General features: G+C 71.7%; 47 protein-coding genes, 1 tRNA gene and 1 pseudogene. 23 read left to right on the top strand and 26 right to left on the bottom strand.

Translation table 11 applies throughout. The features are described from left to right. Positions 1-53 precede the first annotated feature (53 nt). Both AB0H64_RS39755 and AB0H64_RS39750 read right to left on the bottom strand, forming a co-directional pair. Entirely contained in the window at positions 54-1,250 is a 1,197-nt protein-coding gene (locus AB0H64_RS39755; protein ID WP_357635606.1) for a glycoside hydrolase family 16 protein, read from the bottom strand. Positions 1,251-1,330: 80 nt separating this feature from the next. Further along, a complete protein-coding gene (locus AB0H64_RS39750; protein ID WP_357635603.1) occupies positions 1,331-2,329 on the bottom strand; it encodes a pectate lyase in 999 nt (332 codons plus the stop codon). 264 nt (positions 2,330-2,593) lie between these two features. On the opposite strand from AB0H64_RS39750, the gene AB0H64_RS39745 reads away from it, so the two are divergent. From AB0H64_RS39745 to AB0H64_RS39720, 6 genes are all read left to right on the top strand, one after another. Continuing rightward, positions 2,594-3,793, top strand: a complete 1,200-nt coding sequence (locus tag AB0H64_RS39745; protein ID WP_357635601.1) for a cytochrome P450 — start codon at positions 2,594-2,596, stop codon at positions 3,791-3,793. A gap of 65 nt (positions 3,794-3,858) precedes the next feature. Next, positions 3,859-5,595, top strand: a complete 1,737-nt coding sequence (locus tag AB0H64_RS39740; RefSeq protein ID WP_357635599.1) for a S8 family serine peptidase — start codon at positions 3,859-3,861, stop codon at positions 5,593-5,595. 9 nt (positions 5,596-5,604) lie between these two features. Then, positions 5,605-5,955 carry a DUF2784 domain-containing protein gene (locus tag AB0H64_RS39735; RefSeq protein ID WP_357635597.1) on the top strand — a complete coding sequence of 117 codons (351 nt, stop codon included), beginning with the start codon at positions 5,605-5,607 and terminating at the stop codon, positions 5,953-5,955. Positions 5,956-5,990: 35 nt separating this feature from the next. Further along, entirely contained in the window at positions 5,991-7,421 is a 1,431-nt protein-coding gene (gene pyk / locus AB0H64_RS39730; protein WP_357635594.1) for a pyruvate kinase, read from the top strand. Positions 7,422-7,474: 53 nt separating this feature from the next. Then, a complete protein-coding gene (locus AB0H64_RS39725) occupies positions 7,475-7,954 on the top strand; it encodes an Rrf2 family transcriptional regulator (RefSeq protein ID WP_357635591.1) in 480 nt (159 codons plus the stop codon). Positions 7,955-8,019: 65 nt separating this feature from the next. After that, positions 8,020-9,294 carry a globin domain-containing protein gene (locus AB0H64_RS39720; protein WP_357635588.1) on the top strand — a complete coding sequence of 425 codons (1,275 nt, stop codon included), beginning with the start codon at positions 8,020-8,022 and terminating at the stop codon, positions 9,292-9,294. 33 nt (positions 9,295-9,327) lie between these two features. On the opposite strand, the gene dapD is transcribed toward AB0H64_RS39720, so the two are convergent. The 3 genes from dapD to AB0H64_RS39705 form a co-directional block, all read right to left on the bottom strand. Continuing rightward, positions 9,328-10,290, bottom strand: a complete 963-nt coding sequence (gene dapD / locus AB0H64_RS39715; RefSeq protein WP_357635585.1) for a 2,3,4,5-tetrahydropyridine-2,6-dicarboxylate N-succinyltransferase — start codon at positions 10,288-10,290, stop codon at positions 9,328-9,330. Positions 10,291-10,368: 78 nt separating this feature from the next. Continuing rightward, the gene (locus tag AB0H64_RS39710) at positions 10,369-10,788 is read right to left on the bottom strand and encodes a pyridoxamine 5'-phosphate oxidase family protein (RefSeq protein WP_357635583.1); all 420 of its coding nucleotides are present in this window, start codon (positions 10,786-10,788) and stop codon (positions 10,369-10,371) included. Between the two features lie 267 nt (positions 10,789-11,055). Further along, positions 11,056-11,129, bottom strand: a tRNA-Leu gene (locus tag AB0H64_RS39705). Between the two features lie 115 nt (positions 11,130-11,244). On the opposite strand from AB0H64_RS39705, the gene AB0H64_RS39700 reads away from it, so the two are divergent. Continuing rightward, positions 11,245-11,829, top strand: coding sequence for a response regulator (locus tag AB0H64_RS39700; protein ID WP_357635580.1), 585 nt, complete (start codon positions 11,245-11,247; stop codon positions 11,827-11,829). A gap of 12 nt (positions 11,830-11,841) precedes the next feature. Here the strand turns inward: AB0H64_RS39700 and AB0H64_RS39695 are convergent, their stop codons facing one another. Next, complete coding sequence (locus AB0H64_RS39695) at positions 11,842-12,360, bottom strand: hypothetical protein (RefSeq protein WP_357635577.1); 519 nt, start codon at positions 12,358-12,360, stop codon at positions 11,842-11,844. Between the two features lie 518 nt (positions 12,361-12,878). On the opposite strand from AB0H64_RS39695, the gene AB0H64_RS39690 reads away from it, so the two are divergent. Then, entirely contained in the window at positions 12,879-14,174 is a 1,296-nt protein-coding gene (locus AB0H64_RS39690) for an ABC transporter substrate-binding protein (RefSeq protein ID WP_357635575.1), read from the top strand. A gap of 75 nt (positions 14,175-14,249) precedes the next feature. On the opposite strand, the gene AB0H64_RS39685 is transcribed toward AB0H64_RS39690, so the two are convergent. The 6 genes from AB0H64_RS39685 to AB0H64_RS39660 all read right to left on the bottom strand — a co-directional run bounded on the left by AB0H64_RS39685 (position 14,250) and on the right by AB0H64_RS39660 (position 19,682). After that, positions 14,250-14,690, bottom strand: a complete 441-nt coding sequence (locus AB0H64_RS39685) for a hypothetical protein (RefSeq protein ID WP_357635573.1) — start codon at positions 14,688-14,690, stop codon at positions 14,250-14,252. Positions 14,691-14,765: 75 nt separating this feature from the next. Then, complete coding sequence (locus tag AB0H64_RS39680; protein ID WP_357635610.1) at positions 14,766-15,500, bottom strand: ABC transporter ATP-binding protein; 735 nt, start codon at positions 15,498-15,500, stop codon at positions 14,766-14,768. Between the two features lie 128 nt (positions 15,501-15,628). Beyond that, complete coding sequence (locus AB0H64_RS39675) at positions 15,629-16,591, bottom strand: ABC transporter ATP-binding protein (RefSeq protein WP_357635571.1); 963 nt, start codon at positions 16,589-16,591, stop codon at positions 15,629-15,631. Beyond that, complete coding sequence (locus tag AB0H64_RS39670; protein WP_357635569.1) at positions 16,581-17,567, bottom strand: branched-chain amino acid ABC transporter permease; 987 nt, start codon at positions 17,565-17,567, stop codon at positions 16,581-16,583. Before AB0H64_RS39670 ends, AB0H64_RS39675 begins: the two co-directional genes overlap by 11 nt. Before the next feature lie 11 nt (positions 17,568-17,578). Further along, on the bottom strand, positions 17,579-18,730 hold the full coding sequence (locus AB0H64_RS39665; protein WP_357635567.1) for a branched-chain amino acid ABC transporter permease: 1,152 nt from the start codon (positions 18,728-18,730) through the stop codon (positions 17,579-17,581). A gap of 568 nt (positions 18,731-19,298) precedes the next feature. Further along, positions 19,299-19,682 (bottom strand): hotdog fold thioesterase, encoded by a 384-nt coding sequence (locus AB0H64_RS39660; RefSeq protein WP_310709484.1) that lies wholly within the window; start codon positions 19,680-19,682, stop codon positions 19,299-19,301. 152 nt (positions 19,683-19,834) lie between these two features. Between AB0H64_RS39660 and polA the strand changes: the two genes are divergently transcribed. From polA to AB0H64_RS39625, 7 genes are all read left to right on the top strand, one after another. Then, positions 19,835-22,525 (top strand): DNA polymerase I, encoded by a 2,691-nt coding sequence (gene polA / locus AB0H64_RS39655; RefSeq protein ID WP_357635565.1) that lies wholly within the window; start codon positions 19,835-19,837, stop codon positions 22,523-22,525. Positions 22,526-22,943: 418 nt separating this feature from the next. Then, positions 22,944-24,095 (top strand): polysaccharide deacetylase family protein, encoded by a 1,152-nt coding sequence (locus AB0H64_RS39650; protein ID WP_357635563.1) that lies wholly within the window; start codon positions 22,944-22,946, stop codon positions 24,093-24,095. 201 nt (positions 24,096-24,296) lie between these two features. Continuing rightward, complete coding sequence (gene rpsA / locus AB0H64_RS39645; protein WP_357635561.1) at positions 24,297-25,781, top strand: 30S ribosomal protein S1; 1,485 nt, start codon at positions 24,297-24,299, stop codon at positions 25,779-25,781. A gap of 541 nt (positions 25,782-26,322) precedes the next feature. After that, on the top strand, positions 26,323-27,453 hold the full coding sequence (locus AB0H64_RS39640) for an epoxide hydrolase family protein (RefSeq protein ID WP_357635558.1): 1,131 nt from the start codon (positions 26,323-26,325) through the stop codon (positions 27,451-27,453). Positions 27,454-27,587: 134 nt separating this feature from the next. Next, positions 27,588-28,034 (top strand): GNAT family N-acetyltransferase, encoded by a 447-nt coding sequence (locus AB0H64_RS39635; RefSeq protein WP_357635555.1) that lies wholly within the window; start codon positions 27,588-27,590, stop codon positions 28,032-28,034. A gap of 32 nt (positions 28,035-28,066) precedes the next feature. Beyond that, positions 28,067-28,669, top strand: a complete 603-nt coding sequence (gene coaE / locus AB0H64_RS39630) for a dephospho-CoA kinase (protein ID WP_357635553.1) — start codon at positions 28,067-28,069, stop codon at positions 28,667-28,669. A gap of 139 nt (positions 28,670-28,808) precedes the next feature. Further along, entirely contained in the window at positions 28,809-29,807 is a 999-nt protein-coding gene (locus AB0H64_RS39625; protein WP_357635550.1) for a pentapeptide repeat-containing protein, read from the top strand. 74 nt (positions 29,808-29,881) lie between these two features. Here the strand turns inward: AB0H64_RS39625 and AB0H64_RS39620 are convergent, their stop codons facing one another. Then, positions 29,882-35,476, bottom strand: coding sequence for a TIR domain-containing protein (locus AB0H64_RS39620; RefSeq protein WP_357635547.1), 5,595 nt, complete (start codon positions 35,474-35,476; stop codon positions 29,882-29,884). Between the two features lie 57 nt (positions 35,477-35,533). Here AB0H64_RS39620 and AB0H64_RS39615 point away from each other — a divergent pair, with 57 nt between their 5' ends. Beyond that, positions 35,534-36,706, top strand: coding sequence for an SLC13 family permease (locus AB0H64_RS39615; protein WP_357635545.1), 1,173 nt, complete (start codon positions 35,534-35,536; stop codon positions 36,704-36,706). On the opposite strand, the gene AB0H64_RS39610 is transcribed toward AB0H64_RS39615, so the two are convergent. From AB0H64_RS39610 to AB0H64_RS39585, 6 genes are all read right to left on the bottom strand, one after another. Next, complete coding sequence (locus tag AB0H64_RS39610) at positions 36,675-37,499, bottom strand: inositol monophosphatase (protein WP_357635543.1); 825 nt, start codon at positions 37,497-37,499, stop codon at positions 36,675-36,677. The genes AB0H64_RS39615 and AB0H64_RS39610 overlap by 32 nt on opposite strands. Positions 37,500-37,508: 9 nt before the next feature. Further along, positions 37,509-38,123, bottom strand: a complete 615-nt coding sequence (locus AB0H64_RS39605; RefSeq protein WP_357635541.1) for a hypothetical protein — start codon at positions 38,121-38,123, stop codon at positions 37,509-37,511. 7 nt (positions 38,124-38,130) lie between these two features. After that, entirely contained in the window at positions 38,131-39,171 is a 1,041-nt protein-coding gene (locus tag AB0H64_RS39600) for a hypothetical protein (protein WP_357635538.1), read from the bottom strand. Between the two features lie 138 nt (positions 39,172-39,309). Next, positions 39,310-40,083 (bottom strand): sporulation protein, encoded by a 774-nt coding sequence (locus AB0H64_RS39595; RefSeq protein ID WP_357635535.1) that lies wholly within the window; start codon positions 40,081-40,083, stop codon positions 39,310-39,312. A gap of 40 nt (positions 40,084-40,123) precedes the next feature. Further along, complete coding sequence (locus tag AB0H64_RS39590) at positions 40,124-41,374, bottom strand: SPFH domain-containing protein (protein WP_357635532.1); 1,251 nt, start codon at positions 41,372-41,374, stop codon at positions 40,124-40,126. Further along, on the bottom strand, positions 41,371-42,963 hold the full coding sequence (locus tag AB0H64_RS39585) for an SPFH domain-containing protein (RefSeq protein ID WP_357635529.1): 1,593 nt from the start codon (positions 42,961-42,963) through the stop codon (positions 41,371-41,373). The genes AB0H64_RS39590 and AB0H64_RS39585 overlap by 4 nt, the downstream gene beginning before the upstream one ends. Before the next feature lie 202 nt (positions 42,964-43,165). On the opposite strand from AB0H64_RS39585, the gene uvrB reads away from it, so the two are divergent. Then, the gene (gene uvrB, locus AB0H64_RS39580) at positions 43,166-45,274 is read left to right on the top strand and encodes an excinuclease ABC subunit UvrB (RefSeq protein ID WP_357635527.1); all 2,109 of its coding nucleotides are present in this window, start codon (positions 43,166-43,168) and stop codon (positions 45,272-45,274) included. A 30-nt stretch (positions 45,275-45,304) separates the two neighbouring features. Here the strand turns inward: uvrB and AB0H64_RS39575 are convergent, their stop codons facing one another. From AB0H64_RS39575 to AB0H64_RS39560, 4 genes are all read right to left on the bottom strand, one after another. Continuing rightward, the gene (locus AB0H64_RS39575; RefSeq protein WP_357635524.1) at positions 45,305-46,009 is read right to left on the bottom strand and encodes a hypothetical protein; all 705 of its coding nucleotides are present in this window, start codon (positions 46,007-46,009) and stop codon (positions 45,305-45,307) included. A 163-nt stretch (positions 46,010-46,172) separates the two neighbouring features. Continuing rightward, positions 46,173-47,000, bottom strand: coding sequence for a hypothetical protein (locus tag AB0H64_RS39570; RefSeq protein ID WP_357635522.1), 828 nt, complete (start codon positions 46,998-47,000; stop codon positions 46,173-46,175). After that, positions 46,990-48,201, bottom strand: coding sequence for an ATP-grasp domain-containing protein (locus AB0H64_RS39565; RefSeq protein WP_357635520.1), 1,212 nt, complete (start codon positions 48,199-48,201; stop codon positions 46,990-46,992). Before AB0H64_RS39565 ends, AB0H64_RS39570 begins: the two co-directional genes overlap by 11 nt. Further along, positions 48,198-49,148, bottom strand: a complete 951-nt coding sequence (locus tag AB0H64_RS39560; RefSeq protein WP_357635517.1) for an NAD-dependent epimerase/dehydratase family protein — start codon at positions 49,146-49,148, stop codon at positions 48,198-48,200. Before AB0H64_RS39560 ends, AB0H64_RS39565 begins: the two co-directional genes overlap by 4 nt. 154 nt (positions 49,149-49,302) lie before the next feature. Here AB0H64_RS39560 and AB0H64_RS39555 point away from each other — a divergent pair, with 154 nt between their 5' ends. The 5 genes from AB0H64_RS39555 to AB0H64_RS39535 are packed head-to-tail and all read left to right on the top strand — an operon-like array spanning position 49,303 to position 54,427. Continuing rightward, positions 49,303-50,325, top strand: a complete 1,023-nt coding sequence (locus AB0H64_RS39555; RefSeq protein WP_357635514.1) for a hypothetical protein — start codon at positions 49,303-49,305, stop codon at positions 50,323-50,325. Then, on the top strand, positions 50,322-51,338 hold the full coding sequence (locus tag AB0H64_RS39550) for a hypothetical protein (RefSeq protein WP_357635511.1): 1,017 nt from the start codon (positions 50,322-50,324) through the stop codon (positions 51,336-51,338). The genes AB0H64_RS39555 and AB0H64_RS39550 overlap by 4 nt, the downstream gene beginning before the upstream one ends. Positions 51,339-51,363: 25 nt before the next feature. After that, on the top strand, positions 51,364-52,218 hold the full coding sequence (locus AB0H64_RS39545; RefSeq protein WP_357635508.1) for a hypothetical protein: 855 nt from the start codon (positions 51,364-51,366) through the stop codon (positions 52,216-52,218). Then, positions 52,215-53,426 (top strand): hypothetical protein, encoded by a 1,212-nt coding sequence (locus AB0H64_RS39540; protein ID WP_357635506.1) that lies wholly within the window; start codon positions 52,215-52,217, stop codon positions 53,424-53,426. The genes AB0H64_RS39545 and AB0H64_RS39540 overlap by 4 nt, the downstream gene beginning before the upstream one ends. Continuing rightward, complete coding sequence (locus tag AB0H64_RS39535) at positions 53,423-54,427, top strand: glycosyltransferase family 2 protein (protein WP_357635503.1); 1,005 nt, start codon at positions 53,423-53,425, stop codon at positions 54,425-54,427. The genes AB0H64_RS39540 and AB0H64_RS39535 overlap by 4 nt, the downstream gene beginning before the upstream one ends. Positions 54,428-54,445: 18 nt before the next feature. On the opposite strand, the gene AB0H64_RS39530 is transcribed toward AB0H64_RS39535, so the two are convergent. After that, entirely contained in the window at positions 54,446-55,018 is a 573-nt protein-coding gene (locus AB0H64_RS39530; protein ID WP_357635500.1) for a Uma2 family endonuclease, read from the bottom strand. 55 nt (positions 55,019-55,073) lie between these two features. After that, positions 55,074-55,679, bottom strand: coding sequence for a hypothetical protein (locus tag AB0H64_RS39525; RefSeq protein ID WP_357635496.1), 606 nt, complete (start codon positions 55,677-55,679; stop codon positions 55,074-55,076). Positions 55,680-55,844: 165 nt separating this feature from the next. Here AB0H64_RS39525 and AB0H64_RS39520 point away from each other — a divergent pair, with 165 nt between their 5' ends. Further along, entirely contained in the window at positions 55,845-56,666 is an 822-nt protein-coding gene (locus AB0H64_RS39520; RefSeq protein WP_357635493.1) for an alpha/beta fold hydrolase, read from the top strand. A gap of 151 nt (positions 56,667-56,817) precedes the next feature. On the opposite strand, the pseudogene AB0H64_RS39515 reads toward AB0H64_RS39520, so the two are convergent. Then, positions 56,818-57,447, bottom strand: a pseudogene (locus tag AB0H64_RS39515) (DUF4126 domain-containing protein). Between the last annotated feature and the right edge of the window lie 52 nt (positions 57,448-57,499).

Here is a 57,499-nt window from a genome sequence, read left to right as displayed (position 1 = left end):
GCCGCCCCCCCGTCCCCCGGGCCGGGGCGGGCGCCGCCGTCTTCACCCGCCGCTCAGGCGAGCGGCTTCTGGTAGACGCGCACGTGGTCCACCACGAGCCTGGCCGGGAACACCGTGCCGGCGTCCGGGTCGCCGACCCAGTCGCCGGCGCCGCCGACCGCCAGGTTGAGGATCAGCGTGTGCGCGTGCCGGAACGACTGCTCCCAAGTCGTGCCGGCCGCGGTGGCCTTCAGCGTGCGGGTGACGACGCCGTCCACGGACCACTTGATGTAGCCGGTGGCGCTCGCGTCCCAGTCGACGGCGTAGGTGTGCCAGCCGTCGATGGTCTGACCGGCGGGCAGCGGGGTGCTGTCGCCCCACTGCTGGTACGGGTCGCCGCCGTGGGCGTGCTGCTCGACCAGGGCGGGCTCGTGGCCCCGGGTCTCCACGACGTCGATCTCGCCGCTGAGCGGCCACTCGACCGTGGCGTTGTTCCCGCCGACCGTCCAGAACGCCGGCCACAGGCCCTTGCCGACAGGCGCCCGCATGCGCACCTCGAAGTGGCCGCCCGCCTGCGACCAGGACGGCAGGCCGTCGTTGTTCTCCCAGTCGAGCATGGTCAGCCGGGCCGTGGCGTAGCGGCACGCCGCGTCGCCGCACGTGGCGCCGGGCGTGACGGCGGTGTCGGCGGTCAGCACCAGGTGGCCCTGCCCGTCGAGCTGGGCGTGGTCCATCTTGTACTCGGCGATGCTGCCGGTGCACGCCTGCTGCCAGCAGGGGTCGTTGAACCACACGGGCTTGCTCAGCCCGGTGTTCGGGCCGCCGCCCCGCGCGCCGTCGAAGGTCTGCTCGAACGTCACGGGGTTGGCCGCGACGGTGAACGACTTGACCGGGGTCAGGTTCGTCCACACGCCACCGGCCAGGTAGGCGACCCAGTAGGTGTAGGTGCCCGCGGGATAGGCCCTGGACTCGGTGGTGAACGTCTTCGCGCTGGTGGTGAGCGTGGTGGCGACGGCGCCGGGGAAGTCGACGATCGCGCCGGCCGCGTCGCGTACGGCGACGGTGAGCGCGTCCACGGCCAGCGACTGCGAGGCCCGTACCTTCGCCGTGGCGGTGAAGGGCCGGCTCGCCACGGGGGAGGCGAGGCTGGTGGTCAGGGAGTCCACGGTCACCGTCACGGCCGCCGCTTGTGCGGCGGACGCGGATGCGCTGGAGACGGCGGCCGTGCCGAAGACGGCCGTCGCGACCAGCGCACGCAAGAAAGCGCGCATGTGCTGCCTTCCAGAGGGATTATGTGCGCGATCTTTCTCCCATTGTGGACCGATCCGCGTCAACAAGATCGGGAATGGTGTCAGAGCCTGCCCGCGCCCGCGCCGGCCCGCACCGCCGCCGGGACGCCCTGCGCGGGGTCCACCGTGTACGGGTAGTACGTGCGCGGCTCCACGACCGTGCCCGCCGTCTCCGGCGCGCCCGAGCCGACGAAGACGTTGCCGCGCTGGACGGCCCGCCCCGGGCCGCTGTCGGCGTACCCGCCGGCCGAGTAGAGCGGATGCGCGACACTCTCGAAGTAGTTGCCCTCGACCAGCACCCCGGCGTTCTCCGTCGAGGCCACGCCGTACAGCTCGTTGCCGAGGAAGTAGTTGTTGAGCACGTGCACCGGCTCGCCGAACCGGACGCGCGGATGCCGCTGGCGGCTGTGGTCGAAGAAATTGTGGTCGATGGTCACCTTCAGGTGGCCGACGTCGGTGCCGGCCGCGCCGTCGGAGTGACTGATCAGCATGCTCTTGTCGGAGTGGTCGAAATGGTTCCACGAGACGGTGACGTAGTCGGCGCCCCGCACGATGTCGACCGAGCCGTCCACCGCGCCGGAGAAGGTGTTGTGGTCGATCCAGATGTGGTGCGACTGCTGCCCGATGTTGACCGCGTCGTCCTCGGCGTCGGTGAAGCGCAGGTTGCGGACGATCACGTTGTACGACCGGTAGAAGTCGAGGCCGCCGCCGGTGATGTGGCCGGAGGCGCCGACGCCCACGATGGTCTTGTTCGGGCGCACCCCCTGCTTGCTGGTGATGGAGATGGTGCCCGACACCTGGATGACCAGGGGTTCGAGGCTGTCGATGTACTCCAGGAACTGGGCGGCGTTCGTCGCGGTGACGGTCCGGCCGCCCGCGCCGCCGGTGGTGCCGTTCTGGCCGAGGGCGTTGACGGAGGCGAAGCCGAGGGGCACGCCGGCGGCGGCCGTCTCCGCGCTGTTCCTGGCCGCGCCTTGGACGGGGTGGGAGACGGACAGGGCGACGAGCGCGGCGGCTCCGGTGATCGCCGCTCGCCGTAATGCCGAGATTCTGCGGTCCATGGTGCCTTTCCGTCCTTTCAGGCCGTCGCCCAACAAGGCGAAAGTCGGGAAAGCGGTTTCCTGAAGCGCATCGTAAGGACCGGGGGCGTTTTCACGAAGCCTTCTCGTGTGAGAGCCGAAACGGCGCGGCGGCCCTCACCTGTTCGAGCGTGCCGGGCGCCCCGGAGCGGGGCTGAAAGTTTCAGTCCCGGACTTGTCAACCTATCGCTTGGTTGGTTGAGTGGAGTGGCACAGGCGGCAGCCGGCGAAGGGGCGGGAGCAGCAGTGCCAGGTCATCCGGTCAACGACGCCATCGACCTCACCAGCGGCGCCTTCTGGGGCCGCGACCCGCACGCGGAGCTGCGCTGGATGCGGGAGAACGCCCCCGTCTACTGGGACGGGCAGGTGTGGGGCGTCTCCTCCTACCGCGACGTCCGCCACGTCTCGCTGAACCCCCGGGCGTTCTCCAGCGCGCAGGGGATCCGGCCGGACTCCGGCCCCCTTCCCATGATGATCGACATGGACGACCCCGCGCACCTCCTGCGCCGCCGGCTCGTCAGCAGAGGCTTCACGCCGCGCCGGGTGACGGGCCAGGCCGAGCGGATCCGGAGGCTGTGCGACCAGATCCTCGACCGGGTGTGCGAGCGGGGGGAGTGCGACTTCGTCTGGGACATCGCCGCCCCGCTCCCGCTGATCGTCATCGGCGACGCCCTGGGCGTGGCGCCCGAGGACAGGGACGCGCTGATGCGCTGGTCCGACGACATGCTGCGCGGCCTCGTCGGGCAGTCCGACAGCGAGCTGCTCGTCCGGGCCGGCGAGGCGTTCGAGCAGTACGAGGCGTACGCGGGACGGGTGATCGCCGACCGGCGCGCCTGCCCCCGCGACGACCTCATCAGCACGCTGGTCCACGCCCAGGTCGACGGCGACCGGCTCGACCACGACTCCCTCGTCCACGAGAGCCTGCTCATCCTCATCGGCGGCGACGAGACCACCCGCCACGTCCTGTCCGGCGGCGTCTACCAGCTCCTCACCCACCCCGGGCAGCGCCGCGCGCTCGCCGAGGACCCCTCCCGCATCCCGGCGGCGGTCGAGGAGATGCTCCGCTGGGTCTCGCCGATCAAGAACATGAGCCGCACCGTCACCGCGGACACGGAGCTGGGCGGCCGGCGGCTGCGCGAGGGCGAGCAGGTGCTGCTGCTCTACCCGTCGGCCAACCGCGACGAGACCGTCTTCACCGACCCGTACCGCTTCGACGTGGCACGCACCCCGAACGACCACATCGCCTTCGGCTTCGGCAGCCACTTCTGCCTCGGCAACAGCCTGGCCCGGCTGGAGGTCCGCACGATGGTCGAGCGGCTGCTGCGGCGGCTGCCCGACATGGAGCCCGCCTCCGGGGGCGAGCCCCCCTTCCGTCCCGCCAACTTCATCTCCGGGTACGAGACGATGCCCGTGCGCTTCACCCCCGGGCCGCCGGTCGGCGCCTGAGTTGCATCCTCGGCCATGTGCCGGAAGGATGCGAAATCTGCGCAAGCGCGGCGGATGGGGGAAGAATGCGGCGACTTGTCTCTAGCCTGGCGGCCGTCACCGCGGCCGCCGCGCTCACAGCGTGCGGGCCCGCGAGCACGCCCGCCGCCGCGCCGATGGCCTCCTACCTCGTCTTCTACGCCGGCGGGCGGCAGGACGACGCCAGGGCCGCCGTGAGCCGCGCCGGGGGCGACGCCGTCGGCGGCGACGCCAGGCTCGGCTACCTGCTCGCCGAGGGCGGGGGAGACGCCTTCGTCGACGCGCTGGGCGACGACCCGGCCGTCGTGGGCGTGTCCACCGACCGGGCGATCGGCTACGCCTCGTCCACCGGCGCCTCCTGGCGCGGCTTCCCCTCCGGCCGTACCACGGCGGCGACCCCGGCCTCCGCCGCCGCTGCGAACGCCGCCTCCTCCGCGAACACCGCCTCCTCTCCGGCCGGCGACTCCCGGGGAGCCTTCCCCGACGGGCCGTCCATCGCGACCGGCGAAGCCGCCGGCGAGCCGCTCGCCTCCCGTCAGTGGGACATGCGGATGATCGGCGCCGACAAGGCGCACGCCGCGACCAACGGCAGCAGAAAGGTGCTCGTCGGCATCATCGACACCGGTGTCGACGGCACCCACCCCGACATCGCGCCCAACTTCGACCGCGCGCTCAGCCGCAACTTCGTCACCGACCGGCCCAAGGACGGCAACGGCGACACCCTCGACGGCCCGTGCGAGGTCAGCGGCTGCAAGGACCCGGTCGACCGCGACGACGACGGACACGGCACCCACGTGGCCAGCACCATCGGCTCGCCCGTCAACGGCATCGGCATCGCCGGCGTCGCGCCCGGCGTCCGGCTGGTCAGCATCAGGGCCGGCCAGGACTCCGGCTACTTCTTCCTCAAGGCCAGCCTCGACGCGCTCACCTACGCCGGCGACATCGGCGTGGACGTCGTCAACATGAGCTACTACGTGGACCCGTGGCTGTTCAACTGCGCCCACAACAAGGCCGACAGCAAGAAGGAGCAGCTGGAGCAGCGCGCCGTCATCACCGGCATGCAGCGGGCCCTCGACTATGCCCGCAAGAAGGGCGTCACGCTCGTCTCCGCCCTCGGCAACGGGGCCACCGACCTCGGCAGGCCGAAGGTCGACCGGAACAGCCCCGGCTACCCGCGCGGCGACGAGAAGGTCCGCAAGGTCGACAACTCCTGCCTCAACGTGCCGGCCGAGTCCAAGGGCGTCATCTCGATCTCCGCCGTCGGCCCGTCGGGGCGCAAGTCCATCTACAGCGACTACGGGATCGAGCAGGCCGACCTGTCCGCGCCCGGCGGCGACACCCTCGACGGCAAGGGCACCTCCGCCACCCGGGGGATCCTGGCCGCCGCGCCCGAGTCGGCACTGCGCGCCGCCGGCAAGCTCGACGGCTCCGGCAAGCCCAAGTCCGCCGAGATCATCCGCAGCTGCGCCAAGGGCACCTGCTCGTACTACCAGTACCTGGAGGGCACCTCCATGGCCGCGCCCCACGCCACCGGCGTCGCGGCCCTGCTGGTCAGCCGCTTCGGCAAGCCCGGCAAGGGCGGCGTGGAGCTCGACCCCGCCACCACCGAGCTGCTGCTCCACCGCACCGCCCGGCAGAAGGCCTGCCCCAGTCCCCGCGCGTACGTCTACAAGGTGTACGGCGAGACCGAGACGCAGACCTGCGAGGGCGGCGCCGCCAAGAACGGCTTCTACGGCCACGGGATCGTGGACGCGCTGAAGGCCGCCACCGTCAAGAAGCAATAACCTGGAGTAATGACGTATCGCCTGGTCGCGGACCTTGCGATGGCGGTGCACTTCGTGTTCCTCGCCTACGTCGTCGCGGGCGGGTTCGCCGCCTGGCGGTGGAGGCGCACGATCTGGGCTCACCTGGCAGTCGTATGCTGGGCACTGCTGTCCGTCACCGCGGGCGTCGACTGCCCGCTGACGGCCCTGGAAGACTGGGGCCGCCGCGGGGCCGGCCTGCCGGCTCTGCCTCGCAGCGGCTTCATCGACCACTACATCGAGGGAGTCATCTACCCGGAGCAGTATTCCGGCGTGGTCCGCCTGGCCCTCGCGGCCGTCGTGGCGGTGAGCTACGCGGGCTATGTTCTCCGCCGTCCATGACTGCCAAGTGGTCTGTACCAATTAAGGTAGGACTCGTGACTCGTCGCGCGAAAATCGTTTGCACCCTAGGCCCCGCCACCTCGTCCCCTGAGCGCCTGCGCGAGTTGATCTCCGCCGGCATGGACGTGGCACGCTTCAACCTGAGCCATGGCACCCATGAGCTGCACCGGGAGATCTACGACCGGGTCAGGGAGGTGGCGGCCGACCTCGGCCGAGGTGTAGGCGTGCTCGCCGACCTGCAGGGGCCCAAGATCCGCGTCGGCAAGTTCGAGGAGGGGCCCGTCCGGCTGGGCTTCGGCGACGTCTTCACCATCACCACCGAGGACGTGCCCGGCGACCGCGAGCAGGTCTCCACCACCTACAAGGGCCTGCCCGGCGACGTGCGCCCCGGCGACACGATCCTGGTCGACGACGGCCGCCTCGTGCTGGAGGCGACCCGCGTCGACGGCGACCGGGTCGTCACCCGTGTCGTCATCGGCGGCATGATCTCCGACAACAAGGGCCTCAACCTGCCGGGCGTCAACGTCAGCGCGCCCGCGCTCACCGACAAGGACGAGGCCGACCTGCGCTGGGCGCTGCGCACCGGGTGCGACATGATCGCCCTGTCGTTCGTCCGCCGCCCCTCCGACGCCGACGTGGTGCGCAACATCATGGAGCAGGAGGCCGTCCGTCTGCCGCTGCTCGCCAAGATCGAGAAGCCGCAGGCCGTCGAGCGCCTGCCCGAGATCGTCGAGGCGTTCGACGGCATCATGGTCGCCCGCGGCGACCTCGGCGTGGAGCTGCCGCTGGAGCAGGTGCCGATCGTGCAGCGGCGCATCATCGAGCTGTGCCGCGAGAAGGCCCGCCCGGTCATCGTCGCCACCCAGATGCTCGACTCGATGATGAACGCGCCCCGCCCCACCCGCGCCGAGGCGTCCGACGTCGCCTACGCGGTCATGGACGGCGCCGACGCGGTCATGCTCTCCGGCGAGACCTCGGTCGGCAGCTACCCCATCGAGTCCGTGTCCACCATGGACCGCATCGCCCGCGCGGCCGAGGAGCACTCGCTGCGCGCCACCCACTCCCTGGAGCGCCTGCCGGAGACGACGGGCGGCGCGATCGCCCGCGCCGCCGCCGAGGTGGGCGCGATCGTCGGCGCCAAGGCGCTGATCGCGTTCACCATGTCCGGCGAGACGGCCCGCCGCCTGGCCCGCTACCGCTCGCCGATCCCGCTGATCGCCTTCACCTCCGCCCCGCACGTGCGCGGCCAGCTGTCGCTGACGTGGGGCGTCGAGACGTTCCACGTGCCGTTCGTCCACCACACCGACGACATGGTGCGTCAGGTGGAGGCGTCGCTGCTGTCGCTCGGGCGGCTGGAGAAGGGCGACAAGGTCGTCATCGTTGCCGGCTCGCCTCCCGGCACGCCCGGCTCGACCAACGCCCTGCGCGTCCACACCATCGGCTCCGCGGTCTCCCACGCCAACTGACCGCACCCGCGCACCCCGCCGGGGCGCTGCTCCCCAGCGCCTACGGTAGGGGTATGCGCCTGACCGCCTTCACCGACATCTCGCTGCGCATCGTGATGCGCCTGGCCGTGGCGCGTCACGACGAGCTGATGACCACCCGCGCCGTCGCCGACCAGCTCGCCGTCCCCTACACCCACGCCGCCAAGGCCGTGGCGCGGCTGAGCGAGCTGGGCCTGGTCGAGGCCCGGCGCGGACGGGGCGGCGGGCTGCAGCTCACCGAGCAGGGGCGGCGCGCGTCGGTGGGCGGCATCGCGCGCAGCCTGGAGGGCGCCGGCGACATCGTGGGCTGCGAGGACGACCCGCCGTGCCCGCTGCGTGCCGCCTGCCGTCTGCGCACGGCGCTGCGCGGGGCTCAGGAGGCCTTCTACGCCTCGCTCGACGCCGTCACGGTCGCCGAGCTGGTGGCGCCGCCGACCGGCCCGGCTCTGCTCTCCCTGAGCGCGCCCCGAGACGGCGTACCCCCCGCCAGGAGGACCTCCACCCCGGCCCTTTAATATGTATCTGAGTTACCAATTAATTCTCGGGCCGGTCTTGTGCTGCCCGGAGCCGGAGGTCCCCCATGCTCTCCGCGGAAACCGCCGCGATCGTCCGCGCCACCCTCCCCGTGGTCGGGGCGCAGCTCGACACCATCACCGCGAGGTTCTACGAGACGATGTTCGCCGAGCGTCCCGAGCTGCTCGACGGCCTGTTCAACCGCGGCAACCAGCGCACCGGCGAGCAGCGCAGGGCGCTGGCCGGCTCCATCGCCGCCTTCGCCGGGATGCTGCTGGAGCGGCCGGACGAGCGGCCCGACGCGCTGCTCGCCCGCATCGCGCACAAGCACGCCGCGGTCGGGGTGACGGACGACCAGTACGTCATCGTGCACAAGTACCTCTTCGGCGCGATCGCCGAGGTGCTCGGCGAGGCGGTGACGCCGGAGGTGGCGGCGGCCTGGGACGAGGTCTACTGGCTCATGGCGGGCGCGCTGATCTCCATGGAGGCACAGCTCTACGCCCGGGCCGGCGCCGGTCACGACGGCACCTGGCGGCGGTGGCGGGTCGTCGAGCGGCGGGAGGAGACGGCCGACGTGATGTCGCTGCTGCTGCGCCCGGCCGACGGCGGGCCCGTCCCGCCCGCGCTCCCGGGGCAGTACGTGAGCGTCCGGGTGACGATGCCGGACGGGGTGCGGCAGCAGCGCCAGTACACGCTGTCGGGGTGCGGCGACGACGGGCTGCGCCGGATCACGGTCAAGCGGGTGCGGGGCGGGCAGACGCCGGAGGGGGAGGTGTCCACGCTGCTGCACGCCACGGTCCGGGCGGGCGCCGAGCTGGACCTGTCCGCCCCGTTCGGCGACGTGGCACTCACCGGCGGCGAGCGGTCCGAGGCGCACGCCGGCGGGCGGGACGGCGGGCCGCTGGTACTGGTGTCCGCGGGCATCGGGTGCACGCCCATCACCGCGATGCTGGAATCGCTGGCGGGTGAGGCCTCCACCCGGCCCGTCCTGGTCCTGCACGCCGACACCTCCGAGCCGGGTCACGCCCTGCGCGACGACATGGCGCGCCTGACGGACCGGCTCCCGGCCGGCGAGCGGATCTTCTGGTACGAGGACGGCGGCCGCCCTGAGGGCAGTGCCGCGGCGCACCAGGCCGCGGCGGACCAGGCCAGGGCGGGCCGGGTCAGGGCGGGCCGGATGGACCTGACCGGCGTCGAGATCCCCGAGGGCGCCGCCGTGTACATGTGCGGACCGCTGCCGTTCATGCGGGACGTGCGCGCCCAGCTCATCGGCGCGGGCGTTCCCCCACGCGACATCCACTACGAGGTGTTCGGCCCCGACCTCTGGCTGGCCCACGGCTGACGGACCTGTGCGGACGGGGCCGGGACGGCGCCTTCAGTTCTGGTGCAGGGCCTCGTTCAGCTCGATGCCCCGGCCCGTCCGCGGCACGGCCTCGACGGCGCCCGTCCGGGAGTTCCTGCGCAGCAGCAGCCCGTCGCCGCCTGACAGCTCCCTGGCCTTGACCACGCGACCGTCCGGCAGGCCCACCTTGGTGCCGGCCGTCACGTACAGGCCGGCCTCCACCACGCAGTCGTCGCCCAGCGAGATCCCCACCCCGGCGTTGGCGCCCAGCAGGCAGCGCTCGCCGATGGAGATGACCTCCTTGCCGCCGCCCGACAGGGTGCCCATGATCGACGCGCCGCCGCCCACGTCCGAGCCGTCGCCGACGACCACACCGGCCGAGATGCGGCCCTCCACCATGGAGGCGCCCAGCGTGCCGGCGTTGAAGTTCACGAAGCCCTCGTGCATCACCGTCGTGCCGGCGGCCAGGTGCGCGCCGAGCCGCACCCGGTCGGCGTCGGCGATGCGGACCCCCGCAGGCAGCACGTAGTCGACCATCCGCGGGAACTTGTCCACCCCGTACACCGTGACCGGCCCCCTGGCCCGCAGCCGCAGCCGCGTCCGCTCGAAGCCCTCCACGGAGCACGGCCCGTGGTTGGTCCAGGCGACGTTCGCCAGCACGCCGAAGAGCCCGTCGAGGCTGAGCCCGTGCGGCCTGACCAGGCGGGCCGACAGCAGGTGCAGCCTGAGGTAGGCGTCGTGCGCGTCCGCGGGCGGCTCGGAGAGCTTGGCGATGCCGGTCCGCACCGCCACCACCTCCACGTCCCGCAGCGGGTCGGGCCCGACGAGGGAGGCGAGCTCGCCCGCCTCGGCGGCGTCGAGCCGCTCGGTGCCGGCGGCGGGCGGCTCACCCAGCTCCGGAGCCGGGAACCAGGTGTCGAGGACGGTGCCGTCGGCGGCGACGGTGGCCAGGCCGATGCCGTACGCGCCGGTCACGGTGGGGTCGATAGCAGTCACGCGCCTCAAAATACCCTCACCCGGAGGGGCGCGGCGGACGCGGGGGACACCGGCGGGGCCGGTGACGGCCGAGGGGGCTCACACGGCGCCGAGATCGGCGGACAGCCAGCGTTCGGGCCGCATCCGGAACGTCACCAGCGCCCGCGTGTCCGAGCCGCCCACGTACCCGGGCAGCGCGTCGGCCGGAAGGTACCGGGCGGCGATCAGGGTGAGATCGTCCAGGGTCGTGGGGCTGGAGCCGACGACGGGCCCCTCGACCGAGACGTACCGGTAGGTCGGGCTGGCGCGCTGGACCAGCAGCGAGAAGCGGCCGGCCTTGCCGATCAGCCTGGCCTTGACCGAGTCGCCGCCGGTGAGGAACCACACCTCGCCGCCGGGGCTGTAGGCGTACCAGACGGGCACGGTCAGCGGCGCCCGCCCGGCCCCGGCCTCCACCGACAGCGCGGCGATGTGCGCCCCGGCCAGGAAAGCCTGCCGCTCCGTCTCACTGAGCGCCATCGGCCTCACCTCCTGCCAGCTACATCACCGCTGCCGCCAATCCCTACGCATGCCCCAGAAGCCACAAAAGCCCCATATTTGTACGTTTCCGCGAGGTTTTACCGAGACATGGGCGGTCGCGAACACTTCGGCCCGGCGGCCACCGTGCACGCGGCGCGGACGCGCGTACTGGACGCGGAACCCGCCACCGTCGAGTCCGCCCGGAACGACAGAACCGTCCGGAACGACAGAACCGCCCGGCGTCATCGACCGAGCGGTTCGTCAGGGTGCCTCGGGTGGGACTCGAACCCACACTGCGCGGGTTTTGAATCCGCTTCCTCTGCCAATTGGGATACCGAGGCAAGAATCCGGACAAGTCCAGATCATTCGTCTCGCACGGCCAAAGCGTAGCCCAACTCGGCGGCCGGCCAGCACCGACGTGGCTCTAATCTAGCGGACGTCTGTACTCTTCTGCTCGTGAGTACGCAGCGGCGAGTGGTGATCGCGGAAGACGAGGCACTGATCCGTCTCGATCTCAAGGAGATGCTCGAGGAGGACGGCTACGTCGTCGTCGGGGAGGCGGGCGACGGTGAGCAGGCCATCAGACTGGCCGCCGAGCTCAAGCCCGACCTGGTCATCCTCGACGTCAAGATGCCCGTCCTGGACGGCATCTCCGCCGCCGAGCGGATCGCGGCCGAGCGGATCGCGCCCTGCCTCATCCTGACCGCCTTCTCCCAGCGTGACCTGGTCGAGCGGGCCAGGGACGCCGGGGCCATGGCCTACCTCGTCAAGCCGTTCACCAAGGCCGACCTCGTGCCCGCCATCGAGATGGCCGTCAGCCGGCACGAGGAGATGGTGGCGCTGAGCGCGGAGGTCTCCGGCCTCTCCGAACGGCTGGAGACCCGCAAGCTGGTCGAGCGGGCCAAGGGGCTGCTCATGGCGGCCCACGGGTGGACCGAGCCGCAGGCGTTCCGCTGGATCCAGAAGGCGTCCATGGACCGCAGGCTGAGCATGCGCGAGGTCGCGCAGATCGTCATCGACGACGCCGCCACCCGGTCCTGAGCCGGGCCCGGGTCACTTCTTCAGGCCGCACACCTCGAGCGCGTAGTCGATCAGCTGCTTCTGCCGGTCGGCCGGCGGCTGCACGATGACCACGCGCTCCTCGCCGCCGTCCACCGAGGCCCGTACGGGGAACAGGAACGCCTTCTTGGCCTCGGCGAACGCGTGCGGATCGCACCGGCCGGGCGACAGCGCGATCGGCGCCTCGGCCCTCGTGGCGCCCGCCGCCAGCACCACCAGCGGCTTGGACCCCCGGGCCGGCGTGACCATGTAGTGCGTCGTGCCGTCGACGGAGCCGACCGTCACCTTGCCGGCGCCGCGCCTGGTCAGCACGAGCGTGCCCCGCATGAGGTCGCCGTCCCGCTGCCACACCGGCCCGAACGCGATGTCGGCCGCCTGCCCGACCAGGTACGCCGAGCACTCGTCGTGCAGCAGCCTGGCCAGCAGCGGGTCCGGGTGCGGCACCGGGAAGAGCACCCTGCGCAGCGGCTCCGAGCCGGTGCGGACGCGCGCCGCGACAGTCGCCGGCCGCACCTCGGGCAGCCCCTCGGGAGAGCAGTTCGCCGCACCGTAGGGAATGCGGAGATCGGTGCGCTCAGTGTGACGGATGGTGGCGTCCTTGCTTTCCGGGGGAAGGATTTTGAATGACGGCGAGACCAGTTGGACATCCGCGAAATACACCGGTGTGTCCGTGGTATTGCGGACAGCGACCTCCAGGGCGTGGGCGGGCTCGTCGGAGCGCCATTGGGCCAGGGAGACGGAGACCCCATAGGGTGGCCTTGACGAGGGTTCGGCCGGCTCGCCGGGGCCACCGCAACCCGACAGCATGACCACCATGACCAGGGGGACCCTGATGTGCTTCACTTCTCGCACATTAGGCAACCTTGAGCGGCTCTCGTAAGTTGAGGACTGATTACGACTCCGCATCCAAGTGCCGACAGTTCAGGGCGGGATCTGGTTCCAGGCCATGGTGGTTTTGTACGTTTCCGTCATTCGATCGGGAACGTCGGCGGTGCTGACCGATCCCGGCCTGCAGATGAAGGAGACACTTCATGGTCCGCATTGCTCCCGTGGGGCGGGCGCTGGCTGTTGCTGCTGCCGCCAGCCTCGCTCTTACGGCTTGCGGTGGTGGCAGCGACACCGCCACTCAGCCGTCCGAGTCCGCGGCGGCGCCGTCCTCCGCGGCCCCCGCGGCTAAGGGTGACGGCACGCTCACGCTTGGCACGCTACTGCCGCAGACGGGCTCGCTGGCCTTCCTCGGCCCGCCTGAGATCGCGGGCGTGGACGCGGCGATCAAGGAGATCAACGAGGCCGGCGGCGTGCTCGGCAAGCCGGTGGTCAAGTACGACACCGACTCGGGTGACACGACCACCAACATCGCCTCGCAGTCCGTGGACAAGCTGCTGGCGCAGAAGGCCGACGCCATCATCGGTGCGGCGTCCTCGTCGGTGTCGGAGTCGGTGATCGACAAGATCACGGGTGCCGGTGTGATCCAGTTCTCGCCCGCCAACACCTCCGACAAGTTCACCACCATCGAGGACAAGGGCCTCTACTTCCGGACGTCCCCGCCGGACAAGCTGCAGGGCCGCGTGCTGGGTGACCTCGTGGTGGCCGACGGCAACGACACGGTCGGCATCCTCGCGATGCAGGACTCGTACGGCACGGGCCTGGCCGACCAGGTCTCCAAGACCGTCACCGACTCGGGTGGCCAGGTCGTCGAGCGCGTCGACTACGACCCGAAGGCCGCCGACTTCTCCGCCGACGTGGCGAAGATCAAGGCCAAGAACCCGAAGGGCATCGTGCTCATCGGCTTCGAGGAGACCTCCAAGGTCGTGCAGGAGCTGATCAAGCAGGGCATGCCGGCCAGCAAGTACAAGTGGTACATGGTCGACGGCAACACCTCCAACACCAACTACGAGAAGATGCCCAAGGGCACGCTGACCGGTGTGAAGGGCACGATCCCGGGAGCCGCGGCTCCGGAGGAGTTCCAGAAGAAGCTCACGACCATCAACCCCAAGCTCGAGGACTTCAGCTACGGCCCCGAGTCGTACGACGCCACCAACCTGCTCGCGCTGGCCGCCGAGGCCGCCAAGAGCGACGCGGGCACCGACATCGCCGCGAAGCTGTCCGAGGTCAGCAAGGGCGGCGAGAAGTGCAACGACTTCAAGTCGTGCGTCGAGCTGCTGAAGGCCGGCAAGGACATCGACTACGAGGGCGTCAGCGGCCCGGTCGAGTTCAACGACGCCGGTGACCCCGCGGTCGCCACGATCGGCATCTACCAGTACGGCGACAACAACAAGTACGCCACCAAGGCGCTCGAGTACCGCACCGGCAACATCGCCAGCTGACGATACGCCTGAGCCACGAAGAGGGCCCGGTCCGCTCGGACCGGGCCCTCTTGGGCGTCCGGCCCCGGCGAGGGACTAGGCGCAGCCGGTCCTGATCCGGTCGGCGGCGGCCCGGTACCGCTTCAGCAGCGCCACCTTCCGCGGGCGGGGCACGTCCGCCTTGGACAGGCCCGCCGTCGCCGTCTCGACGTCCCGTACGGCGGGCGCCAGCGAGTCGGGCAGGGCGGGGCCGTACTGGAGGGTGATGCCCCGGGCCTCGGCCAGGCGGCCCAGCACGGCGTCCTCGAAGTACTGGTCGTCCTCCTGGCCCCGGGGCTTCAGCAGGAGGTCGGCGTAGCCGATGGCGGACACGACCCGCGCGCACGGGTCGTCGGTGGGGTCGCCGCCCGTGCTGTACCTGCCGGCGGAGGCGGCGGGCGTGTGCTGGCAGGCGGCGACGATCGACAGGAGCGGCACGAGCAGCGCGGTCGCGGCGACTCGTCGCACGGCGTCGTTGAACACTGCGTCATTGGGCACATGGTCATTAAAACGGCGGAGGGGCCCCCAGGGGAGCCCCTCCGCCGTCGTACGTGAGAAACCGTTACGTCCTCGCTACGCCTTGGCCAGGGTGCCGAGGTACAGCTCGATCACCTTGGGGTCGTTGGCGAGCTGACGGCCGGTGCCGGTGTAGGCGTTGCGGCCCTGGTCCAGGACGTAGCCGCGGTGGCAGATCTGCAGGCAGCGCCGGGCGTTCTGCTCGACCATGATGACCGTGACGCCCGCCTTGTTGATCTGCTGGGCCTGGATGAACACCAGGTCCTGCAGCTTGGGCGACAGGCCGGCCGACGGCTCGTCGAGCAGCAGCACCGACGGCTCGGTCATGAGCGCCCGCGCCATGGCCACCATCTGCCGCTCGCCGCCCGACAGGGAGCCGGCGCGCTGCTTGCGCCGCTCCTTGAGGGCGGGGAACAGCTCGGCGACGAACTCGAAGCGCTCCTTGAACTTGCCGGGCACCTGGAAGGCGCCCATCTCCAGGTTCTCCTCGATGGTGAGGCTGGGGAAGACGTTGTTGGTCTGCGGGACGTAGCCCACGCCGCGCGAGACCAGCTGGTGCGCCTTCATGTTGGTGATGTCCTCACCCTTCAGCAGCACCGTGCCGCTGCGGATGTTGACGAGCCCGAACATGGCCTTGAGCAGCGTCGACTTGCCGGCGCCGTTGGGGCCGATGATGCCGATCAGCTCGCCGTCGCCGACGTACAGGTCGGAGCCGTTGAGGATGTTGACGCCCGGCAGGTAGCCGGCGATCAGCTCGTCGCAGCGGAGCACGGCGCTCTCCGCGCCCTTCAGATGGGCGCTGCGGTCGGTGACCGCCTGCTTGGACGCCTCGCCCGCCGACGCCGTCACGGGGGACGTGGCGGCGCTCTGGGGGGCCTCCTGAGCGGTCTGCTCGGGCTCGGAGGACTCGGGGACGGTGTTCACTTCTGAGTCTCCTCCTCGATCTCGGCCTCGAGCGCCGCCTCCGCCTGCTGGAGCTGCTCCTCCAGCTCCGTCTCCGACAGCGGCGCGTCGTGGTGCGCGCCCAGGTAGGCGTCGATGACGCGCGGGTCGGACATGATGGTGTCCGGCGGGCCCTCGGCGATCACCGAGCCCTGGGCCATGACGATGACCCAGTCGCTGATGTCGCGGACCATGTCCATGTCATGCTCGACGAACAGCACGGTCATACCCTGCTCGCGCAGGTTCTTGACGTGGCCGAGCAGCGACTGGGTGAGCGCCGGGTTGACGCCGGCCATGGGCTCGTCGAGCATGACCAGCTCGGGCTGGACCATGAGCGCGCGGGCCATCTCCAGCAGCTTGCGCTGGCCGCCCGACAGCGAGCCGGCGAAGTCGTCGCGCTTGGCGTCGAGCTTGAACCTGGCGAGCAGCTCCTCGGCCCGCTCGGTGATCTCGTCCTCCTGCGCGCGCCAGAGGCTCGGCACGAGCGCCCGGAAGAAGCCCTCGCCCTTCTGCTGCTGGGCGCCCAGCCGCATGTTCTCCATCACCGTGAGCCGCGACAGGGCCTTGGTGAGCTGGAAGGTGCGGACCATGCCGGCGCGCGCCACCTTGTGGGCGGGCACGCCGTTCATCGCGCGGCCGTTGAACGTCCACTGGCCGGAGTCCGCGGTGTCGAAGCCGGTGAGCTGGTTGAAGAAGGTCGTCTTGCCCGCGCCGTTGGGGCCGATCAGCGCGGTGATGGAGCCGCGCTGGATCTCGACGTGCTCCACCTCGACGGCGGTCAGGCCGCCGAAGCGGCGCACCACCTTGTCGATCACCAGGATCGGGTCGGGCTTGGGCACGCCCGGGTCGCGGGCGAGGTCCTTGAACGCGGCCTGGGCCTCGGACTTGCGGCCGGTCGCCGCCGTCACGGTGCCGCCGTCGGCATGGGTTTCAGCGTGCATCGATTGCAATCTCCCTCTTGTCCCCGAAGATGCCCTGTGGCCGGTAGACGAGCAAGAGGACGAGTCCCACGCCGACCAGGAGGAAGCGGACGGGGCCCACCTGGGTGGGCTCCATGAAGGGCAGGTAGCCCGCCTCGACCGCGCCGCTGAGCACGCCGTTGACCAGGACCAGCAGCACCCAGAAGATCATCGAGCCGACGACGGGGCCGAGGACGCGCGCCGCGCCGCCGAGGATGACGATCGTGTAGGCGAAGAAGGTGGTCTCGGTGCCGAAGATGTCGGGCTGCACCGAGGCGAACGCCAGACCGTAGATGAAGCCGCCCAGCGAGCCGATGACGCCGCCCAGGATCAGCGACTGCATCTTGTACGAGAAGATGTTCTTGCCGAGGCTGCGCACCGCGTCCTCGTCCTCGCGGATGGCCTTGAGCACCCGGCCCCACGGGCTCTTCATCAGCAGGTACACGATGAGGCAGGACAGGCCGATGAGCACCCAGCCGACCAGCAGCACCCAGGTCACCCGGTGGTTGAAGGTGAACCAGCCGAAGCCGTAGTCGCCCTCGGGGAGCGGGTTGAGCGCGTAGAAGCCCTCGGAGAAGCCGCGCTGGCCGTCGGAGCCGCCGAAGACGTCCTTGAACGCCACCGACCGGAAGACGAGCCGGATGATCTCGGCGGCGGCGATGGTGACGATGGCCAGGTAGTCGGCCCGCAGCCGCAGCGTCGGGATGCCGAGGATGACGGCCAGCAGGACGGCGGCCAGCAGGCCGACGCCGATGCCGATCCAGAAGGGCAGGCCGAGCACGGTGACGGTGACCGCCAGTCCGTAGCCCGCCACGGCCATGAACGCCGACTGCCCGAAGTTCAGCAGGCCCGTGTACCCGAAGTGGACGTTGATGCCGATGGCGGCGAGCGCGTAGAGCACCGTCTCGACGCCTACGGCGGCCTTGACGGTGGTGGAGATGATCGTTACCCAGTCCATGGTTCCCCCCGTCAGCCGATCCGCTCTCGGCGGCCCAGGATGCCCTGCGGCCGGAAGAGGAGCACGATGATGAGCACCGCCAGCGCGCCGACGGACTTGAGCTCCGGCGGCACCCACAGGGTGGACAGCTGGATGAACAGGCCGACGATGAGCGAGCCGACGAGCGCGCCGAACGCGGTGCCGAGACCGCCGAGCGTGACGCCGGCGAAGATGAGCAGCAGGATGTCCTGGCCCATCGTGTACTTCAGGTTCTGCGACAGGCCGAGCATGATGCCGGCCAGCGCGGCGATGGCGCCGCCCATGGTCCAGATGATGCGGATGACCCGGTCGACGTTGATGCCCGAGGAGGAGGCCAGCGCCGGGTTGTCGGCGACGGCGCGGGCGGCCTTGCCGGTGCGGGTGCGCAGCAGCGCGAAGCCGACCACGACGAGGACGAGCAGCTCGATGCCCATGGCGACGAAGTTCTTGGGCGCCGCCGAGATCGGGCCGATCTCGATGCCGGGCTGGGCGGTGTACTGGGCGTACGCCTCGTTCTGGCCGCCGAAGAAGATGAGGAAGACATAGCGCAGGAAGAGCGCCACGCCGATCGAGATGATCATCATGGCGATGGTGCCGGTGCCCCGTTTGCGCAGCTGTCCCCAGAAGAACCTGTCCTGCGCGTAGCCGAGGCCGCCCGCGAGGATCACCGCGATCACCGCGGCGGGGATGAGGTGCACGCCCATGCCGACGTTGACGGCGTAGGCCAGGATGGCGCCGAGCGTGACCAGCTCGCCGTGCGCGAAGTTGGTCAGGCCGGTGGTGCCGTAGATGAGTGAGAGGCCGAGCGCCGCGAGCGCGATGATGAGGCCCAGGTTGAGGCCCTCGAAGGCGAGCTGCGCCGCCTGCGTCCAGAAGCCGCTCTGGCCGGCCGCCTCCTCCGCGGGCTGGCCCGGAGCCCCCTTGGCCTGCAGCGCGAACAGCGCGGTGGACATGTTGCCCTCGTACACGCTCAGGGTGCGGACGTTGCTCCCGCCCCGGACCGCCGCGTTCTTGGGCAGCGTGGCGACATCCAGCGTGACCTTGTATCTGCCGGGCTTGTCCACCGGCACCTGCCACGTACCTTGCGCGTTACTGGTGACCTCCGCCACGGGTTGTCCGCTCTCGGTGGTCACGACGATCTTCACGCCGTTCACTGGCTGGCCTTGGAATGTGAGTGTCCCTCTCAGGCCCTGGTCCGCCGCGGCCGCGTGGGCCGGGGCGGTGAGCAGGAGGACGAGTCCACTCAGAAAGGCCGTGAACGCGATCACGGCTCTGCGCAATGGTGCTCCCTCTATAGGTCAAGGGGGGTGTGGGTTCCCCTCCATCTCGACACGCGTGCATCGCAGGCACAACTGGATGCTGTTGCGGGAGCTTATTGCGGGAAGGAGTGCCTTACTATCGTCCGTCACCAATTAGTGACATGTGCGTGTCGCAGGCGTGAGCAAACAACGTAGCAGGTCAAGTGGTGAATAGCCGCTAACGTGACGCGCGTCGTGCGACGGGACAGTGACACAGTGCCCCCCTGGGCGGAGGCTCGCGGGCCGGGACTTCGGGCCCGGAACGAGAACGAGCCCGAGGGGCGACCTTTGGGACCGTGCGGGGCTTCCCCGGCCTCACACGTTATCTACTCGGTCACCCCTGCGGGCTCTGCTCTGGCACAACGGTAGCGACCCACGGGGCCCCTGCGCAAAGGGAGACGTGAGCGCGTGGCGCTCAACGATCGCGCAACATGCAGGTCAAACGAGACGTGCAGACGAGTCGTCCCTGGTCGTCGGTGATCTCGATGTGGTACGTCGCCAGCGTCCGGCCGCCGTGCAGCCGCGTCGCCACGCCGGTCACGTGGCCGGAGGTGGCGGAGCGGTGGTGGGTGGCGTTGATCTCGATGCCGACCGCGATGCGCTCCGGGCCCGCGTGGAGCGCCGCGCCCACCGAGCCGAGCGTCTCGGCCAGCACCGCGGACGCGCCGCCGTGCAGCAGCCCGTACGGCTGCGTGTTGCCCTCCACCGGCATGCGGCCCACCACCCGCTCCGGGGCGGCCTCGACGAACTCGATGCCCATGCGGTGGGGGAGCGTCCCTTCGTGGACCGCCGTGAACATGCTGATCATGGCGGGGTCCGGCTGTGCCGACTCGGCGGGGTCCGGCAGTGCCGACTCGGCGGGGTCCGTCTGCGTCAAGAGGAGGCCTCCAGTCTTTCCGGCAGTCTTCAGGGCTCGGGTTTTCTGTCGCAGTCGCAGACTAGGCTGCGGGTGTGGCGAAAGTTGAAGTGACCCCCAGCCGACCGTGCCTGCTGCTGCTCGACGGGCACTCCTTGGCCTACCGCGCCTTCTACGCGCTGAAGGACGCCAACCTGATGACCACCGATGGTCAGCACACCGAGGCGGTCTACGGGTTCACCTCGATGCTGACCAACATCCTGCGCGACGAGCAGCCCTCGCACGTGGCCGTGGCCTTCGACCGGTCCGAGCCCACGTTCCGGCACGAGGAGTACTCCGCGTACAAGGCCAACCGGAGCGAGACCCCGGAGGACTTCCGCGGCCAGATGCAGCTCATCTACGAGCTGCTCGACACGCTCCGCATCCCGCACCTGTCCAAGGCCGGCTTCGAGGCCGACGACCTGATCGCCACGCTGGCCACGCGCGCCTCCGCCGAGGGCATGAACGTCCTCGTCGTCACCGGCGACCGCGACGCGCTCCAGCTCGTCGACGAGCGCGTCACCGTGCTCATGACCCGCCGCGGCATCAGCGACATGACCCGGTTCACGCCGGAGGCGGTCGAGGAGAAGTACGGCCTGACGCCCGTCCAGTACCCCGACTTCGCGGCGCTGCGCGGCGACCCCAGCGACAACCTGCTCAGCATCCCCAGCGTGGGGGAGAAGACCGCGGCCAAGTGGGTGCGCGAGTTCGGCTCCCTGACGGCGCTGGTCGACCGGGTCGACGAGGTCAAGGGCAAGGTGGGCGACAAGCTGCGCGAGCACGTCGCCCAGGTCCTCATGAACCGCCGGCTCACCGAGCTGCTGCGCGACGTGCCCCTGGAGGTCGAGCTGACCGACCTCAAGCAGGGCGCCTGGGAGCGCGAGGAGGTCAACAAGCTCTTCGACACCCTGCAGATCCGCGGCGAGCTGCGCGAGCGCGTCTTCAAGACGCTCGGCACCGGCGAGCGCGAGCCCGACCAGGGCTTCGAGGTCGAGACCGTCATCCTCGGCCCCGACCGGGTGGCCGGCTGGCTGGCCGCGATGCCCGCGGGCCGCGCCGGGCTCGCCTTCCGCGGCTCCTACGGCCGCGGCACCGGCCGCGTCGACGCCATCGCGGTGGCCTCGCCCGACGGCACGGCCGCCCACATCGACCCGGTCAAGCTCACCGAGGCCGACGAGAGCGCGCTGCGCGCCTGGCTGGAGGACGAGAGCCGGCCCAAGGCCGTCCACGACGCCAAGGGGCCGATCCTCGCCCTGTGGGCGCAGGGGATGACCCTGCGCGGGCTCTCCTGCGACACCGCCCTGGCCGCCTACCTCGCCATGCCGGGGCAGCGCACGTTCACGCTGGAGGACCTCGCCCGCCGCTACCTCAACCGCGACCTGCGGGCCGAGGAGGAGCCCGGCGGTCAGGCCGCGCTGTTCGGCGACGACGAGGACGCCCCGGCCAAGGACCTCGCGCTGCGCGCCCACGCCGTCCGCGAGCTGGCCGAGGCCCTGGAGGGCTTCCTGGCCGGGCGCGGCGGCACCCAGCTGCTGGCCGACGTGGAGCTGCCGCTGGTGACCGTGCTGGCCGAGATGGAGCGGGCCGGCATCGCCGTCGACAGCGCGTACTTCACCGGCCTGGAGGCCGAGTTCGGCGCCGCGGTCAAGCACGCCACCGAGGAGGCCCACCGGGTCGTCGGCGAGCAGTTCAACCTCGGCTCGCCCAAGCAGCTCCAGGAGATCCTCTTCGTCCGGCTCAACCTGCCCAAGACCAAGAAGATCAAGACGGGCTACAGCACGGACGCCGACCAGCTCGCCTGGCTCGTCACGCAGACCGAGCACGAGCTGCCCACGATCATGCTGCGCCACCGCGACCAGCAGAAGCTGCGCACCACCGTCGAGGGGCTCATCAAGGAGATCGCCGACGACGGGCGCATCCACACCACCTTCAACCAGATCATCGCCGCCACCGGCCGGCTGTCGTCGGAGAAGCCCAACCTCCAGAACATCCCGATCCGCACCGCCGAGGGCCGCCGCATCCGGCAGGGCTTCGTGGTGGGGGAGGGCTACGAGACGCTGCTCACCGCCGACTACAGCCAGATCGAGCTGCGCATCATGGCGCACCTGTCCGGCGACGAGTCGCTGATCGCGGCCTTCGAGTCCGGCCACGACTTCCACCAGGCCACCGCGGCGCGCGTCTTCGGCCTGCCGCCGGAGCAGGTCGACGGCGAGCTGCGGGCGCGCATCAAGGCGATGAACTACGGCCTGGCCTACGGGCTGTCCGACTTCGGGCTGTCCACCCAGCTCAACATTCCGGTGGCCGAGGCGCGGGCGCTCAAGGAGGAGTACTTCCAGGAGTTCGGCGGCGTGCGCGACTTCCTGCAGGACATCGTCCGCCAGGCGCGCACCGACGGCTACACCGAGACCATCATGGGCCGCCGCCGCTACCTGCCCGACCTGACCAGCGACAACCGCCAGCGCCGCGAGATGGCCGAGCGGATGGCGCTCAACGCCCCCATCCAGGGCTCGGCGGCCGACATCATCAAGGTCGCCATGCTGCACGTCCGCCAGGCCATCGCCGAGGAGGGCCTGGCCTCGCGGATGCTGCTGCAGGTCCACGACGAGCTGGTGTTCGAGGTGGCGCCCGGCGAGCTGGAGGCGCTCAGGCAGCTCGTCTGCGACCAGATGAACGCCGCCTACCACCTGCGGCTGCCGCTGGAGGTCTCGGTCGGCGTGGGCCGCACCTGGGAGGACGCAGGCCACTGACCCACCCCGGCCTCCCCGGGCGCCGCCCGCTCCGGGCGCTGCGTCCGCTCCGTGCGCTCGGCCGGGTCGCCGTCCGCTCTGAACGCTCCATGTGCTCGGCCGGGACCTCGGCGAACTCATGGAAGCCGTGCCGGGAGATCTCGAAGGACCGGGCCCGCTGTCCGAGCCGCGGCGAGCGCGCATGTACGCGCCATGTGCGCGGCCGGACAGATCTCCGACACCGGGCGGCCTGCGGGCGGCGTCCGGCAGAGGTCCGAACCAAAGCGGCTGTCCGGTTGTCTGAGTAACAGGCGCCGCTTCCCTTCACGGCTGTTTCACCCGTGTATGGCCGGGAAGTGGGGCCTCTGTACGGAGGGCCGTTCTCCGGGCGGCTCTGCACTACCCTGAAATTCAGGTCCCCCGAGTGCACGGGAGTTCTGTGCGGTCAGTCTCGTCCCTCCCCCCGATCGTCGGCCCCCTCATCGGCGTCGCGAACGTCGTGGTGATGGCCGTGGCCGTCGTCGGGCTGACGGTCGTCCCCTCCTCCGGTGAGCCCGTCCCGCGGCCTCAGGCGGCCCTGGCGGCGCCGCCGACCGAGCAGCCGCCCCAGGACCCCACCGCCCCCGCCGGGACGCCCTCACCGGGCCCCTCGCCGTCCTCGACGGCCGGGCAGCCGCCCGGGGTGGCGGCCACGCCAGAGTTCGCCCGCCAGGTGAAGGCCAACGAGGCCGGCATGGTGCCGGTGCTGATGTACCACCGCATCATCGCCAAGCGCCACGCCTCCATCGACCGCACCCCCAAGCAGCTCCGGCAGGAGCTGGAGGCGCTGGCCAAGCGGGGCTACGTGCCGATCACGGCCGCCGAGTTCGCCACCGGCGACATCCGGGTGCCCGCCGGGCGCTTCCCCGTCGTGCTGACCTTCGACGACGGCCACGAGAGCCACTTCAGGCTGGACGCCTCCGGCAACCCCGTGCCGGACACCGCCGCGGGGGTCATCCTCGACGTGGCCCGGCGCTATCCGTCGTTCCGGCCCACGGCCACGTTCTGGGTCAACCGCGAGCCGTTCGGGCTGCGTGACGAGGCGGCGCAGGCGGCGGCCGTGCGCTGGCTGGTCGGCCACGGGTTCGAGGTGGCCAACCACACCTGGTCCCACCCCAACCTCGGCGTGCTGTCGAAGAAGAAGGTCCAGAAGCAGATCGGCAGGGTCCAGCGGATGCTGGAGAAGCTCGGCGCGGGCACGCCGCGGACGCTCGCCCTGCCCTTCGGGGTGGCGCCGCACCCGCGCGGGCTGGCCCGCACCGGGAAGTGGGACGGCACGCGTTACGACTTCGCGGGGGTCTTCCTGGCCGGGGCGGAGCCGTCGCGTTCGCCCTACGCGAAAAATTTCACGCGCGGCGCGATCCAGCGCATCCAGAGCAACGGCAAGAAGGGCGAGTGCCGGAAGTGGTGCTCGCAGTACTGGCTGGAATGGCTGGACAAGCACGCCGGTGAGCGTTACGTGTCCGACGGCGACCCGAGCCGGATCTCCATCCCGTCGCGACTTCGGGGTAATATCGACGCCAAGTGGAACGGCCGTGTCAACGCCTATTGATCAGGCCACGCGTCCCTTGGATTGACCCGATGCTCCTGGTCTCATATGCTGATCGCTGCGCTGTGGGCTCGCGCGCGCCTCAGACGGAGCGGGCTCGCGCTCGGTCACGTCGATGTCGTAACTCCTCGGCTTGATGCGGAAGAGGGCCTGCCGCGCGTCCGCCACATCGACATCCTGTCCGCGTTCGGAGCAATTCCACACATGACGTCCAGCACTGAGGCCACCTCGAGCACCCCGCAGGTAGCGGTCAACGACATCGGGTCCGAGGAAGCCTTCCTCGCCGCGATCGATGAGACCATCAAGTACTTCAACGACGGCGACATCGTCGAGGGCACCGTCGTCAAGGTCGATCGAGACGAGGTCCTTCTCGATATCGGCTACAAGACCGAGGGTGTCATTCCCTCGCGCGAGCTTTCGATCAAGCACGATGTCGATCCTGCTGACGTCGTGGAGGTCGGCGAGCACGTCGAAGCCCTGGTTCTCCAGAAGGAGGACAAGGAGGGCCGCCTGATCCTGTCCAAGAAGCGCGCTCAGTACGAGCGGGCTTGGGGCACGATCGAGAAGATCAAGGACGAGGACGGCATCGTCACCGGCACCGTCATCGAGGTCGTCAAGGGTGGTCTCATCCTCGACATCGGCCTCCGTGGCTTCCTTCCGGCGTCCCTGGTCGAGATGCGCCGTGTCCGCGACCTGCAGCCGTACGTCGGCCGCGAGCTCGAGGCGAAGATCATCGAGCTCGACAAGAACCGCAACAACGTGGTTCTGTCGCGTCGTGCCTGGCTTGAGCAGACGCAGTCCGAGGTTCGCCAGACGTTCCTCAACACCCTCCAGAAGGGTCAGGTCCGCAAGGGCGTCGTCTCCTCGATCGTCAACTTCGGCGCGTTCGTGGACCTCGGCGGCGTCGACGGCCTGGTCCACGTGTCCGAGCTGTCCTGGAAGCACATCGACCACCCCTCCGAGGTCGTCGAGGTCGGCCAGGAGGTCACGGTCGAGGTCCTCGACGTCGACATGGAGCGCGAGCGCGTCTCCCTGTCGCTCAAGGCCACCCAGGAAGACCCGTGGCAGCAGTTCGCCCGCACCCACCAGATCGGCCAGGTCGTGCCGGGCCGCGTCACCAAGCTGGTGCCGTTCGGCGCGTTCGTCCGGGTCGAGGAGGGCATCGAGGGCCTGGTCCACATCTCCGAGCTGGCCGAGCGCCACGTGGAGATTCCGGAGCAGGTCGTCCAGGTCGGCGACGAGATCTTCGTGAAGATCATCGACATCGACCTCGACCGCCGTCGCATCAGCCTCTCGCTGAAGCAGGCCAACGAGGGTGTCAGCGGCGCCGAGGTCGAGTTCGACCCGACGCTGTACGGCATGGCGGCGACCTACGACGACCAGGGCAACTACATCTACCCGGAGGGCTTCGACCCGGAGACCGGGGAGTGGCTCGAGGGCTTCGACAAGCAGCGCGAGGAGTGGGAGCGGCAGTACGCCGAGGCCCAGACTCGCTTCGAGGCCCACAAGAAGCAGATCGAGGAGGCCCGCAAGGCCGAGGCGGAGGCCGGCGAGGCCGCTCCCTCGACCTACACCGGCGAGTCCGCGGCTCCGTCGAGCAGCTCCTCCTCCGCTCCGGCCGGTGGCGCCCTCGCCTCCGACGAGGCGCTCGCGGCTCTGCGCGAGAAGCTCGCCGGCGGTCAGAGCTGAGGTAGTAGCCGGCGCGCAGGCAAGTCCTGACGCAGGCAAGTTCTGAGGGAAGCCCCGCACGGATCATCCGTGCGGGGCTTCCCGCGTTCCGGCCCGCTTCCGCCGGCGGCCCGGTCGTATCGCTGACCACGCTCGGGGCTTCTCTGTTGTGAGATCTTGCTTCGACAGCGGAAATGATCACGAGAGCCGCGGCCCTCACGACCGGCTGCGTGCCGGCTACCGCGAGCGGGCTTCACGCACGGTGGCGGCGTCGCCGTCACGGGCGCACCCGGGCAGCGCGACGGACCGATCACCTGGGCCGGCCGCTGCGAACGGCCGCTCCAGGGCGGGTAGAGCGGTGCCAAAGCCATGCCCGAGCGTGATCACCATGAAGGCGGCTCGTTCTGACGCGGCGCACGGACACGCGGGCCCGTTCCGCGAGTTGTTCCTGGGCGAGCAGCAGGCGGCCTTCCATGGCCCCCCTTGATGTCGGAGAGCCCGTCTGACGGAAGGCCGGAGATTGCGGAACGAAATGTTCCGCAATGGTTCCTAGTGTGGGACCATGAAGCCCTTCCTGATCGACGTCCCCCAAGCCGACCTCGACGACCTGCGTGACCGTCTGCGCCGCACCCGCTGGGCCGGGCAGTTGCCCGGTGGCTGGAGCAGGGGCGTCCCGGTGGACCACCTGCGCGAGCTGGCCGCGTACTGGGCCGACGGCTTCGACTGGCGGGCGCAGGAGGCGCGGCTCAACGGGTGGCCGCAGTTCACCACCGAGATCGACGGACAGACGATCCACTTCGCGCACGTACGCTCGCCCGAGCCCTGCGCGCTGCCGCTGCTCCTCACCCACAGCTGGCCCAACTCCGTCGCCGAGTTCCTGGACGTCATGGGCCCGCTCACCGACCCTCGCGCCCATGGGCTCGACCCCGCCGTCGCATTTCACGTGGTGGCGCCGTCCCTGCCCGGCTTCGGCTTCTCGCCGTTCCCCGAACCCGCCGACGAGCGGCCGTGGAGCATCGAGCGCGTGGCCCGTACCTGGGCCGAGCTGATGGGCCGGCTCGGTTACCGGCGTTACGGCGCGCACGGCAACGACGCCGGGGCGGTGGTGACGCCCCGGCTGGCCCTCCTCGACGCCGAGCACGTGATCGGCTCGCACATCACGGCCGGTCTCGGCATCCCCACCGGCGACCCGGCCGAGCTGGACGGCGCCGGCGCCGAGGAGCTGGCGGAGCTGGCGGAGCTGGGACGGGCGATCGCGGGGCAGAGCGGTTACGGCCCGTACCTGGCCGCCCGGCCGCAGACCCTCGCCCACGGGTTCGCCGACTCGCCGGTGGCGCAGCTCGCGTACCTGGTGGAGAGGTTCAAGGAGTTCGACGGCTGGCCCACCGGCGAGGTGGCCGAGCCGATCGCACGCGACCTGCTGCTCACCAACGCCAGCATCTACTGGCTGACCGGCACCGGCGGGTCGTCGTCGTGGACCTACTACGAGGGTGCGGCCGGGATGCCGATCGACCAGACCGCCGTGCCGACCGGCGTGTCCCACACGGCCATCCCGCTGATGCGGCGCGTCGCCGAACGCAAGAACAAGATCATCCACTGGGGTGGTCACCGGAGCCCCAGCCACATGGTGGCCATGGCGGCGCCGGAGTCGCTGGTGGAGAGCCTGCGGACATTCTTCGGCATGCTCGCCTGACGGGCATGCTCGCCTGACGGGCGTGCCGGCCTGACGGGCAGGGCCGCGCGGCAGGCTGGGCCGTCGGGGCGGTGGGGCCGGGAGCGTGCGCGGGACTGTGCACAGCGTCAGGGGCCTCGGCTAGGGTGCTGGGCGTGGAGATCCAGCGGGCCGAGGAGGCCGACGCGGGCGAGATTCTCACGGTGCAGCGGGCCGCGTACGTCACCGAGGCCCAGCTCTACGGCGATCCGTTCATCCCGCCCCTCGTCGAGTCCCTCCAGCAGGTCCGCGCGGCCATCCGCGACGGCGTCGTGCTCAAGGCCGTCGACGCGGGGCGGGTCGTCGGGTCCGTGCGTGGCCGCCTGTCCGGCGCCACCTGCCGGGTCGGGCGGCTCGTCGTAGCCCCCGACCGGCAGGGTGAGGGGCTGGGCACCGCTCTGTTACGGGCGCTGCACGAGCAGGTGCCGGAGGCGTCGGCGTTCGACCTGTTCACCGGCCACCTGTCCGACGGCAACCTGCGGCTCTACCGCCGCCTCGGCTACCGGGAGACCCGCCGCGAGCGCATGGACGACCACCTGACGCTGGTCCATCTGCGGCGGTGAGCGCGGACGAGGAGGCTGGATAGGCTTTGCGGGTGCTGAAGATCGGATTGACCGGCGGCATCGGGTCGGGCAAGAGCGAGGTGTCGCGGCGGCTGGCCGCCAGAGGCGCCGTGGTGATCGACGCTGACAAGATCGCCCGTGAGGTCGTCGAGCCGGGCACGCCGGGGCTGGCGCGGGTGGTGGCGGCGTTCGGCGAGGAGGTGCTGCGGCCCGACGGCTCGCTCGATCGGGAGAAACTGGGCTCGATCGTCTTCCACGACCCAGACCGGCTCGCCGCGCTCAACGCGATCGTGCATCCCCTCGTGGGGGAGCGGGTCGCGGAGCTGCAGGGGCAGGCGGCCGACGACGCGATCGTGGTGTACGACGTGCCGCTGCTGGCCGAGAACAAGCTGGCTCCGATGTACGACGTGGTGATCGTCGTGGACGCCGCCGACGAGGTCCGCGTCGCCCGTCTGGCCGAGCACCGCGGCATGCCCGAGAGCGACGCCCGGGCCCGCATCGCCGCCCAGGCCGGACGCGACGAGCGGCTCGCGGTCGCGCACATCGTCATCCCGAACGAGGGCACGCTCGACGAGCTGGCGACCAGGGTGGCCGAGGTGTGGGACGACCTCCTGCACCGGGCCGCCCGCGGCTGACGGGGCAGGCGTTCCTGGCCGGGACACGGCCGGGCGTCCGCGGACGATCGTGAGCCGGGGGCTCGGAGCCGGCGCGAACGACGCTGTTCACCGCGCCGGTAGGATGTGCGGGAGTTCGGTTCGGGGGGCGGGGCGGTACATGTCGGTCGGGCACACGGGCCAGGAGGCCGGGGCGCAGGGCGTTCGCCCGGCACCGGATCGACCGGAGCTGCGGGCCGGCTGCGGGAGCTGTTTCGCCCTGTGCTGCGTGGCCCTGCCGTTCGCCAGATCCGCCGACTTCGCCGTCGACAAGGGCGCCGGCCGGCCCTGCCACAACCTCCAGGACGACTTCCGGTGCGGCATCCACCAGCACCTCCGCCAGGAGGGATACCCGGGCTGCACGGTGTACGACTGCTTCGGCGCGGGCCAGAAGGTCTCCCAGATCACCTTCGGCGGGCAGGACTGGCGGAGCGCGCCGGGCACGGCCGGGCGGATGTTCGCGGTGTTCCCCGTCGTGCGGCAGCTCCACGAGCTGCTGTGGTACCTCACGGAGGCGCTGGCGCTGCCCGATGCCGCGCCGGCGCACGACGAGGTCCGGCGGGCGCGGGACGAGATCGACGCGCTCACCCGGCTCGGCCCGGAGGCGCTGGCCGAGCTCGACGTGGCCGCGCGGCGCGCCGAGGTCAACCCGCTGCTGCTGCGCGTGAGCGAGCTCGTACGGGCACCCGCGCGGGCGACCGGACAGGGACGTGACCGCGGGAAGGACCGGCGGGGCGCGGACCTCATCGGGGCCCGCCTGCGGGGAGCCGACCTGCACGGCGCCGACCTGCGGGGCGCCTACCTCATCGGGGCCGACCTCAGGGGAGCGGACCTGAGGCTGGCGGACCTGATCGGAGCCGACCTCAGAGGGGCCGACCTCGCCGGGGCCGACCTCAGGGGCAGCGTCTTCCTGACCCAGCCGCAGCTCAACTCGGCCCGCGGCGACGCCGCCACGAAGATCCCGCCGACGCTCACCCGTCCCGCGCACTGGGGCGCGGAGGAGGCCGGACGCACGGGCGGCCGTGCCCAGCGGCACGACGGGCCGTCCAACGCCCAGGGCGGGCCCGTACGGCGCCGCGGCGGGCGGCCGAAGGGGCGGGGCGGCAAGGGGAAGGGCTGACCCCGCCAGGCCCTTACGAGGCCCCTCAGGCCCCGCCAAGCCCCTCACCGAGGCTCAGTCAGAGGCCCGAGCGGTCAGAACGGGCTGTCGAGGGGCACCGGGCGGACGTCCGGCAGGTACGGGTCCAGCTCCCCCGGCTCGAACCTCGACATCCCGATCACGTGCCAGAACTGTCCCGCCACCTCCCCCTCCACCTTGTACCGGCCGCCCGGCGACAGCGCCGCCCATCCCTCCGGTAAACCGAGCAGCGTGGCGTGGCGGCTCTCGCCTCTCCACAGGATCACCACGCCGTCGTCCCCGGCCGTGGCCAGCAGGTCCGGGTCGGACGGGCTGTAGGCGACCGACCACACCCGCCGCGTGTGCCCCTTCAGCGAGTGGAGCAGCCGCCCGGTGATCGTGTCCCACACGCGTACGGTCAGGTCGTCGCCGCCGGTCGCCAGGCGCTCCCCGGTGAGGTCGAAGGCGACCGACCACAGCCGCCCGGTGTGCTCCTCCAGGGTGTGCCTGAGCACCGGCTGCCAGGGCCGGCCGGGCCGCAGCTCCCACACCCGCGCCATGCCGTCGTTGCTGGCGCTGGCCAGGTAGCGGCCCGACGGCGAGAAGACGACCGCGTACACCCGGTCGGTGTGCCCTTCGAGGGTGGCCACCCGGTCACCGGACTCGACGTGCCAGATGCGGACCAGCCGGTCGTCGCAGCCCGTCGCCACGTACCGGCCGTCCGGGCTGAACGCGATCGAACGGACCCGGCCCCGGTGGTCGGCCAGGTCGCTGACCATGCGGCCGGTCGCGCGGTACCACACGCGCACGCTGTCGTCGTCGTTGGCGGTGGCCAGGAGCGTGCCGTCGGGGCTGAACGCCTCGGCCCACACGTGGTCGGTCTCGGCGTTGAGCTCGCGCTCGTACTCGCCGGTGATGGCGTTCCAGAAGTGCACGCCGCCGTCGTTGCTGGAGGTGGCGAGCACGGGGCCGGCCGGTGAGAACAGCGCGGAGACCAGCCGGTCCGCGGTGCCCGTGAACTCGCGCAGCCGCCGGCCCGTGGCCGCCTCCCACACGCGTACGACACCGTCGTTGCCGCTGGTGGCGAGCATGGTGCCGTCGGCGCTGAAGCGGACCGAGGAGATGCGCCTGCCGTGGCCGCGCAGGACCCGCTGGCACTTGCCGGTCGGCGGGTCCCACAGGCGCACGGTGCCGTCGTTGCTGCTGGTGGCGAGCTGCTGGCCGTCGGGGCGGTAGGCGAACGGCCAGACGGAGCTGCGGTGGCCGGTCAGCTCGACGCGGGCCGTGCCGCCCGTCTCCTGGAGACGGACGACGCCGCCGGAGTCGCCGCTGGCGAGGGTGCGCCCGTCGGGGCTGAACGTCACCTGGTAGACGCTCGCGGAGTGGACCGTGTGCGGGCCGCGCGGCTCGGCCGCGACCGGGTCCCACAGGCGTACGGCGCCGGCCGTGTCGCCGGTCGCGAGCAGCGTGCCGTCGGGGGAGAAGGCGACGCAGTAGACGGACCCGGCGTGGCCGGTGAGCGCGCCGCGCAGCGTCCACGTCGCGGTGTCCCACAGGCGTACGGTGCCCGCCTCGTCGCCGGTGGCCAGCAGGCTGCCGTCCGGGCTGTGGACCGCCCGGTAGACGGAGCCGCCATGGCCGTCGAGGGTGGCCACCACGTCGCCGGAGCCGAGGTCCCAGACGCGCACCACGCCCGCGGAGTCGCCCGTCACCAGCTCCGCGTGCCCGAACGAGGCCGTGTAGATGGGCGCCTGGTGCCCGGCCAGGCGGTGCGCCTCGCGGCCGGTGGCGGTCTCCCAGACGCGGACGATCCCGTCGGCGCCGCCCGCGGCCACCAGCTCTCCGCCGCGGCCGAGCCGTACCGGCCACACCCCGTCGGGGTGGCCCTCCAGCCGGCGCAGCAGTGTGCCGGTCACGGCGTCCCACAGCAGCACGCTGCCGTCGCTCGCGCCGGAGGCGAGCAGGTCGCCGGCGAAGGTGACGGCGTAGACGCGGCCGTGGTGGCCCTGCAGGGTGCGCGCGGGGGAGCCGCCCACGCAGAGCAGCACGCCGCCGTCCTCGTTGCCGATGGCGATCGTCGTGCCGTCGGGGCTGTAGGCGATGGGCTCGGGCAGCCGGCTGGTCTGGAAGTGGTAGCCGTACGGGACGCCGATGGCGGCGGGCGCGAGCTGGATCTCGACCGGTGTGCCGGGCACCACGGCGGCGCCCGGCAGCTCCGGCAGCGTGCCGGTGACGTGGATGAGCGCCGCCCGGTGCCAGCGGGCGCCCTCGGCGGTCACGTCGCTCAGGTCGGTGTGGATGAGCCGGGCGCCGGACAGGTCGGCGCCCCGCAGGTCGGCCCCGGTCAGCAGGGCTCCGTCGAGCCGGGCCCCGGTGAGCCTGGCGTCGCGCAGCACGGCCTTGGACAGGTTGGTGCGGGCGAGCGTCGTCTCCGACAGGTCGGCGCCGGTCAGGTCGACCTCCTGCAGGTCGCGCTCCGACAGGTCCTCGCCCTTGAAGTTGGCGCCGCGCAGGTCGGCCTGCGCGGGGGTGCGCAGCCGTCCCGCGATCTTGACGGCGTTGGCCCCGGCGTGGTGCCCGGGGGGCGGGTCGTTCAGCCACGCCCGCAGGGCCCGTACGTCGGCCAGGTCGCACAGGAACTCGACGCTCAGCGGCGTCAGCGGCCCCCGCGTCAGCGTCACCGGGTCGTCGAGGGTGTCGGCGACGTGCCGGGCCACCAGCCACTCCATGACCGAGGAGTGGATGAACCCGAACATGCCCTCCTCGGTGCGGACCAGCAGGCTGCCCGAGCCCATCGCGTACGCGGTGTGCGCGGCCGACAACTGGCCGCCCGCCAGGTCCGTCAGCGTCTCGGCGAACTCGGTCAGCTCCTCCACGCCGAGCAGCGCCTCGCCCGACTCCCACAGGCGCAGCGCCAGCGCCGTCACCGCCTGCCACAGCTCGGCCAGGCTCAGACCGGAGGCCGAGCCGGGCAGCGCCGTCCGCCGCTCCTCGAACATCAGCCACGACGTCAGGATCTCCTGGTAGAGCAGGGCGGGGCTGGTGGTGTGGCGGGCCCGGACCACGGTGTGCAGCCGCTCGGCGTCGAGGTCGGCGATGAAGCTCAGCATGCGCGGGTTCTGCGCCAGGTCGAGCAGGTCCTCGATGCTCTCCAGCAGCGACATGCGCGCCGCCGCCTCGTCGCCGTCGTCGTAGCGGTTGGCCAGGTAGGAGTTGATCTGGTCGCGGGAGAAGTTCTCGACGGCGAGCAGCCGCCGCTGGGGCAGCACCCCGACCATCTCGCCGAGCGAGCGCAGCACCTGCCCGTGCGACCTGAAGTGCTGGGTGCGGCTGGCGACCACGATCTTCGCCTTGTCCTCGGCCGCGGCGAGCAGGGTCGCCAGGTGGTCGGCGGCCCGGTCGTAGGTGAGCCGGGCGACCAGCTCGTCGAAGCCGTCGAACAGCAGCACGATGCGCCCCTGCCGGAGCAGGTAGCGGAACGCCTTGAGGTCGATGAGCTCCTCGCCGTGGGTGGCCAGGTGGGCCGCCACGAGCGCGTCCACCGAGTGCGACTTGTCCAGCGCCCGCAGCTCGATGAAGATCGGCGTCAGGTGGGGCAGCTCGGCCGGGATGCGCCGGGCCAGCTCGCGCAGCGCGAACGTCTTGCCGTGGCCGAAGTCGCCGAGCAGCAGCATGAACCGGCCGTGGTCGCTGGCGAGCAGCCGCATCAGCTCGTCGGTGAGCCCGTTCTTGACCGGGTGGCCGGGCCGGTCCAGCTCGCGGTAGCGCTGGGGGACGTACAGCCCCGGCGGGTAGCGGCGGTCGCCGGCCAGCCGGGCGGTCTGCTCGGCCACGTAGCCGGACAGGTCGAGCAGCCCCTGGAACTCGGTGAAGCTGCGCAGCAGCACCCCTCTGCGCAGGAACGCGTCGCGCAGCGCGCGCTCGGGGGGCGGCCCCTGGTAGACCAGCTCGCCCTGCAGCCCGGCCGCGTGGGCCTGCCGGGCGAACGCCTCGGCGGCGGCCTCGTCGACCCGGCCCACGTGCGCGCCGATCATGGTCAGCCGGACGAACCCGTCGTCGGGGTGGGTGACGACGACATGGGTGGGGAAGCGGCGGATGCGCGCGCGCTCGTGCCGGGCCTCGCACACCTCGGCGATCCGGTCGAGCAGCAGCTCGACCGGGCTGGGCTCGCGCTCCGGCGGCTCCTGGCGGGGCCGCGGCACCTGCGGGGTCTCGCCGGTGAACGGGGCGCGGGCGGCCCGCCAGCTCCGCGAGGCCCGCCGGGGCTCCTGGTCGGGCACCCACGTGCGGACGCCGCCGGGCATGATCTCGACGACGTGGTGGCGGCCCGGCCGGGGCGCCACCACGGCCGCCTCGCCGTTCTCCTCCGGGCCCTGGGCGCGGCCGGCGCCGTGGAAGAGCAGGTTGAGCCGGTGTGACAGCAGGCGGTCGAACATGGGCGCGTCGCGCAGCGCCGACGGCGGGTGGCCCATCGCGCCCAGCCGCAGCCACTCGCTCTCCTCGTACGGCCGCAGCCGCTCGGCGAACCAGGCCGCCTGCGCCTCGCCGATCTGCGCGTACGCGTCGCGCTCCAGGTGACTCATGGCCATGGTGGAGTTGAGCCCGGCCACGACCACCTTGAGGTCGGGCACCTGGAACAGCGTCCACGGCTGCCCGCCGTCGAAGACCCGGTCGTCCAGCCCCTGGTAGACCTCGTCGAACAGCCCGGCGAAGTGGCGCCACTTCGGCCAGTACGGCGGCTGCGGGCTGACGTCGTCGGCCTCACAGGTCATGAAGTAGGCATTGGCGGCGGCCTTGGTGACATCGCGCGGGCCCGGCACGAGGATGAGGCGGTGCGGCTCCAGCCCGAGCAACTGCCGCAGGTCCGTGACGAACCGGGTGGCCTGCCCGAACTGCCCGAGGCTGCCCGACTCGGTCAGGTCGCCGCTGACCACGATGAGGTCGGGCCGTGGCATGCCCCGGTCGTACATGGAGGTGAGGTCCGCCCAGATGCGCGCCTGCATGTCCTCCGGGGTGAACGGCTCACCCGGGTCGGGCAGCGCCCGGCCGAAGCGGGGCCCGCCGACGTGCAGCACGCTCAGCGACTCTCGCCGGTGGTCGGGGCCGGTCGCCGGCGGGAACTTGGGGGCGGTCACCGGCGTGCGGCGGGCCCGGGAGCGCTCGGCCGGGGCGGGCAGCGTCGGGGCGGGCGCCTGCGCGCCGGCGTGGGCGCCGGTGGGGAAGGCGGGCGGCACGTCGGGCTTGGCCCGGCCGGCCAGCGCCTCGCCGACGCGGCCGAGCAGCCGCGCCCTGGCCTGGCCGGCGTCGGTCACGCCGAGCAGGTCGACCCAGGTGATCGTGGACAGCAGTCCCTCCAGTTGGACGTCCTCCAGCCGGATCGTGACCAGCTTGCGCGAGGGGTCGTCGGGGTCGGCGCGCAGCGCGGCCTGCCACTCCAGGCGCCCGTAGCGGGAGGTGAGGTAGTGGCGCGAGAGCACGGCCACGACGAGCTGCGCCTCGCTGACGCCACGATCCATGAAGTCGATGAAGTTCGTCCCGGGGACGAAGTCCCACGCCTGGATCATGGTCTTGTACCCGGCGGCCTCCAGCTCCCACGCGATCCACGTCGCCCACGCCGTGTCGGCGGGGGAGTAGCTGACGAAGATCTCGGTCGGCCTGCCGTCGCGTGACATCTGCTCAGTATCCCTCGCGGCATCGGCGTTGGGGAGGCGATGTGCGATCATCGTCGGGTGTGGCGGCGTCTTGGGGTGCTCGACTGGATCAGGATCGGCCTCCTGGCGCTCGGTGTGCTGTTCGTGGCGAGCGGGCTGCTCCCGCTGAGCGAGGCCGCCGAGAGCCTGGACGACATCGGGCCGCTGCTGGTGTTCCTCGTGGGGATCATCGTGCTGGCGGAGCTGACCAAGGAAGCTCAGGTCTTCGACGTCATCGCGGCGCGGATGGCGGTGCTGGGACGCGGCAACTACGCCGCCCTTTTCCTCCTCTGTACGGCTTTCGCATCCTTCGTCACGATATTTCTGAATCTTGATACGACTGCGGTGTTGCTCACCCCGGTCATGCTGGCCCTGGCCCCCAAGGCGCGCATCGCCCCGCTGCCCCTCGCCATGACCACGATCTGGCTGGCCAACACCGCGAGCCTGCTGCTGCCGGTCTCCAACCTCACCAACCTGCTCGGCATGCAGAAGATCGGCCTGGACACCCAGGAGTTCGCCGCCCGGATGTGGGCGCCGCAGCTCGCCTCCATCGTCGTGACCATGGCGTTCCTGTGGGTGTTCTACTGGCGGCGCGGCGAGCGCCGCGACCTGCGCTACACGCCGCCGCTGCTGGAGCCGGTCGGCGACCGGGTGCTGTTCGCCGCCGCCTCGGCGGCCTGCGTGCTGTTCATCGTCGCGCTCCTGCTCAAGGTCCAGGTCGGCGTCGCCGCCCCCGCCGCCGCGCTCATCGTCGTGGCTGCCTACGCGGTGCGCGACCGCAAGCGGCTCACCTGGGGCCTGATCCCGTGGCAGCTCCTCATCTTCGTGACCGGCCTGTTCCTCGTGGTCCCGACCCTCAGCAGGTACGGCCTGGCCGACCTGATGAGCTGGATGCTCGGCACGGGCCACGACCCGTACCGCACGGCCGCCGTCGGCGGCGGGCTCGCCAACACGATCAACAACCTGCCCGCCTACAAGGCCGTCGAGCAGGTCATCCCCTCGGGCGAGCGGGACCAGCTCCTCGCCCTGCTCATCGGCACCAACGTGGCCCCCGTCATCACGCCGTGGGCCTCGCTGGCCACGCTGCTGTGGTTCGAGTCGTGCCGCCGCCACGACGTGCGCGTGCCGATGCGCCGCTTCCTGCTGACCGGCGCGGGCCTCGCCGTCGCAGGCCTGCTCGTCACGGTGTGGGCGCTCGTCCTGACCTCCTGACCACGTCGAGGAGGGCGGGCAGGGCGCGCGGGTGGGCGGCGACGAAGCTGCGGTCCTCCGCCGGCCCGTCGAAACGCTCCTCGAACGGCCCGCCCTCCAGCGTCCGGATCTCGATGCCCGCCTCCCGCGCGATGAGCGCCCCGGCCGGCAGGTCCACCGCCTCCGCCCGGTAGCCGACGAAGCCGTCGATGTCGCCCCTGGCCAGCATCGCCCACTGCAGCAGCGGCGCCCAGAGCTGCAGCATCCTGCGGGCGTGCCCCTCCAGCGCGGCCTTCAGCCCGAGGACGGCCGCGTCGCCCCGGGAGACGGCGTAGCCCTGCGTCCAGGCCAGCAGCGGCCCGTGCGGGGCCGCGTGGTACGGCGGCGCGAGCCGCGCCCCCGAGGCGGTGACCGCGCCCTCGCCCCGCACCGCCGACCAGGTCTGCCCGGCGACCGGGTCGTGGACCACGCCCAGCACCGGCCGCCCGCCCCGGCACAGGGCCATCCCGACCACGTACGCCGGCAGGCCGATCGCCACGTTGTTGGTGCCGTCGAGCGGGTCGACGAGCCATGTCCACTCGCCGTCACGCGCTCCCAGCAGGCCCGACTCCTCGGCGATCACCGTGTGCGACGGGAACGCGGTCATGACCCGCTCCAGCAGCAGCTTCTCGGAGGCGAGGTCGAGGTCGGTCACCACGTCGCCGGAGCGGCCCTTGGCGCGGACCCCGAGCGCGCCGCCGGCGCCGCTCCGGATGAGCCGCCCGGCGGCCTCGGCGGCCTCGACGGCGACCGCGCGAGCGTGCTGTAGGTCCATCGGCACCCCTCAGGTCAGGTGGGCGGCTATCAGGCGGACGGCGTGGGCCGTCTCCTCCGGGTCGAGCGGCTGCCTGGAGACGTGGTGGCCGAGGCCGGCCAGCGGGCCGAGGGACAGGTCGCGGCTGCCGGGTCTGCCCCGGCCCAGGGCTATCGTGGCCGTCTCGCCGCCCTCCGGCACCACGCTGCTGTGGAAGCGGCCGGCGCGCAGCGTGTAGCTGTCACCGGGGCCGAACACCTCGACCAGGCCCGTGGCGTGGCGCACGGTGCGGCCGGTGGGGCTGATGTGGTCGCCGGCCGGGTCGCTGACCACCTCGAACACCCGGTGGGTGGCGTCGGGCCCGGCGTCGGCCACGTCCACGTGGACGTTGCGGATCTGGCCGTACAGGACGTGGCTGAACAGGTCCCAGCTGTGGCAGTGGATCTGCGAGGTGGTGCTCTCGGCGTGCGCCAGCGCCCCGGACCACAGGTGGACGCACACGCCGTCGCCGCCCTCGCGCTCCAGCGGCAGGCAGACGAACCCGAGCGGGTGGCGCACGGCCCGCACCTCGCCGGACAGCGCCTTCAGCGCCCACTCGCCGGCCCGGCCCCCCGCCAGCTCCCGGTAGACGTCGTCGTGGCTCACTCCCCGCTCACGCCCCGTACGGGTTCACGGCGCGCAGCGCCTTGCGGGCGATGTCCACCACGTCGTGCTCGTTGTACGAGCGCGGCAGCGGCACGCCGATGCGCTCGAACAGCTCCTGCACCTCCTCGACCGTCGGCTCGTCGCTGAGCGGCACCTTCTTGTACTTCTCCAGCGGCACCCGGCGCGCCTGCTCGAAGCTCAGCCGCAGCTCGGTGTCGCAGTTCTCGTAGAAGAACGTGCCGGCCAGCGCGGTCATCGCCCGGTTGGGGTCCTCGACGGTCATGATGAGCCGGGTCGCCGACAGGTCCCAGCGGAACGTCGTCATCGTCGCCGACAGGCCCACCCCGATGTCCAGCAGGCCGTAGCGCTGCCGGTGCCAGAACGCGGCCAGGATCGTCGCGTACGACTCCTTCCTGACCCGGTCGGTCGTCCACGTCTCGCCCGTGCCGTCGGGCGTGTCGGACAGCGACCGCCGGTAGTGGGCGTACGTCTCGCACACCTCGGCGTTGGTCGGGTCGACGATCTCGACGCGCACGGTGAGGTGCCGCTTCACCCGGCGGGCCGCGGCGACGCACCTGGGCAGGGTGACGGCCCGCAGGTAGGTGCCGGTGCCGCCCTTGAAGCTCCACCGGGTGGTGTCCTCGCGCGCCTCGGCGTGGGCCTGCGCGATCTCCTGGCGGCTGCCGAGGACCCGGACGAGCTGGAGCACGTCCAGCGCCTTGCGGGTGCCGGCGACCAGGCCGTCGATCTCGTCCAGCCGGGCCAGGCGGGCGGGGAGCTCGGCGAGCGCGCCGGAGGTGATCGTCTCCTCGACGGGCGCCTGCCGGACGCGGTCGCGCAGCAGCGCGGTGGCCACGAGCGCGAGGATCACCAGCGTGGCGGCGCTGACGAGCTGCTGCTGCACCTCGGCGCCCTTGGGACCGAACACCTCGTCGGGCATGACGCCGAGCACGCCGACGACGATGGCGAGGACGAGGGCGATCGCCCCGTCGGCGTTCTGGGCCGCCCATGGCGCGACCCGGCTCCACGCCGACCTGAACCGTGACATCGCTGGCCCCGCATCCGACGATCGGTCAGTCCCCGAGCGCCATGGTAACGATCGCTTCAGGCCCGTGCCAGCGCGCGGAAGATACGGTCGCGGCGCGCCGGGGGGAGGGGGCCGTGGCGCGGCCCCCTCCGGGAGGCGTCAGAACCAGCCGCGGTGGCGGGCCATCTGCTCCAGGCCGTGCTGCAGCGCCTGGTCGGCCGCGCCGGGGCCGGCGTCGTAGCGGACCGTGAAGCGGTTGTAGGCGTCGTGGCTGGAGGTCAGGAAACCGCCGCGCTTGTCGGCCTCCAGGATGACGTCCATCTGCCGCGGCCCCGCGATGAACGTCAGCTCCAGCTCGTTGAAGTACCGCCGCCACTGGCCGCCGGCGTGGTACTCGATCTCCTGGAAGAACGGCATGGTGGAGCCGTACAGCGTGCCCCGCTCCAGGTCGGCCTTCTTGAAGTGGAAGCCCATGCGGTCCAGCGCGCCCAGCAGGTGCTGCTGCGCCGGCAGGGGGTCCACGTACAGCGGGTCGAGGTCGCCCTTGTCCAGCGCGCCCGCCAGCGCCAGCTCGGTCTGCACGCCGAGCCGCATGCCGTGCAGCGGGTGCCCGCCGACGGTGCTGATCGGCGTCTCCCACGGGATCTGGAGCTCGAACGGCTGGCTGTGCTGCGCCCCCGCGGCGAGCTGGAACGCCCCCGCGACCTGCTGGCGCAGGAAGCTGTAGGTGGTCTTGTACTCGTTGTCGCCGCTCTCGACCTCGACCACGGCGGTCAGGTCGAGGTGGATGCCCTCGACCTTGTAGTCGGAGCCGCCGCCGCGGAAGTTCACGACGCCGCGCAGCGGGTCACCCGGGCGGACGGTGGTGCCGGACAGCACCGTGTCGACCTCGACACCCGCGCCGAACGCGGCCATCAGCTTGCGGAAAACCATGGGGTCCTTCTCCTATGCGTTCGGTTCCGGCGCCGGCGGATCAGCGCTGGGCGGGGGGCGTGGCGCCGTTGGGGGCGGCCACCTGGCCCGAGATGCGGGGCAGGAACTGGGCCAGCAGCATCGTGGACAGGGCCGAGGCGTCGCCCGAGCCCTGCTGGGTGCGCACCACCAGCGGCTGCGGGGCGCTCTCGGCCAGCTTGGCGCCCACGTCGAGGCGGCGGCGGGCCAGCTCGTACTGGAGCACGGCCCGGTTGTCACGGTAGGACTCGGCCAGCCGGCGCAGCGCCTTGGCCTCGTTCTCGGCGGAGGTCAGCTCCGCCCGGCCGCGCGCCTCGATCTCCCAGCGCACGCGCTGCGCCTCGGTCTCCTGCTCCTCCAGCATGCGGGCCACGTCCTTGCGCGCCGTGTTGTGGGCGGCCTTGACCTCGACGACGCGGGCGTCACGGGTCTTCTTGGAGCGCTCGATCTCCATGAGCAGGGTGTCGATGCGGCGCTTGCGGGTCAGCTCCCACTCCCGCTCGTACGCCGACAGCTCCTTGGCGACCTTCTCCCGGGTGGCCAGGTGCTGCTGGTACTGGTCGGGGAGCTGCACGTCGGGGATGTTCGCGCCGGTGACCCGCACGCCGTACCGGCCGAGCTGGCGGTTGAGCGCCTCCTGCATGTCGCCCACGTCGGAGCCGCGCAGGTCGTACGCGCGCTCGGTGTGGACGCGGCGGCTGCGCTGCCGGATCGCGTCCTGCACGGCGCTGGCCAGCACCAGGTCGAAGTTGCCCGCGCCGATGGTCCGCACGAACGCGACCGGGTCCACGATGCGGAACTTGAGGAAGAACTCGATCGACTTCAGCGGCACGTTCTCGGCCGTCGGGCAGGCCACGATGGGCGCCGAGTACGGGATCTCGGTGGAGGTGTCGACCACCGCGTCCACCCGGTCCCACGGCAGCCACAGGTAGTGCCGGCCGGGCGGCAGCGTGCCGGTGATCGCGCCCCAGCGGCTGCGGACGCCCGTCGTGCCCTCCTCGATCTCGATGATCGCCTTGCGCCACATCAGCACGGCCGCGAGCGCCAGCATGAGCAGCGCGGCCAGCGCGGGCAGGGTCCGGACGTCGGTCACCACCGCCATCCCGGCGAAGTACACCGCCAGGAACACCAGCGTCATCCAGGCGAACCCGCGCCGGTCCTTGGGGATCACGACGGGCACGAGCTGGCCCTGCTCCCCGCCGCGCAGGAGCTGGCGGATGTCGGACCAGGACGCCAGCGATTCCTTGATCTTCGAGAACTCGCGGCCGCTCATCGGACCTCACCCTCCGTCACCACGTCCACCGTCACCGGCTCCACCGTCACCGGCTCCACCACTGGGGTGTCCACGTCGGCCGCCCTGCCGAGCAGCGCGGCGATCTCCGCCTCACGGACGCGCACGCGCTCGCCGATCGCCGACAGCCTGCCCCGGATCGCCGCCATGTCCTCGGCCGAGAACAGCGTCGCGTCCCTGCCCCCGACGAGCTGCTGGGCGAGCTCCAGGAAGTCGATGTCGGTCCGCTCGCCCACCTGCACCACCTGGGGCAGCCGCGACGAGACCGACTCCAGCTTGTCCAGCAGGTCCTGCTGGAAGCGGTAGTCGAGGATCTCCGGCGCCTCGGCGGCGCTCAGCGCCCGGATGTCCAGGGCCTGCGCCTCCAGCAGCGCCGAGTTGGCGTTGGCCGTGGACTCCGCCTCGACCAGCCGCTGCCTGGCCTGGGCCTTGGCCTGGTGGGAGGCGCGTTCGAGCGCGGTGTCCATGCGGGCCTGGTAGCCGGCGATCTCCGCCTGGATGGCGCTGAGCGTCTCGTGCAGCCCGGCCAGCTCCTTGACCAGGTCGCCCTCGTTCTGCTCCTTGCGCAGCTGGAGCTCGTACTCGTAGGTGTAGGCCTCCTTGGCGACCCGCACCATCTCGGGCGCCGCGAGGTCCATGCGGTACTCCTGGCTGGACGGCTCGGCGTGCGTGATGTTGACGTCGGTGAGCCGGACGGCCGGCAGGAACTGCTGGTTGAGGCTCTCCAGCATGCCGAGCGTGCTCTCGCCCACCAGGTCGTAGATGTCCTCGGCGCGCTGGGCGTAGATGAGGGAGCGGGTGACCTCGCTGATGGCGTTCTGCAGCTTGGACTGGAAGCCGCTGACCGAGCCGAGCACGAAGATGAACTCGGCCGGGTTCTCGATCCTGAACTGGAGGAACAGGTCGACGCTGGCCTTGACGCCCTGCTGGGTCGGCGCCTCGCGGATGGGGGCGTTGAAGGGGTACTCGCGGGTGGTGTTGACGATGTAGCTGACCCGCTTCCACGGGTTGAGCAGGGTCACGCGGCCCGGGTCGGCGATGTGCACGAGCTTGCCGAACTTGGTGATCAGCGCCTTGCAGCCCTCGGGCACCATGACGACGCTGCGGCGCCACCACAGGAACGCCGCGGCCAGCACGAGCACCACCCAGTAGTGGGGGCCGAAGAGCAGCTCGGTCCGGGGGATGACGTTGCCCAGGGCGCCGATCAGGCCGAGCACCACGAGGATGCCCAGCGGCACCACGACCTTGGCGGTGCTGCCCTTGGGGATCACCACCGGCGAGATGACGTGCATGCCGTTCTCGGCGAAACTGCGGTTGATGATCTCGCCGGCCTCGTTCAGCGACGCGGTGCGCGCCTCGATGAGGGTGCCCACCGACGCGCCGCCGTCACGGGCGGCGGCGAAGTCGTGCGGGTTGAGGGCGAATCCGGGTGCCTGGCCGCCGGCCTGACCCGCCTGGCTCATCAGCTGGCCCGCCACCTGACCGGCCGCCTGCCTGAAGTCACCTCCCTGCATGACGGCCTGGGCGACGCCCTGGCCCGCTTGGACGAGCGCCTCTCTGGGTCGTGACATAGCACCTTCCTTTTCGCTACAGGCGATTTCGACCGTATCGGGTGGGACTTGCTGTTCGCTTGCAGTGCGGTCTCACAGGTTCGTTGCGGTTGACGTACGGTCGACGGCCGCATCGCGCTGCTGAGCGCCGTATCGGCGAGTGCTCCGCCTGAGGGGGTCACCGGCGGGTGGTTCTGTCGGTGGCGCGACCTACAGTGGCAGCATGCGACCGGTCACTGATTTGCAGCGGAAGGTGGCGCCCTTCGAGGTCGTCACCGAGATGACTCCTTCCGGCGACCAGCCGACGGCCATCGCCGAGCTGGAGCGCCGCGTCAAGGCCGGGGCCAAGGACAGCGTCCTGCTGGGCGCCACGGGCACGGGCAAGACCGCCACCATCGCGTGGCTGATCGAGCGGCTGCAGCGCCCCGCGCTCATCATGCAGCCCAACAAGACGCTCGCCGCCCAGTTCGCCAACGAGCTGCGCGAGATGCTGCCCAACAACGCCGTCGAGTACTTCGTCTCGTACTACGACTACTACCAGCCCGAGGCGTACGTCCCGCAGAGCGACACCTACATCGAGAAGGACTCCTCGATCAACGACGAGGTCGAGCGGCTGCGCCACTCGGCGACCAACTCGCTGCTCACGCGCCGCGACACGATCGTGGTCGCCTCCGTCTCCTGCATCTACGGCCTGGGCACGCCGCAGGAGTACGTCGACCGCATGACCCGGCTGCGCGTCGGCATGGACATCGACCGCGACCGGCTGCTGCGCCGCCTCGTCGACATGCAGTACACCCGCAACGACCTGGCCTTCACCCGGGGCACGTTCCGGGTCCGCGGCGACACGATCGAGATCATCCCGAAGTACGAGGAACTCGCCGTCCGCATCGAGATGTTCGGCGACGAGATCGAGAAGCTGTCCACCATGCACCCGCTGACCGGCGAGGTCATCACGGAGGACGAGGAGCTCTACATCTTCCCCGCCTCCCACTACGTGGCCGGCGAGGAGCGGATGTCGGCGGCCGTGCGCGGCATCGAGGCCGAGCTGGCCGACCGGCTCGCCGAGCTGGAGCGTCAGGGCAAGCTGCTGGAGGCGCAGCGGCTGCGCATGCGCACCACCTACGACATCGAGATGATGCGGCAGATCGGCACCTGCTCCGGCATCGAGAACTACTCGCGCCACATGGACGGCCGCGAGCCCGGCAGCGCCCCCAACACCCTGCTCGACTACTTCCCCGAGGACTTCCTGCTCGTCCTCGACGAGTCGCACCAGACGGTGCCGCAGATCGGCGCCATGTACGAGGGCGACGCCTCCCGCAAGCGCACCCTGGTCGACCACGGCTTCCGCCTGCCGTCGGCGCTCGACAACCGGCCGCTGAAGTGGGAGGAGTTCCTGGAGCGCATCGGCCAGAGCGTCTACCTGTCGGCCACGCCGGGCCCCTACGAGCTGGGCCGCGTCAAGGGCGACGTCGTCGAGCAGGTCATCCGGCCGACCGGCCTGGTCGACCCCGAGGTGGTCGTCAAGCCCACCAAGGGGCAGATCGACGACCTGGTCCACGAGATCCGCGAGCGGGCCGAGCGCGACGAGCGCGTCCTGGTCACGACCCTGACCAAGAAGATGTCCGAGGACCTCACCGACTACCTCCTGGAGCTCGGCATCCGGGTGCGCTACCTGCACAGCGAGGTCGACACGCTGCGCCGCATCGAGCTGCTGCGCGAGCTGCGCGTCGGCGAGTACGACGTGCTGGTCGGCATCAACCTGCTGCGCGAGGGCCTCGACCTGCCCGAGGTGTCGCTGGTGGCCATCCTCGACGCCGACAAGGAGGGCTTCCTGCGCTCGGAGACCTCCCTCATCCAGACCATCGGCCGCGCCGCCCGTAACGTCTCGGGCCAGGTCCACATGTACGCGGACAAGATCACGCCGTCGATGGAGCGGGCCATCGACGAGACCAACCGGCGCCGGGCCAAGCAGATCGCCTACAACGAGGCCAACGGCATCGACCCGCAGCCGCTGCGCAAGAAGATCGCCGACATCCTCGACTCGCTGCAGCGCGAGGACGCCGACACCGACCGCCTGCTCGGCGGCGGCCGTCAGCAGTCGCGCGGCAAGGCGCCGGTGCCCGGCTTCGCCGCCAGGCAGGCCGGCCAGCACGCCAAGGCCATCGCGGGCGAGATGCCGCGGGCGCAGATGGAGACGCTCATCGAGTCGCTGACGGAGCAGATGCACCAGGCGGCGGCGGACCTGCAGTTCGAGGTCGCGGCCCGGCTCCGCGACGAGATCAAGGAGCTCAAGCGTGAGCTGCGCGACATGAAGGAGGCAGGCGTCAGGTAAGGGCGCCCGCCGCCCGGGCTGCGCCGCCGCCTAACCGTCCGAGCGGACCCTGGCGGGGTGCAGCCGGCGGCCGAGCCCGGCGAGCCACCTTCGGGGGAGCGCCAGCGTCAGGACGGCGAGCACGACGTGCACCACGATGAAGGCGTATGCCTCGTTCCGCGTCGCGGGGTGTCCCAGCCGGACCGTCATGTGGTGCGCCCAGTCCCAGACCTCGGGGATCCCGTTGAGCCGCCGGTTCATGACGACCGCCACCAGATCCTCCAGGCCCGACATCTGGAGGATCGTCATGGCCGCGCCGATCCGCAGCACCCCCTCCCGCGAGCCGCCGCCGAGCCGGTAGGACAGCACCAGCCCGACGATGAGGAACGGCACGAACACCACCACGTGCAGGTAGAGGTCCTCGAACACGGCTGACCCGTCCACCATGTCCAGCGCGGTCATGAACGTCTTGGGCACGAAGTAGCAGAGGAAGCCCAGGAAGATCGCGGGTAGCGTCACCAGGTGCAGCCGCAGCCACCGCGCCCACGCGACGTCCAGCCACGCGACGGCGACGCAGGCGGCGATCTGGGGGGCCAGCTTGACCAGGAGCGTCCAGGCCGAGGTGATCTCCCGCTCGTAGGGGATGACGAACCTGACCATGACGGCCAGCGCCGCCGCCAGGGCCCCCATGAGCAGCGCCGTCCCGTTGTCCCGCCAGAACGAGGTGGACGGTCGCGTGATCGGAGAGGACAGCATGGGTTCCCTGTCAGTGCGTCGAGACGGTGGGTGCCGAGGATGGGGGCCGGAAGGATGGGGGCCGGGACGGTGAGTGCCAGAGGACGTTCCCGGAATGGACGCTCCTGGAATGGACGGTGCCGAGACGCCGGCGGCCGGTACGCCGGGTTCCCCAGGCGGGTGTCTAGGCGGGCGTGGAGACAGTGGGGGTGCCGTGTTCCGGGCAGACGGCGATGGCCGGCGTCCCGGGGTCGTCCGGGACCACGTTCACCAGCATGGGTCTTCGGCGGCGCAGCGCGGTGAACGTCAGCGTCCCTCCGGCCGGGCGGGCGTGGAAGTGCCGCCACAGCAGATGCGTCCTGCCGCAGCCGGGAACGACCGAGGCGAGGTAGCCGAGGCGCGGGTCGTGCACGACCGCCGCGTCCCCCGCCCGCACCGGCGCGTCCCCCGCCTTGACGGCCTGGGCGAGGGACAGGCGTTCGACGACGCTGACCCGGACACCCGTCAGCCCCGGCAGCACCGCGTCCAGCGCGGCCCGTTCGCCCACCACGACTGCCCGCCCCGCCTCGGCGGCCAGCCCGAGCGCGGCGGCGTTCAGCGCGTGGCGGCGCCTCTCGTCGACGACCCTGGCGTCCGGCCCGAGCAGCACCCCGTACCTGGGGCCGCGCCAGGCGAGCGGCGGCGCGGCGAGAGTGCGCCGGTCGAGCACCGCGGCGCGCACCTCCAGCACGGGGGTCCGGCGCGGCGCGCCCGCCAGGGCGAGCGCGTCCCGCAGGTCCGCGCCGTCGCCCGTCCACAGCGACGGCTCCCGGGAGGGGTCGAACGGCAGCGCGAACGGGCACAGCCGGAACAACTGGCCCGCCAGCGCGGCGGAGGGCGTGGGCTCGGGCTCGTCAAGCGCCCGGCCCGCCGCCACCCACTGGTCCCGGTAGAAGGGCACCCGCCGGAACGCCGTGGAGACGACACGGCGGTAGGCCCGCTCCCAGCGCGTAGCCGAGAACTCAGCCCGCATCGACTTTGACCCGGACCAGGTTCTCGACGGCGGCCAGCACCTGGGCGACCTCGGCGGCCGAGGTCCCGGAGGCCAGCACGTAGCCCAGCTTGGCCCGGCACTCCGTGTACGGCACGACCTGCTCGCCCGGCGAGGCGGTGACCACCACGTCGGCCACCCCGGGCAGCGCCAGCGCGTCCGGCAGGCCGTCCAGCGCGACGAGGGTGCCCGCGGAGGGGGAGCGGAGCATGCGGACGGACGCGTGCCTGGTCCACCGGGGCGAGAGCTCGGGGCGCTCGCCGATGGCGAGCAGGACGGCGGCCGCGACGGTGTCGACGCCGTACATGAGGCCGAGAGCCTCTCCCATGCCGTTGCCGCCGATCCTGGCGCCCATCTCGATCAGCACGACGGTGTCGCCGGTGACGAAGAGGTCGAGGTTGAGGGGGCCGTCGATGTAGCCGACCTCGGCGCAGACCAGTTCGAGCTGCCGCGTGACCTCGCGGGTCAGCGCCTCGTCGCGGGGGGCCATGTCGTGGCCGACGGCGACGACCTGGGGAGCCGCCACCACGCGGTCGCTGAGCCCGAGCAGGGCGACCCTGCCGTCCTGGAGGAACGCCTCACCGCACAGGTCCCGGCCGGTCACCAGCTCCTCGACGATCACGGTCGCCGTGGGGGAGACGGCGGCCGCGGCCTCGACGGCGGCGGCCAGCTCCGACGGGGCCGCGCAGACCGTGATCCCCCGTGAGCTGCCGGAGTCGACGGGCTTGACGATGACGGGGAAGTCGGGACGGGCGGTGTCGCGCAGGACCTGGGCGGCGGTGCCGCTGACGTAGGCGGGCCCGCCGAGCCCCACCCGTGCGCAGACCTCCCGGAAGTACGCCTTGTCCACCGACGCCCGGAGCGCGGGAGCGTCCGGAGAGGCTCCGCCCGCGGCGGCCGAGAGCCCGCACGGCAGCCCGAGCCGCTCCGTCACCTCGACCAGGGAGGGGAGGTTGATGTCGGTTCCCGGGGCGAGCATGCCGACGACGTCGTCACGGCCGAGCAGCGCGGCCGTCACCGCCTCCACGTCACGGGTGCTGAGGTGCAGGAACTCGTCCGCCTCGCGCACTCCGGGGGCGTCGGCGCGCATGTCGACGCAGATCGTGGCCAGGCCGAGCCGCCGGGCCGCCCGGAAGGAGCTGATCGTTCCGTCCGAGCCGCCCAGGATGACGAGTCGCTTCACGCCGTGGCCACCGCGCCGGGGACGTTCCAGTGGATGCCGCGGTTCTCGATGAACCAGTCCACGGTCCGGGCCATGCCGTCGTCGAGCGAGACGAGGGAGCTGGGCTCGATGCCCACCGACAGCAGGGTCTTGGTCTGGGCCGTGACGGCCGTGTCGGGCGTCTCGCCCGGCCGCATCGGCAGGTCGGCGATGGGCACGCGCGGGTAGCCGCGGGCCTCGCACAGGTCGATGACGAGCTCGGCGACCTCGCGGATGGTGGACGACGAGGTGGGGCCGACCTCCACGACGTGGTCGAGCACCTCTCCGGCGGCGGCGGTCTCCAGGGCGGAGACGAGCGCCCGCGCCACGTCTCCGACCCAGACCATGTCGGAGACCTGGGTGCCGCCGCCGTACAGCTCGACGGGCATCCCGCTCAGCGCACGGCAGATGACGGCGGGCGTGATCTTGCGGACCTTTCCGGGGGCGAACGGCGGTGCGGCCTGCTGGCGGGGGCCGTAGGCGTTGACGACCCGGACGTTGTTCACCCTCGTCCCGCGGTGGGCGTTGAACATGCGGACGAAGCGCTCCACAGCGGTTTTGGAGATGGAGTAACTGTTGTCCATCCAGTGATTGCCCACGCAGATGTAGACACCGGGCAGGTCGTACTGGGCGACCGCTTCCAGGAAGTTGAGGCCGCCCATGAGGTTGGTCTCGGCGGCCGGACGCGGATTGGTGATGGTTTCCTGGGTGCCGAGAACGGCCGCTAAATGCACGATCGCGTCACAATGAGCGGCTAATTCCGTCATAGACGTGGCGTCCCGAATGTCGCCTCGCATGACTTCCCAGGGAAGGTCGCGTTCCGCGTGTCCCCTGTGATCGAACACAAGCGGAACGTGGCCACGCGATGCGAGCTCCTCGCATACATACCGGCCGATGAATCCGTTTCCGCCGGTTACTCCAACCTTCATGTCGTCCCTTGTGTGTGAGTGCACGGTTCATGGACGCGCATCAAGGGGGGTCGGACGCGCACGACGTGATCACTGGAGACATATTCTGCGACAATCGTCACCAATCAATGCGTCGTATCCATGTTGTGATCATTTCGCCATCGAGGGCAACCTAGTGCACCTGGAAGTACTGGATCCCTGCCGTGACCCCGAGCCGCCAGGCTGGGAGGAGTTCCGGCAGGCCGAGGGCCTGACCGCCATCTGGTCCTACGACGTCATCGCCGCGTCGTCCGAAGGATCATGGGCACGTCCTCTGCTGGCCGTGTTCCGCGACGGCCACCGCGTCACCGGGGTGGTCGGCGCCGTCTACCTCGGCCTGCGATTACCGAACTCCCCCCGGGCCCCGCGCCGCCGCCGTGAGCCCATCCTGCTCGACGTCCGCCTGCCGGCCCACTCCAACGGGCCGACCTGGCACTTCGCCGGGGACGTGCCGCCGGAGACCCGTGCCCACCTGCTCCGGCAGTTCGAGCGCACGGCGCGGCGCCACCTCGGATGGGGACTCGCCGGGGTGCTCTACCGCATGGTGACCGAGCCCGGCCTGCCCCTGGTCGCCCGCGGGGGCGCGATCACCCGGGAGTCACCGGGCAGCATGGTGATGCCGCTGCGCTGGTCGTCGGTGGACGGCTGGCTCGGCTCCCTCGGCAAGAGCCGCCGATGGGAGCTGCGCCGCCAGAGCAGGAGGATCGCCGAGGCCGACGACCTGCTCGTGACGGAGGGAAGGGCTCGGGCCGACCTCGATCCGGTCGAGATGGCCGAGCTGAACCGCAGGCACACGGCCCGGCTGGCGGCGCGCTTCGACCCCCGGGCGGACCTCCCCCCGGCGTACTTCGCCGCCCTGCTCCGGCGCGACGACGTGACCGTGCTGTCCTACCGGTCGGGGGAGCGGCTGCTCGCCTTCGCGACCGTGTACGAGCACCCGGTCGCGCCCGTGTACGGCACCTGGGCGGCGCTGCGCCCCGACGAGGGCGGCCGCAAAGGCTTGTACTTCGACAGCTACGTCCGCATCGTCCGGTCCGCCCTCGAAGCGGGCGGGAAGCAGTTGCTCTGCGGCCGGGGCATGGCGGACGTCAAGCTGTCGCTGGGGTTCGAGTACGTCCCGATGACGTTCGTCGCCGTCCCCCGGTGGGCGACGGGATGAGCCTCACCCTGCAGATCCTGGACCCGCGCCACGATCCCGAGCCCACCGGCTGGGAGGAGCTCCGCGCCGCGGCCGGCCAGTGCGTGACCTGGCGCTACGACCTGTTGCGGGCCTACGCCTGGGCCGCCCAGGCCCCAGTCCTCCTCACCGTCCTCCGGGAGGACGGCGTCGCGGTCGGCGCCGTGTCGGCGTCCCTGCGCGGTCTCCGGCCGCACCGCGGCGCGTACGCCGACGGCCGCGACCACGCGGGCCTGATCGACGTGCACGCGCCGGGGAACCGCTCCCAGAAGGGGTGGTGGTTCGCCGGCGACCCCGAGCCGGGGCGACTGCGGGAGCTGCTGCGCGGCTACGTCCGCGGCGTCCGCCGGGAGCTGGGCGCGGGCTGGCGGAGCGTCGTGTGGCGGGAGGTGTCGCCCGGCCAGGCCGCGCTGCTCCCCGGCCTGGCCAAGCTCACCCTGCCGACCGAGCCGCTGGCCAGGCTGGCCACCCCGTGGACCGGCATCGACAACTGGTACGCCCGGCTCGACCGCGCCCGCCGCGACTCGCTCAGACGGCGAGCCAGGGGCTTCTCCGCCGATCCCGGCCTGTCGGTCCAGGTGGGGCCAGCGCGCGAGCTGGTCACCGGCTACGAGGCCGCCGCGCTGCGCGCCGAGAACGACCTCAAACACCGCAACAGGCTCTTCCCGCTCGCCCCGCTGCCGCTGCCCTACCTCGAAGCCCTGGTCGGCGGCGACGAGGTCGTCGCGATCGCCTACCGCGACGGCGGCGGGCGGCTCCTCGGCCTGTCCCTGATCCTCGACCACCCCCGCTGGCCGGTGTGCCTGAGCTGGGGCGCCCTCCCTCCGGAGGACGGCGGGCGCAAGCACCTCTACTTCGACGGCTACGTCCGGATGGTCGAGTGGGCCATCGGCGCCGGCAAGGCCGGGCTGGTCCTCGGCAAGGGGCAGGCGGAGGCCAAGAGGGACCTCGGCGCGGAGCTCGTTCCCTCCTCCGCGCTGGCCGTACCCCTCTGACACCCCTCTGACCTTGGACACTCTCGTGACATGCGTGCAATGCGGGCACCCGCATCCGTCGCTGATCAGGCGGCGCCTGCGGCCGGCCCGTTACTCCTGCCGCTCCTGCGGCGCGGTGTTCCTGCCCGGCGCGATCCCCGCCGCGGACTCCGCTCCCGGCTCCGCCCTCGGCCCGGCACCCGGCCGTGAGCCGCCCGCGGCGCCGCAGGGCGATCCGCTGGCGGCGTTCATGCCCGCCCGCATGGTCCGCTGGGTGCGCGAGGAAGCCGGGCAGGCACCGGTCCCCGACGCGCCGGACCGGGCCACGCTCGCGCGCTGGTACAAGGACTTCGACGCCCTCGTCGCCGCCGCCCGGACCTCGGCCGAGGCTCGGGCCGCCCTCGAACGGGTCAGCGAGGTCCCCCTCGACCTGCTGCCCGCCAGACCCCCGGCGTTCTCCAAGGTGTGCGCCGCGCTGCACGCGACCTGCTACGACGCCGGGCTCGCCACGTCCAGGCTGGCCGGTCAGGATCCGGCCTTCGTCGCCGAACGGGTCGGCCACCTGCGCCGCTGGCTCGCCACCGCGGGCCGGTCCACCACCTGGCTGGAGGCGCCCCCGGCGCCCGCGCCCGCCGCCGAGTCGGTCGAGGAGCTGCTGACGCCGCCCGGGTCGTTCACCACGGAGCAGGTACGGGCCCTGTTCTGCGCGCTGTTCGGCGTGGACAAGGGGCCGTCGGTGCCGGGCGTGCGCGACCGGTTCGGCGACGACCGCATCCGTGAGGCACTGCTCGCCTACCTGAGGACGGGCGCCCGGCCCCTGCGCGACGCCGTCGCGGCCGACCTGGCGGCCGATCCGGCCGGCGACGCGGCAGCCGATGCGGCCGATGCGGGCGCCCCGTGACCGCCGCCGCGCCGCACAGCATCGGCGCCGGTCGCCTGCTGACGCTGCTGGGCGGTCGCGCCACCTTCCGCCTCCTCATGTACGGCTCCGCGGGCGTGCTGGTCGCCGCGTGGAGCCGGGAGGACTTCAACGCGTACGCGGCCGCGGTGGGCGCGGTGGGCTGGCTCAGCATGGTGGTCCAGTCGGGCCCGGAGAAGGCGGCGCTGACCCTCATCCCGCGTGCCCGCCGTACCCGTGACCACATCGCCGGGATGCTGCGCGTCGTCGTCGCCCGCGGTCCGCTGCCCTTCACCGCGACGGCCGTGGCCGGATTCGTCCTCGCGCCGGACTCGACCATCACGATCTACCTGCTGGCCGTCGCGTACTACGTCTCCCTCGGCTGCGGCATGCTCGGCGTGGCCCTGCACCGCGCCCTGGGCAGGTACACCCGGGACACCGCCCACTTCTCTCTCCTCGGCCTCGGCATGCTCGGCATGGCCGGGCTGGCGTTCACCTCGCATCTCCGCCCGGCCGGATACCTGGCCGGGATGCTGGTCCTGGCCACGGTGCTGAACCTGGCCCTGCTGCGCGGGCTGCCGGCCGGGGCCCGGGGCAGCGCAGGACCGCCGCGCCGGACGTTGCGCGGCATCGTGGCCGGCACGGTGATGCTGATGGGCGCGGTCGACGTGATGGGCAACGCCATGGTCGGCACGCTGTTCGTGGAGCTGTCGCTCACCGCCCACGCGGACCAGAGCGGCGACTTCTACATGATGATCCTCGTCTGGGGCTTCGCGGCGTCCGTGATCTACACGTTGCAGCGGATCTACCAGCCCCGGCTGGCGCTGCGGACGGGCTCGGCCGGCGCCGGGCAGGTGCGCGCGCTCGCGCGGCGGGTCGCGCTGCTGTCCGCGTGGATGGGCGGTGCCTGGCTGGTGGTCGCGGGGGCGGCCCTCGCCGGCGGACTGGCCGGGACCCGCTCGCTGGTCGCGCTCGGCGGAATGCTGGCCACGCTGCTCCCCGTCAACGCGCTGGCGGGCTTCGCGGTCTTCATGTTGGAGAACACCGGCAAGGCCGGGCTGCGCGCCTGCGCCAAGGCGGTCGTCATGTCCTGGGCCGTGGTGGCCGTGCTGGGCGCACTGGTGATCCCGTTCGCGGGGGTGTCCGGTGCGGTGTACGCGCTGGGAGCGCAGGGATTCGTCCTGGGAACGATGCTGAGGAGGCGGTTGTGAAGACCGGGTTGACCGTGCTGGTGCCGTGCTTCAACGAGGGGGCACAGGTGGAGGTCGCCCACCGGGAGCTGGTCGGCGCGCTCAGGGACATCGACGAGCTGGAGATCCTCTTCGTCGACGACGGCAGCACCGACGACTCGCTCGACCGGATCCGTCGCCTGGCGCGGACGGATCCGCGCGTGCGGTACCTGTCGTTCACCCGCAACTTCGGCATCGACGCGGTCATGGCCGCCGGGTTCCGGTACGCGGGCCAGCCGTGGACCGTCCAGTGCGACGCCGACCTCCAGGTGCCGCCCGAGGAGATCTGGACCCTGCTCGCCAAGGCCGAGGAGGGCTACGACGTGGTGTTCGGCGAGCGGCGTGGCCGGCGCGACCCGCTGGTCCGCAGGGGCGGCTCGGCGGGCCTGCACTGGGCGGCCCGGCGCGTCTTCGGCATCGACATGCCGAGGGGCGCCTCCACCTTCAGGCTGGTGCGCACCGGCGTGGCCCGTACGATCACCGACCTGCGGCTGCCCTGGTTCATCCCGGCGGTGCCGCTCGTCGGCGCCCGGTACGCCGTCGCGCCGGTCACGCACCGGCCCAGGACGGCGGGCCGCTCCCGGCTCCGCCTGGCGCGGCTGGCCGCGCACTCCTTCGAGTTGTTCTTCGGCTTCTCCCTGCGACCGCTCAACGCGGTGTACGCGGCGGCCGTGCTCGGCGGCGCGCTCGCCCTGGCGCTCGCGGTGCCGGCGTACGCCGGTGCGGAGGCCGGGCACCTTGTCGCGGCGACCCAGCTCCTGCTCAGCGGGCTGACCCTTGCGGCGCTGGCGCTGGTGGGACGCTACCTCCACCGGCTGCTTCACGACACCGGACGCCTGCGGCCGTATTTCGTCCGGGACGCCAATCTGGCGTTGCGGCCCGAGGACACGCTCACCGGCGGCCTGCCCAGCCCTCCTCCTCCCGGCCGCACCCCCAGCCTGGCCGCGGACGAGAGCGTGCCGAGCCGGACGGGGAGCGAATGATTGGACTGGGGGCGGGGGTCAGCCGATGACGCGCGCGAGGTCGAGATCGATGTCCACCTCGAAGCCGACGAAGGTCTCCAGGCGCTTGCGGTGGATGCCGGTCGGCACGTACGCCTTGACGACCGGCTCCAGCTCGAAGGTGTAGACCACGGGCTGGTCGTTCTCCTCCTCCACCCGCCAGAAGTACTTGATGCCCGCGTCGGAGTACTTGCTGGGTTTGGTGGTGCGGTCCCGGTCGAGCGACGCCTCTGAGGCTACCTCGGCCACCAGATGGACGTCCTCGGGCACGAAGGTCCTGGCCGTCAGGGTGAGCGCCTGCCGGCGCACGACCAGGAGGTCGGGCCTGGGCCGCTGACGGTGGTCAAGGGTGACGGTCATCCCCCTGGCGACGGCGAACTCAGCGGGAACGGAGAGCGCCTGCTCCAGCAGCCGCACGGTCAGCAGGTGGGAGCCCGTCTGCGACGGCATCCACACGAGCGCGCCGTCGATCAACTCCACACCCCGGGGCGCGTTCGGCGGAAGCCGGTCGAGCATGTCGGCGGTCCAGCCGTCCGGTGGGCCGGGGTACAACCAGTCCGGAAGCTCGTCCACCGCTCGCCCCTCTCGCGACCACCCGTCGTGGTGAGGATGCCACAGAGCGCGGCCGTCAGGAGTGGTCTTCGCGTCGCTCCATCGAGCGGCGGTAGAGGTGGTCGATCTCGTCCAGCGGGTCCGGGACGCCGCGGCGCGCCTCGATCTCCAGGTCTGTGCGGACGTGCAGGTCGTCGATGCCGGCCGAGGCGTGCTGGACCTGGTGGCCGAGCAGGTCGGCGCGGATGCGGGCGCACATCGCCGTCAGCTTCGCCTGGTGCTCGCGCAGCTTGCCGAGCGTGACGTGGTCCACGTACGCGGACACGCGCAGCTGCTGGGCGTACATGCCGAGCTGGGAGTCGTGGACGTCGGCCTGCCGTGACAGGTCGGCGAGGAGCTGCGGCAGGTCGCCGAGGCCCCAGCCCTGCTGCTGGGCGGTCTGCACCGCCTGGCGGGTCAGCGACACCTCGCGCCGCAGGTCCAGCCGGAGCCGCTCGACCTCGGCCGCCTCGCCGGCGCCCATGGCGTTGACGTGGGTGGTCAGCCGGGTCGTCGCCTGCTTCGCCCTGACCGCGGCCTTGCGGCCCAGCTTGACCAGGAAGTACACGCCGACACCGGCCACCAGCAGCAGGATGGCCATGATCGCCAGCACGATGAAAAGGACCTCGCCGATCGTGTCCACCTCCCGCTCGCCGTTCTCCCTTCGAGGATAGTGCTCCGGCAGCGCGGGCGGGGAAAAGAGTCGCCTCCGGTAACCAAGCAAGCTCTTGATCGGCTACGGGAGGCTGTGGTTCAGTCCTCGTAGCCCGGCGGGTCGACGGGAGAGCGGACGCGAGGAGGCGGGCCGGTGCCGTACACGACGGTCGAGACGGACCAGGGCGCGGTCAGGCTGTTCCACACCGACGACGGGGCGGGCGCGGGGCCGCCGCTGCTGCTCGTGCACGGATGGGGCGCCGACTCCCACCAGTGGTCCTGGCACATCGACGCGCTCGCCGCCGCGCATCGTGTGATCGCGGTGGACCTGCGCGGCCACGGCTACTCGTCGGTCCCCGCCGAGGGGAACACCCCGCGCGCCATGGCCGGGGACCTCGTCGCGCTGCTGGACGCCCTGAGCGTGCCCGCGGCGATCGTCGTCGGTCACTCCATGGGCGGCCAGATCGCCTCCATCCTCGCCGTCGAGCATCCGGACCGGGTCGCCGGCGTCGTCGCCGTCGACCCCGGGTACGGCATCAGCCCGGAGGTCGCGCGCGGGTTCCCCCGGACGATCGCCGGGCTGCGCGGCGAGAACGCGACCGAGGTCGCCGTGCGGCTCGACCGGTGGTGCACGAACGCCGCCACGCCCGCCGTCATCCGCCGCTGGCACCGGCGCAGGCTGTACGGGATGCCCGCGCACGTGCTGGCGCAGGCGTTCGAGGCGATGTTCGCGCTGCCCGGGTCGATGGGGGTCAGGCCGCACAGCGACGAGTACCTGGCCCGCCGGCACTGCCCCGTGCTGTCGATCTGGGCCGATCCGGCCCGGGCGCTCTGGGAGGCGGGGCTGCTCAAGCATCCCGGGTCGAAGGTCGTCTGCTGGGAGGGCTCCAGCCACCGGCTGCACGAGGAGCGGCCCGCGGAGTTCGTGGAGGTCGTGGGCGGGTGGGTGCGGGAGATCGTCGCCGACCACCTGTGACCACGGCACCGCTGAGGAGACGGCGCCGGAGGAGCGGTCCGGGGCGGGCGGGGGAGCGTGTGGGCGCCGGGGGCGGGGGCCACGGAGCGCCCACACGGGTCTTCCCTTGAATCCGCACGGCGATCGTACGAGCGGGCGAGCCCGCGGCGCGTCATCCCGGCGGGGGAGCGTCCATCAGCCCGCGGGACGACGCGCGAGCGGCCTTCCGGCGGGCCCGGACCCGCCGCGCCTTGCGGACGCCCCACCAGGCCACCGGCGCGAACAGCAGCACCCCGATGATCACCAGCACGGGCGCGAACACGGCGACCAGGCTCATCCCGAGCGATCCCGCGTCCTCCACGGTGCTGACCACGGGGGCGCCCGCTCCGACCGTGCCCGCGTTGATCACCGGGCGGGCGGCGGCCTTCAGCGCGTGCACGGCCAGGGCCAGCACGATGCCGAGCAGTCACCCGGCCCACGGGTTGCGCGTCATCCAGGTGGAGTGGTCCAGCTCGGCCGCGGCGCTGGTGGCGCTGAACACCACGCCGCCCGCCGCGGGCCGTACGACGGTCTGGATCATGTCGTTGACCGTGTCGACCGCCGGCACCTTGTCGAGCACCATCTCGGCGACGAGCAGCACGGCGATGACGGCGAGCACGCCCCAGTTGGACAGCCAGGAGTAGCCGTCGGGCAGCTTCACCGCGTCGGTGACGTTGGCGAGCACTCCCACGACGAGCAGCGGGATGTAGGCGTTCAACCCGGCGGCCGTCGACAATCCGAGCCCTGTGAGAGCAGCGAGCATGGATCCAGTCTGCCCCGCGGACGCCCGCCCCGCGCCCGGGGGCGCGGGGCGG

Source organism: Nonomuraea sp. NPDC050733 (genome assembly GCF_040654215.1).
In the GTDB taxonomy this organism is placed as follows: Bacteria; Actinomycetota; Actinomycetes; order Streptosporangiales; family Streptosporangiaceae; genus Nonomuraea.
This window is presented reverse-complemented; position numbering and strand designations above follow the sequence as displayed.

What these genes read in the sequence shown, in the direction of transcription:
- AB0H64_RS39625 (WP_357635550.1), top strand. Translation starts at nt 28,809, where the DNA reads ATGTCGGTCGGGCACACGGGCCAGGAGGCCGGGGCGCAGGGCGTTCGC.
- uvrB (WP_357635527.1), top strand. Translation starts at nt 43,166, where the DNA reads ATGCGACCGGTCACTGATTTGCAGCGGAAGGTGGCGCCCTTCGAGGTC.
- AB0H64_RS39620 (WP_357635547.1), bottom strand. Translation starts at nt 35,476, where the DNA reads ATGTCACGCGACGGCAGGCCGACCGAGATCTTCGTCAGCTACTCCCCC.
- AB0H64_RS39600 (WP_357635538.1), bottom strand. Translation starts at nt 39,171, where the DNA reads ATGTCACGGTTCAGGTCGGCGTGGAGCCGGGTCGCGCCATGGGCGGCC.
- AB0H64_RS39595 (WP_357635535.1), bottom strand. Translation starts at nt 40,083, where the DNA reads ATGGTTTTCCGCAAGCTGATGGCCGCGTTCGGCGCGGGTGTCGAGGTC.
- AB0H64_RS39550 (WP_357635511.1), top strand. Translation starts at nt 50,322, where the DNA reads ATGAGCCTCACCCTGCAGATCCTGGACCCGCGCCACGATCCCGAGCCC.
- AB0H64_RS39750 (WP_357635603.1), bottom strand. Translation starts at nt 2,329, where the DNA reads ATGGACCGCAGAATCTCGGCATTACGGCGAGCGGCGATCACCGGAGCC.
- AB0H64_RS39720 (WP_357635588.1), top strand. Translation starts at nt 8,020, where the DNA reads ATGCTCTCCGCGGAAACCGCCGCGATCGTCCGCGCCACCCTCCCCGTG.
- AB0H64_RS39570 (WP_357635522.1), bottom strand. Translation starts at nt 47,000, where the DNA reads ATGCGGGCTGAGTTCTCGGCTACGCGCTGGGAGCGGGCCTACCGCCGT.
- AB0H64_RS39690 (WP_357635575.1), top strand. Translation starts at nt 12,879, where the DNA reads ATGGTCCGCATTGCTCCCGTGGGGCGGGCGCTGGCTGTTGCTGCTGCC.
- AB0H64_RS39755 (WP_357635606.1), bottom strand. Translation starts at nt 1,250, where the DNA reads ATGCGCGCTTTCTTGCGTGCGCTGGTCGCGACGGCCGTCTTCGGCACG.
- rpsA (WP_357635561.1), top strand. Translation starts at nt 24,297, where the DNA reads ATGACGTCCAGCACTGAGGCCACCTCGAGCACCCCGCAGGTAGCGGTC.
- AB0H64_RS39675 (WP_357635571.1), bottom strand. Translation starts at nt 16,591, where the DNA reads ATGCACGCTGAAACCCATGCCGACGGCGGCACCGTGACGGCGGCGACC.
- AB0H64_RS39710 (WP_357635583.1), bottom strand. Translation starts at nt 10,788, where the DNA reads ATGGCGCTCAGTGAGACGGAGCGGCAGGCTTTCCTGGCCGGGGCGCAC.
- AB0H64_RS39640 (WP_357635558.1), top strand. Translation starts at nt 26,323, where the DNA reads ATGAAGCCCTTCCTGATCGACGTCCCCCAAGCCGACCTCGACGACCTG.
- AB0H64_RS39610 (WP_357635543.1), bottom strand. Translation starts at nt 37,499, where the DNA reads ATGGACCTACAGCACGCTCGCGCGGTCGCCGTCGAGGCCGCCGAGGCC.
- AB0H64_RS39575 (WP_357635524.1), bottom strand. Translation starts at nt 46,009, where the DNA reads ATGCTGTCCTCTCCGATCACGCGACCGTCCACCTCGTTCTGGCGGGAC.
- AB0H64_RS39735 (WP_357635597.1), top strand. Translation starts at nt 5,605, where the DNA reads ATGACGTATCGCCTGGTCGCGGACCTTGCGATGGCGGTGCACTTCGTG.
- AB0H64_RS39660 (WP_310709484.1), bottom strand. Translation starts at nt 19,682, where the DNA reads ATGTTCACGGCGGTCCACGAAGGGACGCTCCCCCACCGCATGGGCATC.
- AB0H64_RS39560 (WP_357635517.1), bottom strand. Translation starts at nt 49,148, where the DNA reads ATGAAGGTTGGAGTAACCGGCGGAAACGGATTCATCGGCCGGTATGTA.
- AB0H64_RS39590 (WP_357635532.1), bottom strand. Translation starts at nt 41,374, where the DNA reads ATGAGCGGCCGCGAGTTCTCGAAGATCAAGGAATCGCTGGCGTCCTGG.
- AB0H64_RS39725 (WP_357635591.1), top strand. Translation starts at nt 7,475, where the DNA reads ATGCGCCTGACCGCCTTCACCGACATCTCGCTGCGCATCGTGATGCGC.
- AB0H64_RS39670 (WP_357635569.1), bottom strand. Translation starts at nt 17,567, where the DNA reads ATGGACTGGGTAACGATCATCTCCACCACCGTCAAGGCCGCCGTAGGC.
- AB0H64_RS39740 (WP_357635599.1), top strand. Translation starts at nt 3,859, where the DNA reads ATGCGGCGACTTGTCTCTAGCCTGGCGGCCGTCACCGCGGCCGCCGCG.
- AB0H64_RS39585 (WP_357635529.1), bottom strand. Translation starts at nt 42,963, where the DNA reads ATGTCACGACCCAGAGAGGCGCTCGTCCAAGCGGGCCAGGGCGTCGCC.